Here is a 53,293-nt window from a genome sequence, read left to right on the forward strand (position 1 = left end):
TTGTTGATCTTGTGTGAGCCGGTGTGGTTGAGATCCTCGCGCTTGAGGAAGACACGGGCACCCCCCGCGTGCTCGGCGAACCGCCGCACCTCGGTAAGGGCGCTGGGACGGCCGGTGTAGTTGACGAGCAGCTCGTCGAGCTCGGCGGCGAAGGCCGGGTCCGCCTTGGCCTTCTCGTACTCGGTGGCCACCTCGTCCACGGCGGCGACCAGTGCCTCTGGGATGAACTTGCCGCCGAACGCGCCGAAGTAACCGGCGATGCTGGGGCTTTGACCCTCCGGGTCAGGAATGAAGTAGTCGGATGACATACCGACGGTGCTCCTCGCGAGTGGGCTGACGTGATGGCTGCGCCCCCACCCCTCCGCAGGGGGAAGGAAGGGGGAGGGTCAGCGCCATCGACGGCCGCGGATCACGCCCGGCTCGCACCCGATGTGGTAGCGGACGGACCGCCCCCGCACGCGCCGCGCGGGCGCCCGGCACCCGCGCGGGCGGCACCCGCGCGCCAGCGCGAGGGAGCACAGGGAGACGACGGCGGCCATGGGAGCTCAGCCCCTCCCGTGGCGGAGCGCCGGGTGGGCGCCCGCGGCGACGAGATCGGAGACGGCGGTCCGCGGGTCCTTCCCGGTCACCAGGGACTCCCCCACCAGCACCGCGTCGGCCCCCTCGTTCGCGTACGCGATCAGGTCGTGCGGGCCGCGGACACCGGACTCGGCGATCTTGACGAGGTGGTCAGGGATCTCGGGGGCGATCCGGGTGAAGTTGCCCCGGTCCACCTCCAGCGTCTTGAGGTTCCGCGCGTTGACGCCGACGATCTTCGCTCCGGCCTCCAGCGCCCGCTCGGCCTCCTCCTCGTCGTGCACCTCGACCAGCGGGGTGAGCCCGATGGACTCGGCCCGCTCGATCAGGGAGACGAGCGCCTCCTGCTCCAGCGCGGCGACGATCAGCAGCACGAGGTCGGCGCCGTGCGCACGGGCCTCCCACAGCTGATAGGAGGAGAAGATGAAGTCCTTGCGCAGCACGGGGATGTCGACGCGGGCGCGCACGGCCTCCAGGTCGGCCAGCGAACCGCCGAAGCGGCGGCGTTCGGTGAGGACGGAGATGACGGCGGCGCCGCCCGCCTCGTAGTCGGCGGCGAGCCCGGCCGGGTCGGCGATGGCCGCCAGCGCGCCCTTGGACGGGCTGGAGCGCTTGACCTCGCAGATCACCCGCACGCCGGCCGTGCTGTCGCCCTTGAGCGCCGCGAGTCCGTCCTTGGCGCGGGGTGCCCGGGCCGCACGCTCCTTGAGCTCCTCGAGGCTGACGCGCGCCTGCCGCTCGGCGAGGTCCTCACGCACGCCTTCGATGATCTCGTCGAGCACACTCACCGAGCGGCCTCCTTGTGGCTGGGTTCGGGCTGGGATCCGGGCTGATTGTCGGCTGGCGGGGTATTGGCCGGGTGCGGCCCCTCGTCGGCGGAGCGGGGGATGGTCGGGTGGGCCACTGTGATGGTATCCGCCACGGCACGGAGGTCCCGCATCCGGTTACGCACGGTCCCATATAGCGGACAAATCGCCGCCTCGTCGGTCGTCCGGGCGGGACCGCTCAGGGAATCAGCGCGGTGCCGAGGGGCGTATTCCGGACAACCGTGAAGGCCACCAGCGCCCCGCCCGCAGCCCACCAGTGCCAGGCCCGCAGATGTACCGGGAAGGAGTACGCACGGGCCCGGACCGCGCGGCTGGTCCAGTGCAGCCAGCCCACCGCGAGACCGACCAGGAGCAGGACCGCGAGCGCGTTCGCGCTCAGCGCGGCGCCGAGGTCGCCATGGGCGACGGCGTGCGCGCTGCGCAGCCCGCCGCACCCCGGGCAGTACAGACCGGTGACGGTCAAAAAGGGGCAGGCCGGATAGTGGCCGGGCTCGTTGGGATCGACGGCGGCCACATAGACGAAGGCCGCGCCCACCGCGGCGAGGCTGCCGAGGGGCGCGGCCAGACGCGACACCGCGCCGATGAGGCGGTGCCGCGCCGTCGCGGCGTACTGCCGGTCGCTCAGGAGTGCGCCTTGCTGTGCGTCTGCGGGTGCGCCTGCTGATGCGCCAGCTTGTGGGCCCGTGCCTGCTCGGCCGTCAGACCCGCGGACTTCGACTGTCCGAGCCCCGCCGCCCGCATGATGCCGCCGATCACAGCGCCCGCTCCGATGACGACCAGCCCTGCGATCACGCCGATGGGCTGCGCCATGACCGTGAAGGCCGAGGCGACGCAGAAACCGACGAAGGCGATGATCGAGCCGGTCCAGGCGGCCGGGGTGTGTCCGTGGCTGTGCGCCATGAATGCTCCTTGAGTCACAACATGAGGTGGGGCCACCCGGCCCGTACGCGGCCCATTGTCTCCCGTCCGCGCCCGCGCGCTACCACGGGGTCGCCCTACCGGGCCGTGTCCACCGCGCTTCCCTCTGCCGCCGCACCCATTTCTTTCCGCCGCGTCCCTTCCCGCCGCAACGGCGCGCACCACGTAAGACGTGACCGGCGGTGCCGAGCGCACCGGCACCCGCCGGTTCGGCACCGCCGGTCCCCGCCGTCTGACTCCTCGCCGCTGCGGCGGGAAGGGGGTGCCGCGAGAGGGGAGACGCGGCGGAAGGACAAGCCCCGCACAAAGGGTCAGGCGGTGCCGTGGGTGGGGTCCTCGCCCCGGTCCAGGGCCTTCCACAGGTCCTCGGGGCGGTCGGGGTCGACGCGCTGCGGACGGGCGGCACGCTGCCGCAGCGGGGTGCGCTCGTAGCGGGCGCTGCCGGACATCGACGGCCAGCCGCTGCCGTAGCGCAGCGCCAGCAGCCCCGCGACGAGGAGCAGCGCACCGCCCGCGGCCGACACGTACGGCCAGGCGGTGACGTCGACGGCGCCGATGCCGCTGTGCGCCAGGCCGCTGGTCTTGGCGGCCTCGGCACTCAGCGCCCCGGTGTCGTCCGCGCCCAGCAGCCCCGAGGCCCGGACGGCGGCGCCGCACAGGCTCAGCAGACCGGCGACCATCCGGCGGCCCGCGCGGCGCACGGCGAAAACGGCGACGAGCGCGGCGAGGCCGACCAGCGCCAGTGCGCTGGGCAGGCCGGTCACATCGCTGCCCTCGGCGCTGACGGGCACCTCGCCCTGCGCGAACTCGGCCGTGGACTCGCTCCACGTCTGCCCTGCGGAGACCAGCGCGAGGGCCGCGCCCACCGCGCCGCACAGCAGGGCGACCGCCAGTGCGGTGCGCGCGGCGCGTGAGCGTGCGGGGCCCTCACGTGCGGCGTCGGGGGCCGCATCCGCTTCGCCGGTGTGCGAGGTTTCGTCGGTGTGCGAGGTGGGGTGCGGTATCCCCTCGGCACCGTTCGCGTCCGGAGCGGGGGCTGAAGAAGTCACCCCTCCACGCTACCTGCGAGCCGCGCGGCGGTCCGGACCGCCCTCAGCACCGCTGCGGCCTTGTTGGCGCACTCGGTGTCCTCGGCCGCGGGGTCGGAGTCGGCGACGACACCGGCGCCCGCCTGGACGTACGCCGTCCCGTCGCGCAGCAGCGCGGTGCGGATCGCGATGGCGGTGTCGGAGTCGCCCGCGAAGTCGAGATATCCGACACATCCACCATAGACCCCGCGCTTGGTGGGCTCCAACTCCTCGATGATCTGCAGCGCGCGCGGCTTGGGCGCTCCGGAGAGGGTGCCGGCCGGGAAGCAGGCGGTGAGCGCGTCGAACGCCGTACGCCCCTGGGCCAGTTGGCCGGTGACGGTCGAGACGATGTGCATCACATGGCTGTAGCGCTCGACGGACATGAAGTCGACCACCTCGACGCTGCCCGGCTCGCAGACCCGCCCCAGGTCGTTGCGGCCCAGGTCGACCAGCATCAGATGCTCGGCCCGCTCCTTCGGGTCGGCCAGCAGCTCCTCGGCCAGCGCGGTGTCCTCGCCCGGGGTGGCGCCGCGCGGCCGGGTACCGGCGATGGGGTGCATCATCGCGCGGCCGTCCTCGACCTTGACCAGCGCCTCCGGGCTGGAGCCGACGATGTCGAAACCGTCGAAGCGCAGCAGATACATGTACGGGCTCGGGTTGGTGGCCCGCAGCACCCGGTAGACGTCCAGCGCGCTCGCCTCGCAGCGGGCCTCGAACCGCTGCGAGGGCACCACCTGGAACGCCTCCCCGCCGCGGATGCGCTCCTTGATGTCCTCCACCCAGCCCTGGTACGTCCCCCCGCCCGACCTGGCCTCGAAGGCGGGCAGTTCGGAGGGCGGCAGCGCCACCGGGTCGACGGGCGCGGGGCGTGCCAGGTCGGCGGCCATCGCGTCCAGCCGCCGTACGGCGTCCGCGTGCGCCTCGTCCACTCCGGTGTCCAGGTCGTTGTGGTTGATCGCGTTGGCGATGAGCAGCACCGTGCCGTCGCGGTGGTCGAGGACGGCCAGGTCGGAGGTGAGCAGCATCGTCAGCTCGGGCAGCGCGAGGTCGTCCACGGTGTCCGGATGGTGGCCGACCTTCTCCAGCCGCTGGACGATGTCGTAGCCCAGGTAGCCGACCATGCCGCCGGTGAACGGCGGGAGATCGCCGCCCTGGTGCAGGTCCCGCGGGGTGTGCAGGACCTCGACGGTGGCACGGAGCGCGGCGAGCGGGTCGCCGTCGGTGGGCACGCCCACCGGTGGGGTGCCCCGCCAGTGCGCCTGGCCGTCGCTGCCCACGGTGAGCGCGGCGTCGCTGCGCACCCCGATGAAGGAGTACCGCGACCAGGTCCGCCCGTTCTCCGCCGACTCCAGCAGGAAGGTGCCGGGGCGTTCCGCGGCGAGCTTGCGGTACAGGGCGATGGGGGTGTCGCCGTCCGCCAGCAGGCGGCGGGTCACCGGGATGACCCGCCGGTCCTTGGCGAGCGTCCGGAAGGTTGCGAGGTCAGGCGCCGTCATGGCCCCTCACCCTACTGGTCGGCGGGCAGCAGTACGTCCGCGTCGAAGCAGGTCCGCCTGCCGGTGTGACAGGCGGCGCCGACCTGGTCGACCTTGACCAGCACGGTGTCCGCGTCGCAGTCGAGCGCCACGGACCTGACCCACTGCACATGCCCCGAGGTGTCCCCCTTCACCCAGTACTCGCCCCGGCTCCGGCTCCAGTAGGTGGCCCGCCCCGAGGTGAGGGTGCGGCGCAGCGCCTCGTCGTCCATCCACCCCAGCATCAGCACCTCGCCGGTGTCGTACTGCTGGGCGATGGCGGGCACCAGGCCGTCGGCGTTGCGCTTGAGCCGGGCGGCGACGGCAGGGTCGAGAGGGATCTGTTGGGACATGGCTTCATTGTCCCGCACGCCGATGCCCGCACGCCGCCGCGGTAGCGGCCGACACACCGCGCGGGGTAGCGGCCGACACGCCCCGCACCCGCCCGGGCGCCCACAGCCGCCCCACACGGCCGACCGCGCCGTACGCTTGCACGCATGTCGACCCATGCCAAGCGTGAACGCCTGTTGCTCGCCGACCTCTTGGAGACGCACGGCCCCGAGGCCCCCACCTTGTGCGAGGGGTGGACGGCCCGGGACCTGGCCGCGCACGTCGTCGTGCGGGAGCGCCGCAGCGACGCGGCGGGCGGCCTGCTGATCAAGCAGCTCGCACCCCGGCTGGAGCGGGTGCAGGGCGAATTCGCCGCCAAGCCTTTCGACGAACTCGTCCAGCTCGTCCGTACCGGGCCGCCCCGCCTGTCGCCCTTCGCACTCAAACAGGTGGACGAGGCGGCCAACACGGTCGAGTTCTTCATCCACGCCGAGGACGTGCGCCGCGCCCAGCCGGACTGGTCGCCCCGGGAGCTCGACCCCGTCTTCGAGGACGCGCTGTGGCGCCGGCTGGAGACGGCGGCCCGGATGTACGGCCGCAAGTCGCCGGTCGGGCTGGTGCTGCGGCGGCCCGACGGTCAGACGGCCGTCGCCAAGCGCGGTACGCCCGTGGTCACCGCCGTGGGCGCCCCCTCGGAACTGCTGTTGTTCGTCTCCGGTCGGCAGGAGCACGCCGACGTCGAGCTGGACGGCGACAAGGACGCCGTCACCCGCCTCCACCAGACCGGTCTCGGCCTGTAGGACCGGGCGGGTGGCCGCCGGCGGGAGTGCGCCCCCGAAACGGCGCCCCTGAGCCCACCCCCAGGGGTCACGGCCACGGGTACGGGGGCGGGTCAGGGTGTTCCCGGATGGAGCGCGGGCACCGGGCCGCGAAGGTGGAGCCATGACTTCCTCGTCGCTCTCCCGCAGCCGCCTGTCCACCACCCGGCGCCCCTCCCGCAGGACACTGCTCGCCGGGGTGGCCTCCGGCGCGGCGCTCGCCGCTGTCGGCACACCGGTACCGGTCGCCGCGGCCGACAGCCGGGACGACGGCTCCGGCCACCGGCTGCCGCCGCCCGACGCGGGGGCGCTGCGCGCGGCCATCGACGATCTGGCGCACCCCCGTGCCTCCGGCGCCCAGCTGCGGGTCACCGGGTCGGCCGGCCGGTGGTACGGCACCTCGGGGGTCTCGGACCCGGCGACGGGGCGTCCGGTCGGGCTCAACGACAAGGTGCGCGCCGGCAGTGTCACCAAGGCGTTCGTGGCCACCGCGGCGCTCCAGCTCGCCGACGAGGGTCGGCTGCGCCTGGAGTCGCCCGTACGGCACTACCTCCCCGGCCTCCTGCCGGAGCGCTTCGGCGCGATCACCGTGGCGCAGCTCCTCGACCACACCAGCGGGCTGCCCGACCACGTCGGCCTGCCGGACAGGAGCACCCCCGAGGCGGTGGTCCGGCACCGGTTCGACCGGTGGACGCCGCAGCAGATCGTGGCGACGGTCACCGGCGGCGAGCTGAAGTTCCGCCCCGGCAGCAAGCAGGAGTACCGCGGCATCAACTATGTGCTGGCCGCACTGGTGATCGAGCAGGTGACGGGGCGGCCGTACGGGGTCGAGATCCGCAACCGCATTCTGCGGCCGCTGCGGCTGGGCCACACCTCCTTCCCGTCGGCCAACGGCAACGAGGTGAGCATCCACGGGCCCCACATGCACGGCTGTCTGGAGATGAGCGACGGCACGCTCACGGACATCACCGAGTTCGACATGTCCAGCACCTACGCGGACGGCGAGATCGTCACCAGCACCGGTGATCTGCACCGCTTCCTGGCTGCGCTCTTCTCCGGCGCCCTGCTGCCCCAGCGGCAGCTGCGGAGGATGTTCACGCTGCCGCCCGCGCACGTACGGATGAGCGACGGCACCCCCGCGCGCTACAGCACCGGCCTCCAGAGCGCCACGGTGAACGGTGTCACCCTGTGGGGCAAGACCGGCCAGTACTACGGCTACGCCACCGGCATGTTCGCCACCCGGGACCAGCAGCGCCGACTGGTCTGGTCGTCCACCCCCGTGCAACTGGACGCGGACCAGTCGCCCATGGCCCAACGGATCGCCGAAGCCGCCACGCTCCGTCAGGCCGACTCCGTCGGTACCGTGGAAGCCGAGCCTTCGGCCGGGACACTTTCGCGTCGAGTGCCGACAGGGCCGGGTCGGCTCCTTTGTCCATGATGACCCGGGCAGAGCTGTGGTGCTCCGGACCGTGCGTGGACGGAACCGTGGTCCTGGCCAAGACCTCGAGTAGCGACGGATAGGCGGTGCGGCCCAGTTCCGGCCGCTTCCTGCCGAGCACCAGCGTTCAGGGCCCGACGCACCGTCAACGCCTGGTGACGGTGCAGGAGCACCGGCGGGGGCGTCCGGCTACTCCTCCGACAGCCGCTCCGCGAGGATGTGCTGGAGTTCGCGGGCCGCGCGGGTCGGGGAGACGTCGCCGCGGTGGGCGACCGAGATGGTGCGGTGCAGTCCCGGCGGCGCGAAGCGGGTGATCCGCAGCCCGGAGCGGGCGGCGACCATACGGGGGACGACGGCCACCCCGAGACCCGCGCGGACGAATCCGAGCACGGCGTCCATCTCGCCGCCCTCCACCCCGAAGACGGGTTCGAAGCCCGCGTCGCGGCACGCGGCCACGGTCAGCTCGCGCAGGTCGTAGCCGCGCCGGAACATCGCCAGCGGGCGGTCGCGCAGGTCCTCGACCGTGAGGCGGGAGCGGCGCACCGGCGCCGGCGCGTCCGGGGACGAGACAACGACCAGTTCCTCGCTGAGCAGTTCGGCCGTGGTGAGCACCGGTCCCTGCGCGGCGAGCGGGGTGATGATCAGTGCCAGGTCCAGTTCGCCCGCCGCCAGCACCCGCACCAGGTCCTGGGAGCCGTCCTCGTGCACGACCAGCTCCACACCGGGGTACCGGTCGTGGAAGGCACGCAGCACATCGGGGACCAGGCTGGCGCACAGGCTCGGCGGCGCCCCCAGTCGCACCCGGCCGCGCCGTAGCTGGGCGACCTCCTGCACTTCGCGGCGCGCCGTCTCGGTGTCGGCCAGCACCCGACGGGCCAGCGGCAGCAGGGCCTCGCCCGCGTCGGTGAGCGAGATGTGACCGCGCGCCCGGTGGAAGAGTTCCGCGCCCAGCTCCCGCTCCAGGGAGCGGATCTGCTGGGAGAGGGAGGGCTGGGCGACGTGCTCCCGCTGGGCGGCCCGGGTGAAGTGGCGGGTGTCGGCGACGGCGACGAAGTAGCGGAGCTGCTGGAGCTGCATACGGCAAGCATACGGCTTCACGATAGGGCTCACCTATCGTACGCAGCCGCACCATGTCTTGGACTGATGCTGGGTTCCGTCCCTACTTTCGTGGTCATGGCGACGGCTACGCGCACTCCCACCTCCCCCGGAACCCGCCCGCCGGTCGGCTCAGGACCGGGGTCCCGGGGCGGCTTCCTGCGCACCCTGTGGGGTTCGACGATCGGCAAGAAGGCGGTCATGGCGGTCAGCGGACTGCTCATGCTGGCCTATCTGCTCGTCCATATGTTCGCGAACCTGAAGGTCTTCTTCGGCCCCGAGGAGATGAACGGCTACGCGCACTGGCTGCGCACCCTCGGTGAGCCGCTGCTGCGCGACGGCTGGTTCCTGTGGATCGCCCGTGCGGTGCTGCTCGCGGCCGTCGTGTTGCACGGGGCCAGCGCCTACCAGCTCAGCAGGCGCGGCATCGCCGCCCGCCCCGTCCGGTACCGGCACCAGCAGCGCCGGTCCAGTTATGCGACGCGCACCATGCGCTGGGGCGGGATCATCCTGGCGCTGTTCATCGTCTGGCACGTGCTCGACCTGACGACCGGCACCGTCAACCCGCGCGGCCAGGCGGGCCACCCCTACGAGAACATCGTCGCCGGTTTCCAGAACTGGTACGCGAACGTCATCTACATCGTCGCCATGCTCGCCGTCGGACTGCACATCCGGCACGGCTTCTGGAGCGCGGCGCAGACCCTCGGCGTGACGCGCCCCGGCGCCGCACGTCTGCTCAAGGGCGGTGGCAATCTCCTCGCGCTGGTGATCACCGCCGGTTTCCTGTCCGTACCGATCGGTGTCATGACGGGAGTCGTGAGCTGAGATGACCACCCCCTACCAGGACCACCGGACCGGCGAGCCGCTCGCCGACACCAAGGCACCCGACGGGCCGATGGCCGAGCGCTGGAACAAGCGCCGCTTCGAGGCCAAGCTGGTCAACCCCGCCAACCGCCGCAAGTACACCGTCATCGTCGTCGGCACCGGGCTGGCCGGCGGCTCGGCGGGCGCCACCCTCGCCGAGGCGGGCTATCACGTCGTCCAGTTCTGCTACCAGGACTCCCCGCGCCGCGCCCACTCCGTCGCCGCACAGGGCGGCATCAACGCCGCGAAGAACTACCGCAACGACGGCGACTCGGTCCACCGCCTCTTCTACGACACCGTCAAGGGCGGCGACTTCCGCTCCCGCGAGTCCAATGTGCACCGGCTGGCGGAGATCTCCACCGAGATCATCGACCAGTGCGTCGCGCAGGGCGTGCCGTTCGCCCGCGAGTACGGCGGGCTGCTGGACACCCGCTCCTTCGGCGGCGTCCAGGTCTCCCGCACCTTCTACGCCCGCGGCCAGACCGGACAGCAGCTGCTGCTCGGCGCCTATCAGGCGCTCTCCCGGCAGATCGCGGCCGGCAACGTGGAGATGCACGCCCGCACCGAGATGCTGGATCTGATCGTGGTCGACGGGCGGGCACGCGGCATCGTCGCCCGCGATCTGCTGACCGGCCGGATCGACACCTACTTCGCCGACGCGGTGGTACTGGCGACCGGCGGCTACGGCAGCGTCTTCTACCTGTCCACCAACGCCAAGAACTCCAACGCGACGGCCGTCTGGCGCGCACACCGCAGGGGCGCGTACTTCGCCAACCCCTGCTTCACCCAGATCCACCCCACCTGCATCCCGCGCTCCGGCGACCACCAGTCCAAGCTGACGCTGATGAGCGAGTCGCTGCGCAACGACGGCCGGATCTGGGTGCCCAAGGCGGCCGGTGACGACCGCCCGCCGCAGGACATCCCCGAGGACGAGCGCGACTACTACCTGGAGCGCCTCTACCCCTCGTTCGGCAACCTCGTCCCCCGCGACATCGCCTCCCGCGCCGCGAAGAACGTCTGCGACGAGGGTCGCGGCGTCGGCCCCAGGGGGCACGGACAGAGGGGCGGAGCCGAAGGCTCCTCGGCTGGGGGCGGTGGCGTGCGACGGGAGGGCGTCTATCTCGACTTCGCCGACGCCATCGCCCGGCTGGGCCGAGCGGCCGTGGAGGAGAGGTACGGCAACCTCTTCGAGATGTACGCGCGGATCACCGCCGAGGACCCGTACACCCGGCCCATGCGGATCTATCCGGCCATCCATTACACGATGGGCGGGCTGTGGGTCGACTACGACCTGATGACCACCGTTCCCGGTCTCTTCGCCATCGGCGAGGCCAACTTCTCCGACCACGGCGCCAACCGGCTCGGCGCCTCCGCGCTGATGCAGGGGCTGGCCGACGGCTACTTCGTCCTCCCGGCCACCCTGGGCGACTATCTGGCCCGGCACCCGCACGAAGACGTCGACCCGGACCATCCGGCCGTCCACGAGGCGGTGTTCGCGGTCACCGACCGGCTCTACGCACTGCTGTCCAACAACGGCGACCGCACCCCCGACTCCTTCCACCGCGAACTCGGCGAGCTGATGTGGGACGAGTGCGGCATGTCCCGCACCGAGGAGGGGCTGCGCAAGGCGCTGGAGCGCATCCCCGAACTGCGTGCCGAGTTCTGGCGGCGGATCAGGGTGCCCGGCTCCGGTGAGGCGCTCAACCAGTCGCTGGAGAAGGCCAACCGGGTCGCCGACCACCTGGAGCTGGCCGAGCTGATGTGCCTGGACGCGCTGCACCGCACCGAGTCGTGCGGCGGCCACTTCCGCGAGGAGTCCCGCACCGCGGACGGTGAGGCGGTACGCCAGGACGAGGAGTTCTGCTACGCCGCCGCCTGGGAGTTCACCGGCGTCGGCCGGGCCCCCGTGCTGCACAAGGAGGCCCTCCACTTCGAGTACGTCCACCCCACCCAGCGGAGCTACACATGAACCTGACCCTCCGGATCTGGCGCCAGCCGGACGCCTCGGCGGACGGCGAGATGCGCACCTACGAGGTGACGGACATCTCCCCCGACATGTCGTTCCTGGAGATGCTCGACACTCTCAACGAGACGCTGATCGAACAGAATGAGGAACCCATCGCCTTCGACCACGACTGCCGTGAAGGCATCTGCGGTGCCTGCGGCATGGTCATCAACGGCCAGGCACACGGGCCCGAGCGCACCACCACCTGCCAGCTGCACATGCGGCACTTTGCCGACGGCGACACCATCGACATCGAGCCCTGGCGGGCCGCCGCCTTCCCTGTCGTACGGGACCTGGTCGTCGACCGGTCCGCGTTCGACCGGGTGATCGGCGCCGGGGGCTACATCACGGCGCCCACCGGCTCGGCGCCCGAGGCCCATGCCACGGTGGTGCCCAAGCCCGCCGCCGACGCGGCCTTCGCCCACGCCGAGTGCATCGGCTGCGGCGCCTGTGTGGCCGCCTGCCCGAACGGGGCGGCCATGCTGTTCACCTCCGCCAAGGTCAACCACCTCAATGTGCTGCCGCAGGGCGCGCCCGAGCGGGAGGCCCGGGTGCTCGGCATGGTCGAGCAGATGGACGCCGAGGGTTTCGGCGGCTGCACCTTGACGGGCGAGTGCGCCACGGCCTGCCCCAAGGGCATCCCGATGCCGTCGATCGCCGCGATGAACCGCGAGTACCTGCGGGCCGCAGCCAAGCGGTGAGCCGGCGCCCCACCCGGCATCCTTGATCGATTTCCGCTGGACGTCCTAGGCTCCCGGTCCATGGAGACGGGGGGACCGGGCCACGGCCCACGGCGGTGGCGTGAGCGGCTGGTCGGAGCCCGGGCAGGTGTGGCGCTGCTCGCCGGCGCAGCGGGGCTGACCGTGCTGGGAGCGGTCTTCGTCGTCGTTCCCGGTGCGGTGGTCGACCATGATCTGTCCGGAGCACACGTCGCCGCGCACGACCGGCTCAAGGCGGTCAACGATGTCCGCACCACGCTTCTGCAGGTGATCGGCGGCCTGGTGGTGCTCATCGGCGCGTACGCGACCTGGCGGCAGCTGCGGGTCAGTCAGGAGGGCCTGCGCCTCACTCAGGAGGGGTACATCACCGACCGGTTCAGCCGGGCGGTCGACCAGCTCGGCAGCGACACACTGGATGTGCGCATCGGCGGCTTCCACGCGCTGTGGCGCATAGCGGAGCACTCGCCCCGCGACCGCGAGGCCGTCATCTCCATCCAGGCCGCCTATCTGCGTTCGCATCTGCCGTGGCCGCCCGGCGGGCCGGAAGCGCCGGCGGCGGACACGCCCATCAACGACATCGCCCCGCTGGAGACCCGGGTCCCCGACGCCCAGGTGGCGCTGACCGGTCTCGGCTCGCTGTGCCAGTACCGCGAGCAGAGCTGGGTCAACCTCAGCCGCACCGATCTGCGCCGGGCCGACGGCGACGGGCTGGTGCTGCCCGAGGTCAACCTCGACGGCGCCTGTATGGAGGCCGCCGGCCTCTACCACGCCGATCTGACCCAGGCGTCGCTCACCTCCGTCAATCTGCGCCACGGCGACCTGCAGACCGCGATCCTGCGCAGGGCACGCTGCGTCTCGGCCGATCTGCGGGGCGCGCGGCTGGTCGAGACCGACCTGCGCGACGCCGATTTGTCCGAGGCCGACGTGCGCGAGGCGAACCTGCGCAAGGCCGACGCCAAGGGTGCCGCCTTCCGCGGCGCCGACCTGCGCCTGGCCGATCTGCGTGGCACCGACCTGAGCACGGCCGACCTGGACCGGGCACGGTTGACGGGTGCCCTGGTCAGCGACCGTACGCGCTGGCCCGCCGGCTTCGACCACACGGCCACCGGCGTCGTGGCCACCGAGGACCCCGGTCCCGAACCGCCGCCCCTGCTGCAGCCGCCGGGGATCACGACCCAGCATCCGCCGCTGCGCTCCCTGCCGTGACCAGGAGCCCGGCACCGGACTCCACCGGCAACCGGCCATACAGTGGTGGCGTGACGACCAGCCAGCGGCCCACTCTGCCCGAACTCGCCCGCCAGGCGCTCTCCTCCGTCCAGCGCGGTTACGACCTGCTGGCACCGAAGTTCGATCACACCCACTACCGCACCCCCGACCCGGTGCTGGAGGCGACGGCGGCAGCGCTCAGGACCGGCGGCGGCGGTCCCTTCGGCGACGGACTCGACCTGTGCTGCGGCACCGGAGCGGGCCTGCGGGTGCTCCGCGCGGTGTGCACGGACCGCGCCGTGGGTGTCGACTTCAGCGCGGGCATGCTGGCCGAGGCCGAACCGGCCTTCGCGGCCCCCCGGCCCCCGGCCCCGTACCGGGTGCGGGCCAACGCGCACGCGCTGCCCTTCCGCCGGGCCGCCTTCGACCTGGTGGTCAGCTTCGGCGCGTTCGGCCACTTCCTGCCGTCCGAACGCCCCTACCTGTTCGAGGAGGTACGCGAAGTCCTCCGGGACGGCGGCACGTTCGCGTTCCCGATGGCGGCGCCACCGCGCCCGTGGACGGCGGCCTACTGGTCGCTGCTGGCGTTCGACGCGGCGATGCGGGTACGCAACGCCGCGTGGCGGCCGCCGTTCGTCATGTACTACCGCACCTGGCCGCTGGCCGACGTCCGCGACGACCTGGGGCGGACCGGCTTCGACGTAGCCCTGCGGCCCCTCCCGGAACTGGGCCACCGGAACGACGGCTCACCGCGCTGCCGCCTGGTCGTGGCGACGAAGCGCTGACCCCGGTAGAGAGAGACTGATTCCGTGAGGGCCTTACGTGGCCCGTGAACGGTCCGACCGGCCGTCCCGGCGACGCGGCGACGCGGCGGCGAGCACGGCGGGGCCCGGCTTATCGCCGTGTTCCGGGTGCCGCCGCAGCAGTACGGCACGGTCGGTGCCCCGACTCCGGTCCCCCGCCGTACGCGCCGCTTGCCGGAGAGCCGGGCGAGGCCGTCAGCTGTCCTGCCCGCGGCCGGGGGTGTCGCACAGCGCGTGGTCGACGAGGTCGCTGGCGGCTTTCTCCTGTCGAAGGGCGTTGTCGGGCGAGTCGCCCAGGGCGGTGGACATGGAGACGGTGACAGCGCGGCTCCCGTCGTCGGTGGCGCCGTTGAGAGTGATGTAGCCGCCATCGCCTCCTTCGTGGCTCCAGTAGCTCCCGCCGCAGGACAGTGGTCGGTTGACCAGGCCGAGGCCGTAGCGTCCGCCCGGCCACAGGACCTGGGTCTCCTCGTCGACCCGGACGGTGTCCTGCATCTCGGCCAGCCGCGCCCGGGGCAGCAGTTCACCGCCGAGCAGGGCCCGGAAGAAGCGGTTGACATCCGCCGTGGTGGAGACGTAGCCGCCGGGGTCGGGGAGGACCAGAGCGGTGACGTCGACCCGTTGGCCGGAGGGGAAGACCTGGTAGCCGTTGGCGTGTGGACGGCGGAGTGTGGGGGTGCTGCCGGGCAGATAGGTGCGGTCCATGCCGAGTGGTTTCAGGACCCGGTCCTCGACCTCCTGGTGCCAAGGGCGATCTGTGGCCTTCTCGATGACCATGTCGAGCAGGGCGTAGCCGGTGTTGGAGTAGCTCCACCCGGTGCCGGGTGGGAAGTCGGGACGGTGCTTCATCGCCCGCGCGACGATCTGCCGGGATGTGTAGGTGTCGTATCGGCGCTCGTGGTACTCCTGCGCGGTGGTGTAGCCGGGGAGATCGTCGTCGTGGATGCCGCTGGTGTGCTGGAGGAGTTGGCGGATGGTGATGCGGCGTCCGTCGTTGCCGTTGCCGTCCACCAAGCCGGGCAGCCAGCGGTCCACTGTGTCGTCGAGTGCCAGCTTGCCCTCGTCGACCAGTTGCAGGACCACCGCGGCCACGAACGCCTTGCCGGTGCTGGCTGTCCGGAAGTAGCCGTTGCGGGGCACCGGACGGTCAGTGCCCGCCTCGGCGACGCCGCTGGTGGCGACAAGATCACGGCCGGGACCGGTGGTCACCCGTGCCTGGACGCCGGTGACCCCCAGTGCCCGGATGGCGTCGGTGTCCCGGCGCAGATCGTCCTGTCCGTATCCGGGTGCGGTGGATTCACGCGCGTCGGCAGGCAGCTGGATGACAGCGGCCGCGCCGGCAGTGACGAGGGCAGCCACAACGGCGGTCAGCCACCGTTTGCCGATGCGGCGGCCTTGCCGACTCGTCCGGTCGGGCGGGGAAGTGTGCGGGTGGTGCGGCGCGGGCGTCGGGGTTGTGAGTCTCATGCCCCGCAACGCTAGGCACGCATCGGGTGCGGATCGCTACCACGGACTCCCGTAGAAAAGGTACAGCTACCTGTAGTGCAGCAGGGTCGCCCGGTTCCTAGGGTGCATCACGTGGGGCCGTCCCACACACCTGTAGGACAGAGGGAAAGTGAAACAAGTGCCAGGCGTACTCGGCGCAACCCGCGCACGGTGGCCCAAGGCGTGGCGCAGTGGGCGTTACCTGCTGGGCACCTTGGTGGCCGCGGCGGTGACGCTCGCCGCGATGCCTCTGCTGTGTGTTCCGTCGCTGTTGCAGCCCTGGGCGGAGCGGCAACGCCGGCGCGCCGGGGCGCTGCTGGGGCAGCCGATCGAGCCGCGCCCACGAGCCGCCCGCCGAAACCTGGTGTGGCTCGTGACGCAGGTGGCCACCGGTCTGCCGACCGGTGCCCTTGCCCTGCTGTGCCTGGGCAGCCTGTTTCTCACTCCCGTCATCACTGTGCTGTGGTGGGCCTTCCCGACAGCGCCATGGCTGCCCGTGATCAGCGTTCCCCTCACCGGCTGGGGCACCGCGTTGTCGCTCGGCCTGGTGAATCTCGTGTCCCTGGCGGCACTGGCCGCCCTCCTCCTCCCGCCGCTCGCCCGAGCGCACGCCCGGTGCTGCCTCGCAGTCCTGGCACCCTCGCCCGCGGAGCAACTGGTCGAAAGAGTCACCGAACTCACCCGGACACGTGCCGACGTCCTGCAGGCGCACAGTGCGGAGCTCCGCCGGATCGAACGAGACCTGCACGACGGCACCCAGGCCCGGCTCGTGGCCATCGCGATGCGGCTCGCCGTGGCCGGCGAAAACCTCTCCGACGGCCCCGACCCGGCCGCCACTCTGGTACGGCAGGCCCATGGCGAGACCGAGGACGCGATGGCCGAACTACGTTCCGTCATCCGCACCATCTATCCCCCGGTACTGGCCGACCAGGGCCTCTCCGGCGCGCTCAGCACCCTGGCCACCAGGGCCGGTGCGCCGACCCGCATCGATGTCGGCCCGCTCGGAGAGATTCCCGCAGCGGTCGAGGCCGTCGCCTACTTCGCCGTCACCGAGGCGCTGGCGAACATCGCCCGACACAGCCGGGCCACCAGTGCCTCGGTCCGCGTCACACGCGACGGTGTGCTGCTCCGCACGCAGATCACCGACAACGGGAACGGCGGAGCGGACGCGACCCGGGGGTCGGGGCTGGACGGAATGCGCCGCCGCGCCGCCGCCCTGGACGGCACCATGAGGATCAGCAGCCCGCCGGGCGGGCCGACCGCCATCACCGTGGAGCTCCCGTGCGCGTAGTGATCGCCGAGGACAACGTCCTGCTGTCGTCCGGGCTCGAGCTCCTGCTCAACTCCCAGGGCTTCGAGGTCGTCGCGATCGCAGCCAACGCGCCTGGTTTCCGTACCGCCGTCGATACCCACCGGCCGGACGTCACCATCGTGGACGTGCGGCTGCCCCCGACCTTCCGTGACGAGGGCATCCGGGCCGCGGTCGAAGCCCGCCGGGAACGTCCCGGGCTTCCCGGCCTGGTCCTGTCGCAATACGTGGAGCAGGAGTACGCGGGTCGTCTCCTCGCCGACGCCCGGGGCGGCATCGGGTATCTGCTCAAGGACCGGGTGAGCCGTGTCGCGGAATTCACCGACGCATTGCGCCGGGTGGCAGTCGGTGGCACCGCCATGGACCCCGAGGTCATCGCTCAGCTCCTCGCCAGCGGCGATCCCGTCGATGCCCTGACCGCACGTGAGCGCGAAGTCCTCGCGCTGATGGCCGAGGGCCACGACAACGCGGCCATCGCGCAGCGGCTCGTCATCACCGACAATGCCGTCCACAAACACATCGGCAATGTCTTCCTCAAACTCGGCCTGTCGGCCGGCGAGAGCGGCCACCGCCGAGTCCGCGCCGTCCTGGCCTACCTCCGCCGCCATGGCGGTACCACGCTCGACCCGACGACATCGCACCCAGGGACATGAACAGCGGTACCGGGTGCGGAAGCTACGGCGCCCGGTCCCCGGTGGCCGGCCGTCGCCGGCATTCCCGTGCGACGGCCCGACCGGCCGGGCCTCAGCGCACCGGGTGGCCCGCGTCGCGGAGGGTGTTCTTCACCTCGCCGATCCGCAGATCGCCGAAGTGGAAGACGGAGGCGGCCAGTACGGCGTCGGCACCCGCTCCGATGGCCGGCGGGAAGTGGTCGAGGCGTCCGGCGCCGCCGGAGGCGATCACCGGGACGGTGACGTGCTTCCGGACGGCGGCGATCATCTCCGTGTCGTAGCCGTCCTTGGTGCCGTCCGCGTCCATGGAGTTGAGCAGGATCTCCCCGGCGCCCAGTTCGGCGGCGCGGTGGGCCCACTCGACGGCGTCGAGGCCGGTGCCGCGGCGCCCGCCGTGCGTGGTGACCTCGAATCCCTCGCCTCCGGCGCGGCGGCGGGCGTCGACGGACAGCACCAGCACCTGGCGCCCGAAGCGTTCGGCGATCTCCCGGATCAGCTCGGGACGGGCGATGGCCGCGGTGTTGACGCCCACCTTGTCGGCCCCGGCGCGCAGCAGCTTGTCCACGTCCCCAGGAGTGCGCACCCCGCCGCCGACGGTCAGCGGGATGAACACCTGCTCGGCGGTGCGCCGCACCACGTCGTAGGTGGTCTCGCGGTCGCCGGAGGAGGCCGTGATGTCCAGGAACGTCAGCTCGTCGGCGCCCTCGGCGTCGTAGACCTTGGCCATCTCGACCGGGTCGCCGGCGTCGCGCAGGTTCTGGAAGTTGACGCCCTTGACGACCCGGCCGCCGTCCACGTCCAGGCAGGGGATGACTCGGACCGCGAGGGTCATGCGGGGTGTGCTCCTTGGGTGCCCTGTGTACCTTGCTGGTCCCGGTACGCCTCCATCTCGACCTCGACCACCAGGCTGGGGTCGGCGAACCCGGAAACGATGATCATGGAGGAGACCGGCCGGACCTCGCCGAACAGCTCCTTGTGGGCGCGGCCCACCTCTTCCACGTCCCGCGCATGGGCGAGGAACATGCGGGTGCGCACCACGCTGTCGGCGCCCAGCCCGAGGCTCTTCAGCGCGTCCAGCCCGACGCCGAACGCGGTGATGGCCTGCTCGTACGGGCCCCCCTCGGTGATCACGCCGTCCACGACCGAGGTGCAGCCGGCCACCAGCACCAGGCCGTTGGGCAGCTCCACCGCGCGGGAGTAGCCGAAGGGTTCCTCCCACGGAGCATCGGACGCGATCCGGTGTATCGAACCCATCAGGCAACCGCCTCCAACGCCTCTTCAAGGGTGAACGCCTTGGCGTAGAGGGCCTTTCCCACGATCGCCCCTTCGACACCTTCGCCGACCAGTCCCGCGATGGCCCGCAGGTCGTCGAGGGAGGAGACACCGCCGCTGGCGATCACCGGCCGGTCGGTGACGGCGCACACGTTGCGCAGCAGCTCCAGGTTGGGGCCCTTGAGGGTGCCGTCCTTGGCGATGTCGGTGACGACGTAGCGGGCGCAGCCCTCGGAGTCGAGGCGGGCCAGCGTCTCGTACAGGTCGCCGCCGTCCCGGGTCCAGCCGCGGCCGCGCAGCGTGGTGCCGCGTACATCGAGGCCGACCGCGATCTTGTCGCCGTGCTCGGCGATGACCTTGGCGACCCACTCGGGGGCCTCCAGCGCGGCCGTACCGAGGTTGACGCGGCGGCAGCCGGTCGCCAGCGCCGCCTTGAGCGAGGCGTCGTCGCGGATGCCGCCGGACAGCTCGACCTTGATGTCCATCGCGCGCGCCACCTCGGCGATCCGCTCCCGGTTGTCACCGGTGCCGAACGCGGCGTCCAGGTCGACCAGGTGCAGCCACTCGGCTCCGGCCCGCTGCCAGGCCAGCGCGGCCTCCAGCGGGTCGCCGTAGGAGGTCTCGGAGCCGGACTCCCCGTGTACCAGGCGGACGGCCTGTCCGTCGCGGACGTCTACGGCGGGCAGCAGCTCAAGCCGGTTGCTCACGGCGCTCTCGCTCTCTGGGCTCTGAGGACTTACGGGGCTCACAGCATCTTTCCGTTCGCTTCTCCGCCCACGCGGCTACGTACGGCTGTCGTCTCCGACTGCGGCCCGGCAGCCGCGCGTGCGTCGCTCACAGTGTTTCGATCCAGTTTCTCAGCAGCTGTGCTCCGGCGTCGCCGGACTTCTCGGGGTGGAACTGGGTGGCCCACAGCGGCCCGTTCTCCACGGCGGCGACGAAGCGCCCGGCGTGCGTCGTCCAGCTCACCACCGGCGGCGCGAGGGCCGGGTTGGTGGCCTGGAGCTCCCAGTCGTGCACGGCGTAGGAGTGTACGAAGTAGTAGCGCTCGTCGGCGGGCACGCCGGCGAACAGCCGCGAGTCGTCCGGCGCCGCCACGGTGTTCCAGCCCATGTGCGGGACCGGGTGCGCCGCGTCGGTGGCGAGCGGGCCGACGGTGCCGGGCCACTCGTCCATGCCCTCGGCCTCCTCGCCGTGCTCGATGCCCCGGGAGAAGAGGATCTGCATACCGACGCAGATGCCCATGACGGGCCGGCCACCGGCCAGCCGCCGCCCGATCACCCAGTGGCCGCGCGCTTCGACCAGTCCTGCCATGCAGGCGGCGAACGCCCCCACTCCGGGGACGAGGAGGCCGTCGGCGGCCATCGCCCTGTCGTAGTCGCGGGTGATCTCGACATCGGCTCCGGCTCGCTCCAGTGCGCGCTCGGCCGAGCGCACGTTGCCGAAGCCGTAGTCGAAGACCACCACGCTCTTGGAGTTGCTCATCACGACCACCAGTCCAACCGCAGGATTCCCGCCACCAGGCACATGGCCGAGGCGAGCGAGAGCAGCACGATCACACCCTTGGGCAGCTGCTGCTTCCAGAAGGAGATCGCCCCGCCGGCCAGGAACAGCCCCACGAAGATCAGCAGCGCCGCCAGCCCCGTCACAGGGCGCCCTTGGTGGAGGGGATACCGGTCTGCCGCGGGTCCCTCTCGCTGGCGTAGCGCAGGGCGCGGGCCAGCGCCTTGAACTGGCACTCCACGATGTGGTGCGCGTTGCGCCCGTACGGTACGTGGACGTGCAGGGCGATCTGGGCCTGGGCGACGAAGGACTCCAGGATGTGCCGGGTCATCGTCGTGTCGTAGCTGCCGATCATCGGCGCCATGGACTCGGGCTCGGTGTGCACCAGGTAGGGGCGCCCCGACAGGTCCACGGTCACCTGGGCGAGCGACTCGTCCAGCGGCACCGAGGCGTTGGCGAACCGGACGATGCCCCGCTTGTCGCCGAGGGCCTGCTTGAAGGCGGCGCCCAGCGCCAGCGAGGTGTCCTCGATGGTGTGGTGGCTGTCGATGTGCAGATCGCCCTCGGTCTTGACCGTGAGGTCGAACAGGCCGTGCCGGCCGAGCTGGTCGAGCATGTGGTCGTAGAAGCCCACGCCCGTGGAGACGTCCACGTCGCCCTTGCCGTCGAGGTCGATCTCGACCACGACAGAGGTCTCCTTGGTGGTGCGCTCCACCCGGCCCTTGCGCGTCATCAGTCGCTCTTCTCCTTCAGTTCCTTCGTCACGGCTCGCACCGCGTCGAGGAACGCGTCGTTCTCCTCCGGCGTGCCCGCCGTCACCCGCAGCCAGCCGGGGACCCCGTTGTCCCGGACCAGTACGCCGTGGGCCAGCAGCGCCTCCCACACGGCGTGCGATCCGGCCGCGCCGTCGAAGCGGCCGAACTGTACGAAGTTGGCGTCCGAGGCGGTGACCTGGCAGCCGATGGCCCGCAGCTCGGTCACCAGCCGGTCGCGTTCGGTCTTCAGCTGCTCCACGTAGCCGAGCAGGGTGTCGGTGTGCTCCAGCGCGGCCAGCGCCGTGGCCTGGGTGACCGCCGACAGGTGGTAGGGCAGCCGCACCAGCTGGACGGCGTCCACCACGGCGGGCGCCGCGGCCAGATAGCCGAGCCGCAGCCCGGCGGCGCCGAACGCCTTGGACATGGTGCGCGAGAGCACCAGCGCGTCACGGCCCTCGATCAGCGGCAGCAGCGAGGGGTGGTGCGAGAACTCGCCGTACGCCTCGTCCACCACCACCAGCGCGCCGTGTTCATGACGGTCCGACCGGGCCGCCTGCGCGGCCTCGTACAGCGCCAGCACCGTCTCCTCGGTGACGGCGGTGCCGGTCGGATTGTTGGGCGAGCAGATGAACACGACGTCCGGCCGGTGCTCGGCGATGGCGGCGACGGCGGCCTCGGTGTCGATGGTGAAGTCGTCGTTGCGCGGACCCGACAGCCAGCCGGTGCCGGTGCCGCGGGCGATCAGCGCGTGCATCGAGTACGAGGGCTCGAAGCCCAGCGCCGTACGCCCTGGCCCGCCGAACGCCTGGAGGAGCTGCTGGAGCACCTCGTTGGAGCCGTTGGCCGCCCACACCTGCCGGTGGTCGACGGTGTGACCCGCCGTGCGGGACAGATAGCGGGCGAGCTCGGTGCGCAGCTCGACCGCGTCCCGGTCCGGGTAGCGGTTCAGCCCGCGCGCGGCCTCGGTGACCCGCTCGGCGATCCGCGCCACCAGCTCCTCGGGGAGCGGGTAGGGGTTCTCGTTGGTGTTCAGCAGTACGGGGACGTCCAGCTGCGGCGCGCCGTAGGGGGACTTGCCGCGCAGCTCGTCCCTGATCGGGAGATCGTCAATGCCGGTCACGAGCCGCTCTCCGGAACCTTCCAGTCGAACCTTGCCTTGAGTGCCGTGCCGTGTGCGGGCAGGTCCTCCGCCTCCGCCAGGGCGACGACGTGGTGGGTGACCTCGGCCAGCGCGTCCCGGGTGTAGTCCACGACGTGGATACCGCGCAGGAAGGACTGGACCGAAAGGCCCGAGGAGTGGCAGGCGCAGCCGCCGGTCGGCAGCACATGGTTGGAGCCCGCGGCGTAGTCGCCGAGCGAGACGGGAGCGTACGGGCCGACGAAGATCGCGCCCGCGTTGCGTACCCGCGCCGCCCAGGCCGCCGCGTCGGCCGTCTGGATCTCCAGGTGTTCGGCGGCGTAGGCGTTGACGACGGCCAGGCCGGCTTCGAGGGAGTCGACCAGGACGATGCCCGACTGCCGCCCGGCCAGCGCCTCGGCGATGCGTTCGCTGTGCTTGGTGGCGGGCACCTGGGTCTTCAGCTCGGCCTCGACCGCCTCGGCCAGCGCCTCGGAGGGGGTGACCAGCACCGCGGCGGCCACCACGTCGTGCTCGGCCTGGGAGATCAGGTCGGAAGCGACGTGGGCCGCGTCCGCGGTGTCGTCGGCGAGGATCGCGATCTCGGTCGGGCCCGCCTCGGAGTCGATACCGATGACGCCCTTGAGCAGCCGCTTGGCCGCGGCCACATAGATGTTGCCGGGGCCGGTCACCAGCTGGGCAGGGGCGCACTCCTCGGTGCCGTGGGCGAACATCGCCACGGCCTGGGCGCCGCCCACCGCGTAGACCTCCTCGACGCCCAGCAAGGCGCAGGCGGCGAGGATGGTGGGGTGCGGCAGGCCCGCGAACTCGCGCTGCGCGGGTGAGGCCACGGCCAGCGAGCCGACGCCCGCCTCCTGCGCGGGCACCACATTCATCACCACGGACGACGGGTAGACGGCGCGCCCGCCCGGTACGTACAGCCCCACGCGCTCCACCGGAACCCAGCGCTCGGTGACGGTGCCGCCGGGCACCACCTGCACGGTGGAGTCGGTGCGCCGCTGGTCGCGGTGGACGATCCGGGCGCGCCGGACGGACTCCTCCAGGGCCGCGCGGACGGTCGGGTCCAGCTCGGCCAGGGCCTCGCGGAGCGCCTCGGCCGGCACCCGGGTGCGCTCCAGGCGCACCCCGTCGAACTTCTCCGTGTACTCGATCACCGCGGCCGCGCCACGATGCCGTACGTCGTCGCAGATGGGCCGCACCTTCTCCAGGGCGGCCTCGACGTCGAGCTCGGCACGGGGCAGCAGGTCACGGTCGAGCGCGCCGCTCACCGGGCCGGAGGCCGGAGGGGTGCCCTCCGCCGGGAGGCCGGAGGAGAGTGCGGCGCCACGCAGATCGATTCGGGAGATCACACACTCAAGTCTCTCAGACCCTCGGAGTGCCCCGGCCGCCCGTATCAGAGGCTGATACAGGCCACAGACGACGATCGTCGCCTCCCGCGTTCATCCGGTCACGGAGCGGGAAAGGGAGCGGTACGACCACCACGTTCGAACACCGCGCGGCCTGCGCCGCGGGAGACGGGCGAACGCGAGAGACCGAGTGATCAAGAGGGGGAGACCGCGTGAGCGAGCCAGCGGACTCGGGCGAACCGCCGCCGGGGCTGCAGCTGACGACTGCGGAGTGGGGGCTCTGGCAGGCGTTCCGCAACGGAACCGAGCACGATCTGCGCCACGGCGAGGCCGAGCTCGACGACCCCAACGGGGACCACCCCTGGGGCCCGGAGCGCACGGTGCGGGCCCGGGTGATCGCGCTGCTGCTGCTGCACGGGCCGCCGCCGCTGCTGGGCAGGGTCGCCTCGCTGCACCTGACCGGCGCGTTCGTGACGGGCTGCCTGGATCTGTCGGGCGGCGCCGTGGAGCCGTTCTTCGAGCTGCGGCAGTGCCGCTTCGAGGACGAGGTGCGGATGCCGGAGGCCCGCGTGAACACCGCGCGGTTCGTCGACTGCTACCTCCCCCGCCTGGAGGCGGCCCGGCTCACCACCGAGGGCGATCTGCACCTGCCCAGATGCAGCATCCCCGAAGGCGTCAAACTGACGGACGCCACGATCGGCACCGATCTGCTGCTCAACGAGGCCACCGTGGGCAGCGGCCGGCGGACCCGCGCCATCGCGGCGGACGGCGTCAACGTCTCCCAGGAGCTCCAGGCCAGCCTGCTGGTCACCGACGGTCAGGTCAGCCTGCGCGGTGCCTCCGTCGGCAGTTCGCTGCACATGTTCGGCTCGGTGCTGCGCAACCCGCGCGGGCGCTTCGCGCTGTACGCGCCGCAGATGACGGTCGAGCAGGTGGCCAGCTTCGCCGACGCCGGGCGCGGCAGCGCCCCGCAGATGTACGGCATCACACCGCCGACCGGTATCCGCTACGGCTCCCGGCAGGGCACCTTCCCCCAGGCTCCCGGCTTCGCCCGGTCGGGGTGGGACCCCCATCGCACCAAGCACTTCCAGTGCACCGGCGGCGTGGTGCTGGACGACGGGCGGTTCGGCTCCTCGCTGGTGATCGAGAACGCCCGGCTGGAGATGCAGCGCGACCAGGAGCTGTCGCTGCGCCGCATCACCACGCCGGAGCTGACCTTCACCCCGCAGCTGCCCGAGCGGGGCCTGGTCGTGCTGTCCGGGGCGAGTGTGGAGAAGCTGATGGACCGCGCCTCCAGCTGGCCGGGCGACCACCGGCTGTGGATGGCGGGCTTCACCTACCAGCACGCCATCCCCAAGGAGGGGCACTTCAACGTCCGCGAACGGCTCCAGTGGATCAACGCGGCGACCGCGGAGTACGCGCCGGAGCCGTACGAGCAGCTGGCGGCGATGTACCGGAACAGCGGCGAGGACACCAACGCGCGCCTCGTGCTGCTGGCCAAGCAGCGCCGCCGCCGCGAGACGCTCCCGCTGCCCGGCAAGCTGTGGGGTGTCCTGCAGGACTGGACGGTGGCGTACGGCTACCGGCCGGGGCAGGCCGCGCTGTGGATGGCGCTGCTGTGGCTGACCGGGGCGATGCTGTTCCAGGCGCACCGGCCGCCGGCCCTCAAGGGCGACGAGGCGCCGCACTGGAACGCCGCCCTGTACGCGCTGGACCTGCTGCTGCCCGTGATCACCTTCGGACAGGACACGGCGTGGGACCCGGGCGGCGGCTATCAGTGGATCGCCGCGGGCATGATCATGGCCGGCTGGGTGCTGGCGACGACGGTGGCCGCGGGCGCCACCCGGCTGCTGCGCCGGCAGTAGTTGCCGGGGCCGGTGCCCCGGGAGCGGCGCGGCACCGGCCCCGGCCCGGCCCCGGGTGGATCCGTAAGGCGCACCGGGCCGCGCGGTGGGCGCCGGAGGCTTTAGGCTTACCGGTTGTGACAACCGCGCTTCCGCTCTTCCCGCTCAACTCGGTGCTGTTCCCGGGGCTGGTGCTGCCGCTGAACATCTTCGAGCCGCGGTACCGCGCGCTGATGCGGGACCTGCTCGCGCTGCCCGAGGACGCACCGCGCCGCTTCGGCGTCGTCGCCATCCGGGACGGCCGCGAGGTCGCGCCCGCGGCCACCGGCATGCCCGACTCGGCGCCGCCGCAGGGCACCGACCCGACGGCCGGCTTCGGCCCCGACCCGATCAAGTCGTTCTACACGGTCGGCTGCATCGCCGACGCCTCCACCATCCGCGAGCGCGTCGCGGGCCTGGGCGCCCCGGACGCGGCGGACGAGCCCGAGGAGGCGGCCCCCGGCGCCGACCCGCGCACCAGCACCACCGGTTACGAGGTGCTGGCGACCGGCACCACCCGGTTCCGGCTGCTCTCGGTGGACGCCTCCGGGCCGTATCTGACCGGCGAGATCGAGGAACTGCCCGAGGAGGAGGGCGACGAGGCCGGCGCGCTCGCCTCCGGAGTGCTGCGTGCCTTCCGCGCGTACCAGAAGCGGCTGGCCAGCGCCCGTGAGCGGACCCTGGCGGCCGGGCAGGAGCAGGACCTGCCGGACGACCCCTCGGTCGTCTCGTACCTGGTCGCGGCGGCCACGGTGCTGGACACCCCGGCCAAGCAGCGGCTGCTCCAGGCGCCGGACACCGCGACCCGGCTCGCCGACGAGCTGAAGCTGCTGCGCCGGGAGACCGCCGTTATCGGCAAGCTGCCGTCGCTGCCCGCGGCGGAACTGACGCGGAACCCGACCAGCCAGAACTGAGACCCGTCCGGGGGCGGAAGACATGGGGAAGAAGAGCAAGCGGCAGGGGTCGGCGACGCCCGCGATCGTCGCGGCCACCGAGGCGGGCATCGTGTTCGAGACGCACGCCTACGAGCACGATCCGGCGGCCCCCTCCTACGGCGAGGAGGCCGCCGAGGCCATGGGGGTGCCGCCCGAGCAGGTCTTCAAGACGCTGGTGGCCGACGTCGACGGGACGCTGACGGTCGCCGTCGTCCCGGTCTCCGCCTCGCTGGACCTCAAGGCCCTGGCGGCGGCGGTGGGCGGCAAACGCGCCGCCATGGCCGACCCGGCAGCGGCCGAGCGTACGACGGGCTATGTGCGCGGCGGCATCTCCCCGCTGGGGCAGCGCAAACAGCTGCCCACGGTGCTGGACGCCTCCGCTGAGGAGTGTGCCGCGGTTTTCGTCTCCGCCGGGCGCCGCGGCCTGGAGATCGAGCTCGCCCCCTCGGACCTCGCCGAACTGACCGGCGCGGTGGTGGCTCCAGTGGCCCGGCCCTGACCGCCTGCGTACCCGTTCAGGGGCGCGGGGAACTGCGCGACAAGCCATGGGGGGTGCCTCCCTGCTCGAAGAGCTTGGGGGAGCGCCCGCAGCCTGCGGTATCGGGCACGGGGCACCCCCTGCCCAGAAGCGGTCAGCTCTCCCAGCGCTGCGGCGCCGCGGGCACCTCGCCCGGCATGTCGTCGCGGGGGCCGAAGAAGGCCGTGGCCAGCAGGTGGACGAGGACGGCCGCGAAGGGCCACGCGAGCAGCACTCCGTAGGCGTGCAGCTCCAGCGGAGCGTCGAAGGTGGCGCCCTGACCCGCGGCCCGCGCCGCCGCGGACAGGTCCGTCTCGGGGCCGAGCCACACGCCGGTGCGCCAGGCCAGCAAGGAGCCCAGCAGCCCGCCCAGGCCGAGGCCGACGACGAGGCCGACGCCCCCGCTCCTGCGGGCCAGGAAGACGGCGACGCCCGTCACCAGGCCGAACCCCAGGCCGAGCAGGGCGAAGACGCCCTCCGCCGCGATGGCCTCCTCACCCTCGGGGTGCTTGAACAGCACCAGCTTCCCGCTCGAGTACAACGGCACCCGGGGCGCCAGCCACAGCCACAGCAGGCCCAGCAGCACCCCGGCGACGGCGACGGCCGCCGCACACACGGCGGCGTCCCGCAGCTCCCGGCGGACGAGCGGTCCGCCCTCGCCGCCGTAGCCCGCGCTCACCGCGTGCGGCGGCGCCGGGGGCGGGGCCGCCGCGGCGGCGCCGGGCTGGTCACCCGGTCCGGCCTGGGGCGCGGAGGGGTGGGAGGGATCCGGGTTGTGGGAGGAGGGCGTCGGTACGGTCACCCCGCCATCGTGCCAGGCCCGCACCGTGCGCCCGGCCCCGGCCCGCTCGGCGCGCGCCCGCCCGAAGCACCGGCGTGCGCCCGCGCGGAGCACCGGCGCCCGCCGCGCGGAGTCAGCGGGTGGCGGCCCACCGGTAGGCGCGGGTGGCGACGGCGAGCGAGAGCACCCCGACCGCGGCGCACACGCCCAGATCCGTCACGACGCGTGCCCAGTCCGGGTGCGGCTCGAAGGTGCGGGCGAAGGCCTCCACACCGTAGGTGGACGGCAGCAGATCCCGCGCCCATCGGACCACCAGCGGCAGCCCGCCCGCGGGCAGCACCCCCAGCAGCAGTGCCGCCGACATTCCCAGCTGGCCGCCCAGGGTGGCCAGTTCGGGCCGCGGGGCGAGCAGTCCCAGTGCGGCTCCCAGCCCGGCGAGCGCGGCTCCGGCGAGCGGGACGACGGCCACCAGCACCCACAGCCCGCCCAGCGGCAGCTGGAAGAGCACGCTGCCCGTCACGGCCGTCACCACGACACCGGGCACGGTGAAGGACGCGTAGGCGGCGGCGGCGCCCAGCACCACGGAGGCGGCCGGTACCGGGAGGGTGGCGTAGTGGTCGAGGCCACCGCCGGCGCGGAGCTGGCCGAAGTACTGCGCCAGCAGGTTGAGGGCGACGAAGGCGACGACCAGCACGCTGGACCCGGCGACCACCGCCCGCGCCTCCGCGCCGCCGTCCACCACGCCGCGCATCAGGACCATGATGCCCAGCGACTGGAACGTCGCGACGAACAGCAGCGGAATCCGCGCCACCCGCGCCCGGGACAGCTGCGCCCGGTAGACGGCAGCCAGCGCCGGCCACATCCGCGCCCGCGGCGCCAGCGGCGCCCCCGCGTCCTGACCGGCCTCCTGGCCACCGGAGTCGGCCCCCTCCCTCACGGGTTCCGCTCCGCCGTCCGTACCGGCGCCCTCGTCCGTACCGGCGCCCTCGTCGGCACCCGTGCGGGCGCCCACGACGCCCGCGACACCGTGGGCCATCACGTCGCCGTCGGTCCGCGTACGGCTCTTCACCGTCGTCCTCACCCGAGCCTGCCCCTCACATACCGCACGCCGGGCGTGCGGATCCTGTGCCGCATCATGGCGCCTCGTCCTTCCGGGCCACCGGCCGGGAGGCACCGTCGGCCACGCCGTCGTCCCACGTCCGCGCTCACGCTTTGACCAAGCCCTCGGCACCGTCCTCCCCCGCGGCGCGGCCACCGAGCGCCACATAGACGTCCTCCAGGCTCGGGGTGGCGAGCCGGAAGTCGTCGAGCGCCTCGAACGCCTCGCCCGTGGTGACCAGCGCCACCGCCTCGCGTGCCGCCTCGGGCGGCAGCCGCAGCGTCCAGCGACGGCCGGTGACGACGGCGGCGGCGGCGAGCTCGGCGACGTGCGGCAGCTCCACCGGCGGGCGCTCGCGCCACACCAGCTCCAGCCGCACCTCCTCGCCGACGGCGGCCTTCAGCCCGCCCGGCGTGTCGCAGGCGATCACCCGGCCCCGGTCCAGCACGGCGACCCGGTCCAGCACGGTCTCGGCCTCGATCACATTGTGGGTGACGAGCAGTACGGTCACCCCGCGCTCGGCGCGGCGCCGGTCGACGGCCGCCCACACCGCGCGCCGCGCGTGCGGGTCCATACCGGTGGTCGGCTCGTCCAGCACCAGCAGCGGCCGGTCCCCCACCAGCGCCGCCGCCACACACGCCAGCCGCCGCTGGCCGCCGGAGAGCTTCTTCAACGGCCGCGCCGCCAGCTGGGTCAGCCCCAGCTCGGCCAGTACCTCGTCCCGCGCGACACGGGCCGCCGCGGTCTCCATCCCGCGCAGCCGCGCGGTCGTCTCCGCGGCCAGCGACACGGTCAGCTCGTCCAGCGCGCTCGACTCCTGACCGAGATACGCCAGCAGCCGGGCGGCCCGCTCGGGGTGGCGCACCAGGTCGTGGCCGAGCACCTCGACCACTCCGGCGTCGGGCCGCAGCAGGCCGGTGAGCTGCCGTACCAGGGTGGACTTGCCGGCACCGTTGGGGCCCAGCAGTCCGAAGATCTCGCCCTGCCGCACCTGCAGGCAGATGCCGTCGGTGGCACGGACGGCGGGGGTCGCCGGCGTGCCGCGCCGGGCACGCACCGGGGGGTAGGTCTTGACCAGGTCCTCGACGCGCACGGCGGCCCGGCTCGGCGTCGTTCCGTTTGCCACCGAGGTGTCCACCGCCTGCCGAGTGCCCGTTCTCACGACCTATGAGGGTACGCGTCCGGGTTCCGCCACCCCGCTTCGGGCCCTATCGGCTCCGGGGCGGCCGGGGCCGGTCGGGTGTTGACGCTGCTCGGTCGCCGGCCGGTCGTGGGGTCAGTCCCCGGCGGGGGCGTGTTCGGCCGAGGCGCCGGAGCGGGCGTCGACCTCCCGCCAGAAGCCCGCGCGGATCGCGTAGCGGTCGTGTTCGTCGATCTGGTCGTCCTTGTGCGCGAGCAGCCCGAACCGGGCCGCGTAGCGCAGCAGTTCGCCGTCGATCCGGTGCGGGATGCGCGGATACTCGCCCGAGAGCTGCTGCAGATGGCTCTCGTTGGTCAGCCGTTCGATCCAGCGGCGGGCGAAGACCTGGCCGACCTCGTACGGGTCGCCGCTGACCGCGGTGATGTCCTCCTCGCGGTCCGCCCAGCGCTGCTCGGCGGTGGTGAGCTGGGCGAGCATCGGCAGCGACGCCGTCTCGGGCGCCTCGCCGGACGCCGCCCGCTCGACCCAGCCGCGGTCGGAGGACCAGCGCAGCGTCGCCCCCGGTGGGCCCGCCGGGGGCCCCTGCTGCCCCTGGCGGCCGAGATCCGCCAGATCCTTGGGCGTGGGCACGCCTTCGGTGCGGTTGGGCGTCGTACCGCCGGTCGCGGGCTCCTCGGGGCCCTCGGCACCGTCCACGGCGTCCGCTTCCGGCTCGGTCCGCGTCCGCGCCGTCTCCTCGGCCGCCGCCTCCTCGGCCCGCGGCTCGGCCGGTGCGGGTGCGGGGGTCTGCCCCGGCGGTCCGGGAGGTACGGCAGGCACGGACGGTACGGCCCGGCGGTGGTCGACGCTGTCGCCGTTCTTGCCGGTCTCCGGCAGCGGCGCGGAGAGGATCGCGGCGATCTCCGGGCGGGGCGCCGGCTGAGGTGCGCAGGGTGCGGTGAGGTCCTTGGCGCGGACGACGGGCGTGATCCAGGTACGGTCCAGCACGCGCCGCTCGTCCGCCTCGGCGACCAGGTCCTCGGACTGGTTGTAGTCACCGTCGGCGGCCTGCACGGCCCACAGATGGACGGCGACGCCGTGCTCCTTCGCGGACATCAGCCCCGGCAGCAGATCGCCGTCGCCGGTCACCAGCACGATGTCGGAGCAGGCGCGATTGCGGGCGAGTTCGGTCAGTTCCGCGTGCATGGCGGCATCGACGCCCTTCTGCGCCCAGCGCCCGTCGCTGCGGGTGAGGGCTCCCAGGCGTACGGTCACCCTCGGCATGACGCGCAGCCTGCGGTGCTCGGGCTGGGGTACGCGATCGGGGGCGCCGTCGAACCAGTAGATGCGCAGCAGCGCGCACTGGGTGTCGGCTTCGGCCTGCTGACGGAGCGACTGGATGAGACCGGCGTGGTCGACGGTGATCCGCGAGCGGGTGGGCTCCCGTGCCAAGAGGCTCGCGGCGGCACCCAACAGATAACCGGCGTCCACCAGGACGACGCAGCGGTCCACGTTCCACCCACTCTCGGTCATGACGTACAGCCGAGGCTGTGCCCTCGCGTGCCGGCCGTCCCCCGTGTCTTTCGAGTCTGCCCGACCCTACGGGGGTTATCAGCCGGAACTCGATCATCGGCGTGGCGCAATTGTCCGACATGCGAGGCATTTCGACGTATGCAAGGGTGAACGAGAGCCCTCTCCTCCGGGGAGCTCCTCCACGGGAGACGGAGCTCCCTCTCCGGAGGCGGCGCTCCATCGCAGGAGGCGATCATGGCAAAGAACAAGAACCGTCAGCAGCCACGGCAGGCCCGCACCGCCGAGGAGCAGCGGCGCGAGCGGGAGCGCGCCAAGTCCGCCGCCGCGGAGCGCACCCCCGCAGACGTCAGCCGCAAGGTGAGAGAGCGCCGCTTCGGCCACAACTGAGGGCCGCGCCCGCTTCGTCCCCGGGGCGGGGCCCGGCGGACCCCGCCCCGGGGACGGGGCCCGGACGGTCAACCCGCGAGGCAGGAGGGGCCCAGCAGCTCCTTCAGATCGCCGAACAGGGCGGGGTCCGGGGTCACCCGGTGACGGTCCAGGCGCAGGACCGTCGTCTTGCGCGCTCCCTCCAGCCGGACGCGTACCTCACTGGATCCGCGGTGCTGGGTGAGCACATCGCCGAGCTTCTCGACCAGAGGCGGGGTGACCTTCACGCTCGGGATCGTGATGGTCACCGGTGCGGAGGCCGACGCCTCGCTCAGATCGGGCACCTGCAGCTCCATGGCGACCAGCCGCGGCACATCCTCCCGCTTGTCGAGGCGGCCCTTGACGAAGACGATCGCGTCCTCCACCAGCTGGGTGGAGACCAGCTGGTAGGTGGCGGGGAAGAACATGCAGTCGATGGAGCCCGCCAGGTCCTCCACGGTGGCGATGGCCCAGGCGTTGCCCTGCTTGGTCATCTTGCGCTGGAGGCCGGAGATGATCCCGCCGATCGTCACGATGGAGCCGTCGGAGTAGTCGCCGCCGGTCAGCTGCGCGATGGCGGCGTCGGCCTTCTCGTTGAGCACGTGCTCCAGACCGAAGAGCGGATGGTCGGAGACGTAGAGACCGAGCATCTCCCGCTCCTGGGCGAGCAGATAGGTCTTGTCCCACTCCTCGTCGGAGAACTGCACGTCCAGCCCGAAGCCGGGCCCCGAGTCGGCGGCGTCGTCCTGGCCGAGGTCGCCGAAGAGGTCGAACTGGCCTTCGGCCTCCTTGCGCTTGACCTGCACCACGTTGTCGATCATCGGCTCGAACTGGGCGGTGAGGCCCTTGCGGGTGTGTCCCATCTCGTCGAACGCGCCGGCCTTGATCAGCGACTCGACGGTGCGCTTGTTGCAGACGACGGCCTCGACCTTGTCCAGGAAGTCGGGGAAGGAGGAGTACTTCCCCTTGGCCTTGCGGCACTTGACGATCGAGTCGACCACGTTCTGGCCCACGTTCCGCACGGCCGTGAGACCGAAGACGATCGTGGAGTCATCCTTCGAGGTGAAGTTCGCCTCCGACTCATTGACGTTCGGCGGCAGCACCTTGATGCCCATCTTGCGGCACTCGTTGAGATAGACCGCCGACTTGTCCTTGTCGTCGCGCACCGAGGTGAGCAGCGCGGACATGTATTCGGCCGGGTAGTTGGCCTTGAGGTAGGCCGTCCAGTAGGTGACCAGGCCGTAGGCGGAGGAGTGCGCCTTGTTGAAGGCGTAGCCGGCGAAGGGCACCAGGACGTCCCAGACGGCCTGGACGGCGGCGTCGGAGTAGCCGTTGTCCCGCATGCCCTTCTGGAAGTTCACGAACTCCTTGTCGAGAACCTCCTTCTTCTTCTTGCCCATGGCCCGGCGCAGCAGGTCGGCCTGGCCCAGCGAGTAGCCGGCGAGCACCTGGGCGGCCTTCTGCACCTGCTCCTGGTAGACGATCAGGCCGTAGGTGATGTCGAGGACCTCTTTGAGAGGCTCCTCCAGCTCCGGGTGGATCGGAGTGATCTCCTGCTGGCCGTTCTTCCGCAGCGCGTAGTTGATGTGGGAGTTCATCCCCATCGGGCCCGGGCGGTACAGCGCCGAGACGGCGGAGATGTCCTCGAAGTGGTCGGGCTTCATCATGCGCAGCAGGGAGCGCATCGGGCCGCCGTCGAACTGGAAGACGCCGAGTGTGTCACCGCGGCACAGCAGCTCGAAGGTCTTGGGGTCGTCCAGCGGCAGATCGAGGAGCTTGAGGTCGACGCCCTTGTTCTTGCGGATCATCTTGACCGCGTCGTCCATGATGGTGAGGTTGCGCAGCCCCAGGAAGTCCATCTTCAGCAGGCCCAGCGCCTCACAGCTGGGGTAGTCCCACTGGGTGACGACCGTGCCGTCGTTCTTCGGCGAGAAGATCGGGGCGTGGTCGATGACCGGCTCGCTGGACATGATCACGCCGGCGGCGTGCATACCCATCTGGCGCACCAGGCCCTCGATGCCCATGGCCGCGTCGATGACCTTCTTGACGTCCGGCTCGTTCTCGTACATCGACCTGACCTCGCCCGCCTCGCTGTAGCGGGGGTGGTTGGGGTCGGTGATACCGGAGAGCGGGATGCCCTTGCCGAGCACGTCGGCGGGCATCGCCTTGGTGATCCGGTCCCCCATCGCGTAGGGGTAGCCCAGTACCCGGGAGGCGTCCTTGATGGCGGCCTTGGCTTTGATGGTGCCGTAGGTGCCGATCATGGCGACCTTGTCGGCGCCGTACTTCTCCGTGACATAGCGGATCACATCGCCGCGCCGGCGCTCGTCGAAGTCGATGTCGACGTCGGGCATGGTGACGCGCTCGGGGTTGAGGAACCGCTCGAAGATCAGACCGTGGGTCACCGGGTCGAGGTCGGTGATGCCCATGGCGTACGAGACGATCGAGCCCGCCGCCGAGCCACGGCCCGGGCCGACCGCGATGCCGTTGTCCTTGGCCCAGTTGATAAAGTCGGCGACCACGAGGAAGTACCCCGGGAAGCCCATGTCGATGATGACCTTCATCTCGTACTCCGCCAGCTCCTGGCGGTCCTGGGGGACGCCGTCCGGGTAGCGGCGGGCCATGCCGAGCCGGACCTCCTCGCGGAACCAGGAGATCTCGTCGTACCCCTCGGGCACCTCGAACTTGGGCATCAGGTTCTTGGGCTCGAACATGCCCTCGGTCTCGATGCGCTCGGCGACCAGCAGCTGGGTGTTGCGGCAGCCGGACTGCCAGGCGTCCGAGGAGTCGATGCCGTACATCTCCGCGGCCGACTTGAGGTAGTAGCCGGCGCCGTCGAAGCTGAAGCGGTCCGGGTCGGAGAGGTTGCTGCCCGTCTGGATGCACAGCAGGGTGTCGTGCGCCGCCGCTTCGCGCTCGTAGGTGTAGTGCGAGTCGTTGGTGACGATGAAGGGGGCGTTGATCTTCTTCGCGATGCGCTCCAGGCCGTCCCTGGCTCGCTTGTCGATGTCGATGCCGTGGTCCATCAGCTCGACGAAAAAGTTCTCCTTGCCGAAGATGTCCTGGTACTCCCCGGCGGCCTTGAGGGCCTCGTCCTCCATATCGAGACGGATCTTGGTGCTCACCTCCCCGGAGGGGCAGCCGGTGGTCGCCATCAGGCCCTCGGCGTACTCGGCGAGCAGCTCGCGGTCCATCCTGGGCTTGCGGAAGAAGCCCTCCAGGCTGGCGCGCGACTGGGCGCGGAAGAGGTTGTGCAGCCCCGTGGCGTTCCGGGCCCACATCGTCATATGGGTGTAGGCGCCGTTGCCCGACACGTCGTCCCGCTTCTGGTGCGGGGTGCCCCACTTGACCGGGCGGGTGTTCCTGCGGTGGTCGGGGGCCAGATACGCCTCGATGCCGATGATCGGGGTGACCCCGGCGTCCTTTGCGGAGTGGAAGAAGTCGTAGGCCCCGTGCAGATTCCCGTGGTCGGTCATCGCGATATGCGACATGCCCATTTCATTGCAGGCGTTGAACATGTCCTTCAGCCGGGCTGCGCCGTCGAGGAGCGAGTACTGCGTGTGCACATGCAGATGTGTGAAGGGCTTGTCTGTCACGACGAAGGCCACCTCCGGGCGCGGGTTGTGTGGGGCGGCTCAGGAGTCTACGACCCGGTACCGACAACCGCCGAAGAGCCGTCCGGCCGACGGCCCGCCGGGAACCGACCGGGCACCTCGCTCCGTCGGCGTACGTTGGACACTCGATTCGTCCTACACCGGTTCAGTCCCCTACCGCCCCACGGAGCGCACCCATGACCACGGCAGGCCAGGCAGCAGAGCGCGGCGAGACCATCCTGCGAGTCTTCGACACCGCGTTCGGCGACCTCCTCGCCGCCGATCCGGCGGCCTTCCGTACGAAGTTCCGCAAGATGGCCGCCTCCGCGTTCGCCTTCTACCGCGGCACCGCCTGCCTGTTCTACTCCGACCTGCACGAGGAGCGGAACGGCGGCCCCTTCCTGGACGAGCGCACCAGCCGGGTGTGGATACACGGCGATCTGCACGCCGAGAACTTCGGCACCTACATGAACGCCAACGGAAGGCTGCTGTTCAACGTCAACGACTTCGACGAGGCCTACGTCGGCCCCTTCACCTGGGACCTCAAGCGCTTCGCTGCCTCCGTCGCGCTGCTGGGCTACAGCAAGGCGCTCAGTGACGAGCAGATCACCGCGCTGGTGACCACCTACGCCGACGCCTACCGCGACCGCATCCGCGCCATGGCCTCCGGCGCCGCCGAGACCGAGTCCCCCACCCTGACCCTGGAGACCGCACGCGGACCGGTGCTGGACGCACTGCGCGCCGCCCGCGCCAACACCCGCTTCGGGCTGCTGGGCACCATGACCGAGATCCGCGACTGGGAGAGGCGCTTCACCCCGGGCGGCGGCTCCATCGAACTGGACAAGGAGACCAGGACGGCGGTCCTGGACGCCTTCGACGCCTATCTGGAGACCCTCCCGCGCAACGACGACCGCGAGCGGCACGGCGCCCACCGCGTCAAGGACGTGGTGGGCCGCCGCGGTATCGGCATCGGCAGCGCGGGGCTGCCCTCGTACAACATCCTGCTGGAGGGCCACAGCGACGCCCTGGAGAACGATCTGGTCATCTATATGAAGCAGGCGCAGACCCCCGCCGTCTCGCGGCACATCACCGACCAGGCGGTGCGCGACTACTTCCGGCACGAGGGCCACCGCACCGTCATCTCGCAGCGCGCCCTCCAGTCCCACGCCGACCCCTGGCTCGGCTGGACGGAGCTGAACGGCACCGGCCAGCTGGTGGCGGAGGTCTCGCCCTACGCGGTGGACCTGGACTGGTCGGACCTGTCGGACCCGGACGAGATCGCTCAGGTCACGGCGGACCTCGCCCGTGCCACGGCCACCATGCACGCGGCTGCGGACGAGGCCGAGAGCGGCCACAGCCTGGTCCCGTTCTCCACCGAGCGCGCCATCGATGCGGCGATCTCGGCGGACGAGGCCGGCTTCCGCGAGATGCTGGTGGACTTCGCCCACACCTACGGCGCCAGGGCCCGCCGGGACCACCAGATCTTCGTGGACCTGTTCCGCAACGGCCGGATCCCCGGCGTCTGACCACGCGGTCCGAGGCGACTCGACTCCGGGTCGACGCCCGGGGCCGCCTCTCGGAATCCGGCATCAGGGTCGGGCCCGGCGATGAACCCCCGCCCTTCACAGCCGGGTCCCGGCCCCTGATTCCGGCCTCTTAGGGATCGCTTACGCCATCCCATGGCACACTCGGACCCCATGGGAGCGACAGGGACGAGGGCAACACGGGCGGTGCTGTTCACCGCGCTGTGCGTCACCCTGTCCTCCGGCGCCCACGTGATGCTGTCGGGCTCCCCCGTCCCGCTGCGCCCGTTCCTGGTCGTCTCGGCAGTGATCTTCTGCCTGGCCTTCGCGCTGGCCGGGCGGGAGCGGAGCTTCGCCCGGATCGCGGCGCTGCTGATCCCGCTGGAGCTGGCGGCCGACACCGTCTTCACCACCGGCCAGCACGCCTGCTACGGGCAGACGGGCGGTCCGGTGACCGGGCCGCTGCGCTCGGTCGGCGTCGATCTGCTGTGCGGCGGCGGCAGCGTCGGTACCCCCCTGGCGCGGATGGCCGCGCGGGGCGGCGAGGCCGGCGCGTACCCGCCGGGCGTCCACGGGGTGCCGGGCGCGGCACTGCCCTGGCTGCTGCTGGCCGCGCACGTCGGGGTGGGCCTGCTGGCCGCCCTGTGGCTGCGGCGCGGTGAGGCGGCACTCGCCCGGCTGCTGCGCACCACGGCGGCCACCGCCTTCCGGCCGCTGCGCGCCGCGGTGGCCGTCTGCCGCACCTTCCGCGCCAGTCGGAAGACCACCGGTCCGGCTCTGCCCCGGCGCGCGCCGAGCGCGAGCGGGCCCCGGGCGCTGCCGTTGCTGACCCACTCCGTACACCGTCGCGGGCCGCCCGCGCTCACCGCCGTGGCACCGGCGGTCTGAGCAGGTTTCCCTTCGCGTACGGAACAACGGAGAAGAACAGTCATGAGCAAGCGCAACAGCCAGGAAGCCAAGCGCGCCGCCCGCGAGCGGCTGCGCCTCGAGCGGGAGAAGCAGGCCAAGAAGGAGCGGACGCGGCGGCAGTTGCTGGTCGGGCTTTCGGTGGTCGCGGTGCTGGCCGTGGTGGCCGGTATCGGCATCTTCGTCGCCAAGTTGAACGACCAGGACTCCAGCGGTGACGACATGGCCGTCACCACCGGGGGAGCCAAGGCGGAGAAGACCATCGACGTCTACGAGGACCTGCGCTGCCCGGCCTGCGCCAGCTTCGAGCAGGCGATGGGCGAGCCGCTCCAGAAGGGCGCCGAGGAGGGCAAGTACAAGCTGCGCGTCCACCTCGGCGCGATCATCGACGGCAACATGGGCGGCTCCGGCTCCCGGAACGCGGCGCGGGCACTGGGCGCCGCCAAGGCCGTGAGCGTCAAGGCGTTCGCGGACTACAAGGCGCAGCTGTACTCGGCCAAGTGGCACCCCAACGAGCAGGAGGACAAGTTCGCCGACAACGACTACCTGCTCAAGGTCTCGGACACGGTCCCGGAGCTGAAGGACAACAAGGCGTTCGAGAAGGCCGTCAAGGGCAAGAAGTACACCAAGTGGGCCAAGGACATGATCGCCAGCTTCAACGGCTCCGAGATCCAGTCCACCCCCACCATCAAGATCGACGGTGAGCAGGTGCAGCCGCAGGACGTGCCCGGCAAGCTCAAGGACCTGGGCGTGGATCTGAAGTCGGGCAAGGACGAGAAGAAGTAGCCGACGCACAGCCGTGGGCGACGAGGGGCGGACCGCATTTCGCACGCGGTCCGCCCCTCCTTACCGCTGCGGTCTGCCCCTCGTTCCTACTGATGCGTAGCATGCCGGTCCGTGACTTCTACTCACTCCGCGAGAACCGACTCCCCGACAACCGAACAGGCCCTGCCCCACGGCCCGGTGACCGCTCCGCGGCGCCGGGCCGTGGTCGCCGGCGCGGCCGGCGCCGCGCTGCTGCCGCTGGCCGGCGCCGCGCCCAGTGCCGGGGCGGCCGAGGCGGGCCCCTCGTTCGCGCACGGTGTCGCCTCGGGCGACCCCCTCCCGGACGGGGTGCTGCTGTGGACCCGGGTCACCCCCGGGCCCGGCGCCGTGCCCGGCTCGGGCAAGGGCGCCCCCGTCGAGGTGGGCTGGGAGGTGGCCCGGGACCGGGAGTTCGGCACCGTCGTGGCGCGCGGCACGGTGCTGGCCGAGGCCGCAACCGACCACACCGTCAAGGCCGATGTGCGCGGGCTGCGCCCGGCCACCCCCTACTTCTTCCGGTTCACGGCCGAAGGCGCCCACTCCCCCACCGGCCGCACCCGCACCGCGCCCGCCGAGAGCGCCCAGGTCGCCCGGCTCCGCCTCGGGGTGGTCTCCTGCGCCAACTACGAGGGCGGCTACTTCGCCTCCTACCGGCACCTGGCGGCCCGTACCGATCTGGACGCGGTGCTGCACCTGGGCGACTACCTCTACGAGTACGGGCACGGCGAGTACCCCGCGGGGGACGCCGTCGTCCGGACCACCATGCCCCCGCACGAGATCGTCTCGCTCGCCGACTACCGGGTGCGGCACGGCCACTACAAGTCGGACCCCGATCTGCAGGCCATGCACGCGGCGCACCCGCTGATCGCCATCTGGGACGACCACGAGCTGGCCGACAACGCCTGGTCGGGCGGCGCCGTCAACCACGACCCGGCGGCCGAGGGCGACTGGGCGCAGCGGACGGCGGCGGCGAAGCAGGCGTACTTCGAATGGATGCCGGTACGGCCCTCCACCGCGGGCACCACCTTCCGGAAACTGCGCTTCGGCAGCTTGGCCGAGCTGCACCTGCTGGATCTGCGCTCGTTCCGCGACGCCCAGCCGACCGTGGGCGACGGCAAGGACATCGACGACCCGGACCGGACACTGACCGGGCGCGGACAGCTCGACTGGCTGAAGAAGGGCCTGGCCGGCTCCCCGGCCCGGTGGAAGCTGGTCGGCAACCCGGTGATGATCTCCCCGGTGGCGTTCGGCTCGGTCCCCGCCAAGTTCCTCGGTCCGCTCGCCGCGTGTCTGGGCGTTCCCCGGGAAGGGCTGGCCGTCAACACCGACCAGTGGGACGGCTACACCGACGACCGGCGGGAACTCCTCACCCACCTGCGCGACAACCGCGTCACCGACACCGTCTTCCTGACCGGCGACATCCATATGAACTGGGCCAACGAGGTGCCGCTGCGCGCCGCCGACCACCCCCACGAGCCGCCGGTCGCCACCGAGTTCGTCATCACCTCCGTCACCTCCGACAACCTCGACGACACCCTGCGGGTGGCTCCCGACACCCTCTCGGGCATCGCCGAGGCCGCCGTACGCGCCGCCAACCGCCATGTGCGCTGGGTCGACATGGACTCGCACGGCTTCGGGGTGCTGGACGTGGACGCGACGCGGACGCAGATGGACTACTACGTCCTCTCCGACAAGACCGACGCGCACGCCACCGCCACCCTGCGCCGCTCCTATCGCACCACCGCCGGCTCGCAGCGCGTCGAGCGGACATATCAGCCGGTGCGCTGAGCCATCGGCGCCGTACGCTGAGCCCATGACAGGGGGAGGGCGCGGCAGGCGCGGACAGGTCGTCGACGGGCGTTTCGAGCTGCTGGAGCGGCTCGGGGCCGGGGGCATGGGCACCGTGTGGCGGGCCCGGGATGTGGCGCTGCACCGCGAAGTGGCGCTCAAGGAGGTCCGGCCCCCGGCCGCCGACCCCGGCGACCCCGACGCGGCGCTGGACGGGTCGGCCGGGTCCCGGGCGCTGCGCGAGCGGGTACTGCGCGAGGCCCGCGCCCTCGCCCGGCTCAGCCATCCGCACGTGGTGACGATCCACCACATCGTGGACGAGGGACCCTTCCCGTGGCTGGTGATGGAGCTGGTGGACGGCCCCTCGCTGGAACAGCGGCTGCGGCAAGGCCCGTTGACCCCGCAGGAGGCGGCGCGGCTCGGTCGCGAGATGCTCTCCGCGCTGCGTACGGCGCACGCGGCGGGCATCCAGCACCGCGATGTGAAGCCCGGCAATGTGCTGCTGCGCGCGGACGGTTCGGCGGTGCTCACCGACTTCGGTATCGCCGCGCTCCAGGGCTCCGCCACGGTGACGGCGACGGGGGAGTTCCTGGGCTCACCGGAGTTCATCGCCCCGGAGCGCATCCGGGGGATCGACGAACCGGCCGGTGATCTGTGGTCGCTGGGGCTGACGCTGTACATGTGCACGGAGGGCCGCAGCCCGCTGCGCCGCGCCACCACGCTGGCCACCATCGCCGCGGTCCTCGACGATCCGGTGCCGCCGCCGGAGCGCAGCGGAGCCCTCGGCCCGGTGCTGCGGGCCGTACTCGTCCGGGACGCGGCGGCCCGGCCCGACGCGGCGGAACTGGAACGGATGCTGGACCAGGTCGCCTCGGGGCGCCAGGCGGCGCCGTATCTGCCGACCGAGACGTCGCTGCCCGTCCGCGCGCCCTCCGCGCCTCCGCCACCCCCCGCGCACATCGACGGAGACGCCCGGGGCCGGCGGCGGGGCCGCGCCGCGTCGGCCGTCTGCGCGGCCGTGGTGGCTGCCGTCCTCGTCGCCGGCGGGGTGTTCCTGCTGACGCGGCCAGACGACACATCGGCCGCCGACGACGGCAAGCCCACTGCTCGCCCCACCCTGACGAAGGAGATGGAGGAGACGGAGGAGAAGGGGAAGAGGCACAAGCAACAGCAAGAGGAGAAGGACCCGGAGGCGGAGAAGAGCGAGCAGCCGGCGAAGGAGCCCACCGCCTCCCCCACGGACACGGAATCCCCCACCGGGCCGGGCACGCCCGACGACACCTGGGTCGCACAGCTGGGCTCGGTCGCCAAGGCGGACGGCACCGGCGCACGCGACAAGATGCACGCCGCGCTGAGCCGCAAGGCCGACGGCGTGCGCTACATCGACAGCGACCGCCACGCCTCACTGCGTCCGGGGTACTGGATGTTCTACCACCCGGGCCCCTCCGGCGGCTTCTCCGACGGCCGGGCCGCGGCCGACTGGTGCGGCGAGCGGGGCCTGGCGTCCTCGGACCAGTGCGTGGGCCGCTACGTCAGCGGCAGCGCCGCCGACCGCGGCTACATCTGCGCTCCGGACAAGGGCCGGGGCACGGGGCGCTGCGAGCGCTGAGGCCGTCGCCTACAGCGTGTCCAGGAAGCCCAGCACCGTGCGCCAGGTGCGCTCGGCCGCCTCCTCGTCGTAGTCCTGCAGCTCGGCATGGGTGTACAGGTGCGCGGCTCCCGGATAGCGGTGCACCTCCACATCGGCGCCGGCGCGCTGCATCCGCAGATACCAGGCGGTCAGCCAGTCGTGCGGCTCGAAGGCGTCCGGGTCCCCGACGTGCAGCTGTACGGGGAGGCCGTCCACCGCGGCGCTCTCCGGAATGTCCGACGTCCCGGAGAACAGCACCAGGGCGCGCGCCTTCTCGTCCGCCAGCGCGAGGGTCTGGGCGATGGAGCCGCCCAGCGAGAAGCCCGCATAGACGAGGCCCTTGTCGGAGTGGGGCGCCGTGGCGGCGACGGCCCGCCGCAGCAGCTCGTCGCGGTCGGGGCTGCCCTCCTCCTCACGCATGCGCATCCCCTCCTCCACCGAGGAAGCGGTCCGGCCGTCGAAGAGGTCGGGGGTCACCACCTCGTGCCCCGCGGCGCGGAGCCGCTCCGCCGCGGCGCGTACGTCCGCGGTGAGCCCGCACACGGAGTGGAGGAGAACGATCGCTACGGGTGCCACTGAAATGTCACTTCCTTCACAAAGGGCCCCCGGTGTGAGCCCTGGAGCCGGGTACTCCACATGGTGCCAGGTACGGTCGTCCGTGGTCCTTGGGCAGCCCCCGCGCGGCCCGGTCCGCCCCGGTACCGCGACCGGGGGCCGCTGCCAGGAAAGCGAGGAGTAGGACGACCATGGAGAACGTGCTCCGGCCCGTCATCGTCTTCGGTGGCGCGATCGTGCTCTCGTACATCCTCGCCTGGGCCGTCGACCGGCTGATGGTGCGCCTGGACGCCCGCCACCCGGAGACCCCGATGTGGGGGCTGCTGCGCAGCGGCCGCTTCCCGTTCCAGGCGGTCATGTTCGTCGCGCTGGTCAGCGCCTTCTTCGACAGCACCGAACTGGCCAAGAACCACAGAGCCGGTGTCGACCGCTGGCTGACCATCGTCCTGGTCGCGGCCTCGGCCTGGCTGATCCTGCGGCTCGTCGCCGCGATAACCGAGACGATCGCCACCCGGTACGCGGGCGCCACCCACGACCCGGCGCGGGGCCGACGGGTGCGCACCCAGCTCACGCTGATCCGGCGGCTGATCACCGCCGTGGTGACGGTGATCGCGGTGGCGGCGGTGCTGCTCCAGTTCCCCGGTATGAAGACGTTCGGCACCTCGATGCTGGCCTCGGCCGGTGTGCTGGGGATCGTCGCCGGTATCGCCGCCCAGTCGACGCTGGGCAATCTGTTCGCCGGGCTGTCGATCGCCTTCGGCGACATGGTGCGGATCGGCGACGAGGTCGTGGTGGACGGCGAGCTGGGCACGGTCGAGGAGATCACCGTCTCCTACCTGGTGATCCTCACCTGGGACGAGCGCCGGATCACGATGCCGGTCTCCTACTTCACCAACAAGCCGTTCGAGAACTGGTCGCGCGGCGGCGCGCAGATGACCGGCACCGTCTATCTCCAACTCGACCACACGGCCCCCGTCGCGGAGCTGCGCGCCAAGACGGAGGAGCTGGTGCGGGCGAGCGACGAGTGGGACGGACGCAGCTGGAGCGTGGTGGTCACCGACAGCACACCCACCACGATCGAGGTACGGGTCGCGGTGACCGCACGCTCCTCGGACGACCTGTGGACGCTGCGCTGCGCGCTCCGCGAGCAGCTGATCACCTGGCTGAAGACCTACCACCCTCAGGCGCTGCCGGGCATCCGGTACATCCAGCAGGAGAAGCTGGTCTAGCCCGCGCGCGGCCGGGCCCCGGCCGCAGTCCGGCCGCAATCCGGCTCAGGTCCCCCGGAAGCTGCGGACATCGAGCTGGTGCAACACCCGGTCCACCACCTCCGGGTCGACACCTGCCTCGCCGCGCGCGGCGATCACCTCGTGCCGGGCGGCCGAGAGCAGCTCGCCCTGGAGCCGCCGGATCTTCTGCGCCCGGGCCACCCGCTTGCTGTGCGCGGCCCGGCGCTCCTCACCGACGATCTCGGGGGAGATCCGCGCGCCCACGTCCCAGGCCCGGCGCACCAGCGCCTCGGAGACCTCTTCGGGCAACTCCTCGACCTCTTCGATCTCCTTGAGCCGCTTGCGGGCCGCCTTGGCGACCCGCAGCGCCAGCTGCCGCTCCAGCTCACGCTCGGCGGCGCTGTCGGACTGCACCTTCAGCCGCCGCACCAGCCTGGGCAGCGTCAGCCCCTGGAAGATCAAGGTCACGATCACCACCGCGAAGGCGATGAAGATGATCGCCTCCCGGCCGGGAAACGCGCCGCCCCCGGCCTCCGGCTCGACGGACAGCGGGACGGCCAGCGCCAGCGCGACCGAGGCCACCCCGCGCATCCCGGCCCACCACACCACGACGGTCTCCCGCCAGTTGCGCGGGATGTCCTCGTCCAGGTCCTTGCGCTGGTGCAGCCGTTGCGCCAGCCAGGCGGAGGGCAGCAGCCACAGCAGCCGCAGGACGACCACGACACCGACGACGGCGAGAGCCGCCGGCAGCAGCTGCCGCCAGTCCTCCTGGACGGTGCCGAAGATGGTGTGCAGTTCGAGCCCGATCAGCCCGAACGCGATACCGGTGACCAGGGTGTCCACGATCTGCCAGAACGTCTGTCCGGCCAGCCTGCCCTGTACGTCGTCCGCGTCCACCGCGTGTCCGGACGCCAGGTAGAGCGCCGTCGTCAGCACGGCGAGCACTCCCGAACCCATCAGCTCCTCGGCGAGCACGTAGGAGGCGAACGGCACCAACAGGCTCAGCCCGCTCTGCAAGGTGGCGTCGCCGAGGTAGACCATCAGCTTGCCGGTGAGCCAGCCGAGCCCCAGCCCGACGGCGACGGCCACCACCGCGGAGAGCACCAGTTCGCCCACGGCGACGGGCAGCGAGAACGAGCCCGTCACGGCGGCGGCGATGGCGACGTGATAGAGGGTGATCGCCGTCACGTCGTTGAACAGGCCCTCGCCCTCCAGTGCGGAGACCAGCCGCCGAGGCAGCCCGAGGTTCCCGGCGACGGCGGTGGCGGCCACCGGGTCGGGCGGCGCCACCAGTGCGCCCAGCGCCACGGCCCCGGCGACACCGAGCGCGGGTACCAGCGCATTGGCGACGGCCGCCACCGCGGCGGTGGTGACGAAGACCAGCGCGACGGCCATCAGGAAGATCGGCCGCTTGTTCGCCGCGAACTGCCGCCAGGAGGTGCGCTGGGCCGCCGCGTAGATCAGCGGCGGCAGCACCAGCGGCAGGATGTACTCGGGCGGCAGCGAGACGTTCGGGATGGAGGGGATCAGCGCCAGTATCCCGCCGAAGATCGTCATCAGCACCGGCGAGGGCAGCTTGAGCTTGTCCCCCAGCGGGACCATCAGCACGGCGGCGAGCAGCAGGGCGAAGAAGAGGGCGAGCTGATCCATGGATCAGGAGCTCTCGGCGCGCACCTTGTCCAGTGCGGCCTGCAGATCCGCCGGGTAGGCACTCTCGTACTCGACCCGGCTCCCGTCGCCCGGGTGCTCGAAGCCGAGCCGCACCGCGTGCAGCCACTGGCGCTCCAGCCGCAGCCGTTTGGCCAGCGTCGGGTCGGCGCCGTAGGTGAGGTCGCCCACGCAGGGGTGCCGGTGGGCGGCCATGTGCACCCGGATCTGGTGGGTGCGGCCGGTCTCCAGCTTGATGTCGAGCAGGCTGGCGGCGCGGAACGCCTCGATCAGGTCGTAGTGGGTCACCGAGGGCTTGCCGTCGGAGGTGACCGCCCACTTGTAGTCGTGCTGCGGGTGACGGCCGATGGGGGCGTCGATGGTGCCGCTGAGCGGGTCGGGGTGGCCCTGGACGAGCGCGTGGTAGCGCTTGTCGACGGTGCGCTCCTTGAACTGCCGCTTGAGCAGCGTGTAGGCCCGCTCGGACTTGGCGACGACCATCAGCCCCGAGGTGCCCACGTCCAGCCGGTGCACGATGCCCTGCCGCTCGGCGGCGCCCGAGGTGGCGATGGTGTACCCGGCGGCGGCCAGCCCGCCGATGACGGTGGGGCCGCTCCAGCCCGGGCTGGGATGGGCCGCGACACCCACCGGCTTGACGATCACCACGATGTCGTCGTCGTCATGGACGATCTCCATGCCCTCGACCGGCTCGGCGACGATCTGTACCGGCTGCGCCTGCCTGGGCATCTCGACCTCGATCCAGGCCCCGCCCTGCACCCGGTCGGACTTGCCCGCCGGTGCCCCGTCCAGCAGCACCTTCCCGCCCGCGGCCAGTTCCGCCGCCTTGGTCCGCGAGAAGCCGAACATCCGGGCGAGCGCGGCATCGACGCGCTCGCCTTCGAGGCCGTCGGGTACGGGCAGGGTGCGGGTTTCAGGAAGCGTGCTCACCTGATCGAGTATGCCGGACGGCCAGGTACCCACCGCACGTCGCCTGGTCGGCGGTAGGCGGAACACCGTCCGGGCGCCCTCCGCGCCCTCCGCGGTCCCGCGCGGACGGCTCCGCCGCGAACCGCCTCACTCGCGCAGCCCTCCCCGGAGTGCGACGGGCCCTCCCTGGGCCGACGGTGTGACAACAGCCTCGGGACCGGCGAGCGAAACCGGAGGGAATGGCCGATGACGCCGCGCAGGACACCGAAGCACTCCGCGCCGGAGGCCGGCGCGAAGTCCGGCATACGCCGCAGCCCCACCCGTCGGCGCGCGCTGGCGGTGGCCACCGCGCTGGCCACCGCCTGCCTCACCGTGACCCCGATCGAGACGGCGGCAGCCGCCGGTATCTCGGGCCCCTGCGCCATAGCACCCGGCACCGGCACCGACGAGGGCCCGCTCGACTCCGCCTATGTACACCCCCAGGGCCACAAGCGGGCGCTGATGCTGATGGTCGACTTCAGCGACCACCCCGCGGTGACTCCGGCCCGGGAGCGCGCCCGCTTCTTCTCCCGGTACGGCAACCGCTTCTGGGACCGGGCCTCGTTCGGGAAGTACCGGCTGGAGACCCGGTCCAGCTCCGACTGGATACGCATGCCGCGGCCGTGGTCCTCCTACGGGATCACCCGCGGCATCCCGACCGGTCTGATGCGCGGCTACGTCCAGGACGCGCTCGAGGCCGCACAGCGCCAGGGCACCGACGTGCACGGCGCCGATCTCGTCTTCATCGTCGCCGACAGCAATCTGCCCGCCGCACCGACCGTCTCCCAGGCCCACACCTTCGACGGGCTCAGGGCAGCGGGCACCCGGGTGCACGGAGCGGCACTGATCTTCGGCCGCGCCTCCGACTCGGCGCTGTGGCAGCGGGGCAACTTCGTGCACGAGGCCCACCACCTCTACGGCCTGCCCGACCTCTACAACGTCTCCGAGAACGCCTCCGTCGAGTACGCGGGCGGCTGGGACACCATGAGCATGGCCGGGATCTCCGACCTGCTGGGCTGGCACAAGTGGAAGTTCGGCTGGCTGCCCCGCTCCCGGGTCGGCTGCGTCACCTCGGCCGGCACCACCGAGCACTCCCTCTCCCCGGTCAGCTCCACCGACGCGGGCCTGACCGTCATACGGACGGGCAGGCACCGCGCGATCGTCGCCGAGGCGCGCACCCGCTCCGGCCTGGACCAGGACATCTGCGCGGAGGGCGTACTCCTCTACACCGTCGACTCCGCCAAGCCCACCGGTGAGGGGCCCGTCCGCGTCGTCGACTCCCGGCCCCGCAGCAGCGGCGGGGCCGCCTGCGCGGGCCGGCTGCCCACCGAACTGGCCGAGATGTCGGACGCGCCCTTCGCCCCCGGCGAGAGCCACACCTTTCCGGGCGGCATACGGATCACCGTCACCGGCGGCGGGGACGAGGGCGCCTACGGCGTGCGGGTCGAGGTTCCCCGCGACGGCGGTCACGGCGGCTGAACGCCGCGGCGACGGCGCCGGGCCCGGTGGGGCTCAGTCCCGGTGGACGGTCCCGTCCGGGTCCAGGCCGCGGAAGGAGAGCAGCACGATCAGGATGCCGCCGCACACGATGGCCGAGTCGGCGAGGTTGAAGACGGCGAAGTGCTTGGGCGCGATGAAGTCCACGACGGCGCCCTGGAAGACGCCCGGCGCGCGGAAGATGCGGTCGGTCAGATTGCCGCACGCACCGCCCAGCAGCAGTCCGAGCGCGATCGCCCAGGGGGTGCTGTAGAGCTTGCGGGCGATCCGCGCGATCACCACCACGACGGTCACCGCGATGGCGGTCAGCAGCAGCGTCAGCGCCTCGCCCAGGCCGAAGGCGGCGCCGGGGTTGCGGATGACGTTCAGCTGGAGCCAGGAGCCGAGCAGTTCGATCGGCGCGTGGTTCTCCAGCTTGGCGACCACCAGCAGCTTGCTGACCAGATCCAGCGCCAGAGCGAGCCCGGCCACCGAGACCAGCACACCGATCCGGCGCCTGCGCCGCTCCGGAGCGGAAGACTCCTCTTCCGTGCGCTCGTCCTCGCCGCCGCCGGCCGCGCTGTCGTCGGGGCCATCGACAGGCCGCTCCACCTCAGTCACGCTTTGAGGGTACGACACACGCGGACGGCGACGGTCACGGCGTTGACCCGCGATCAGCGGCGCTCCTGCTTCTGCTTGCACTCCACGCACAGCGTGGCCCGCGGAAACGCCTGCATCCTGGCCTTCCCGATGGGCTTGCCGCAGTTCTCGCACAGCCCGTACGTCCCCGCGTCCAGCCGCTCCAGCGCCCGCTCGCTCTGATAGAGCATCTCGCGCGCGTTGGCGGCCAGCGCCATCTCGTGTTCGCGGGTGATGTTCTTGGTCCCGGTGTCGGCGTCGTCGTCACCGGCGCCGTCGCCCGAGTCCCGCATCAGACCGCTGAGCGCCTCCTCGGCGGAGACGATCTCCTGTCGCAGCCGCCCGGCCTCGTCCCGCAGCCCCGAGCGCGCCTCCTCGACCTCTTCCGGCGTCCAGGGGTCCTCGTCCGGGCGTACCGGCAGTTCGCCGGGGGCCGCCGAGCCCACCCCGCTCCGCGCCGAGGGCACCGCCTCGGCCTCCGTCACCGCCGGAGTCTTCTTCGCAGCCACCGTCCCTGCTCCCGTCGTCGTCTGCGCGGCCTGCTCGTCGGGCGCCTGTGCGACGCCTTCCGGCCGGTCCGCTGCCGCCTCGGCCGCCGTCACTTCCGCCGCCGCCCGTTCCCCCGCGGTCCTTTTCGCCGCGGCCTTCTTCGCCGGAGCCTTCTTCGCCGGTGCCTTCTTCGCCCCCGCCTTCTTCGCCGATGCCTTCTTGGCCGGTACCTTCTTGGCGACCGACTTCTTCGCCGGAGCCGCCTTGCCGGGAACCTTCTTCGCTGCCGCGGTCCTGTCCCCGGCGTCTGTGGCCTTCTTCGATGCTGCCGTCTTCTTCGCGGCGCTCTCCTCCGCCACCATGACCGCGGCCCCTTCACATTTTGTGATCTTGCTCGCGAAACGTGACCGGAACGATAAATCGACTTCAAGCACACGGCAACGGGGCACGCCGGTCTGCAACCTTTGTGCCCCGCCCGGGCGCTCGAAAACCGGTCCGTTGCCGCGGGCGAATCCCCGTACACTGGGGACGGCGAAAGGCGTCGATGGGGACGAGTAGCGTCCGTGAGCAGCCCAGAGCGATCCGGGGACGGTGGGAGCCCGGAGGCGAGCGCGGCGTGAAGATCACCCCGGAGCCGCCGGAAGAAAACCCGAAGGAGCGCAACCCCTCCGGGCGAGTAGAACCGGCAGCGCTGTCCCAATGAGGGGGCGGTGGGCACGGCCCGCCGTCAAGGAGGGTGGTACCGCGGGTCCGCAGCCGGCCAGGCAGGCGAGCTCGTCCCTCCGACGGAAGCGAAGACGCGCAGCATCTTCCCGATGTCCGCCGGAGGAAGAAGACCCGCCGATGCAATACAACCAGGTGCCCGCCCAGGTCGACCTGCCCGCGCTGGAGCGCGCGGTGCTCGACTTCTGGCGCGAGAGCAAGGTGTTCGCCCGCAGCCTCGAGATGTCCGAAGGGCGCCCCGAGTGGGTCTTCTACGAGGGCCCGCCCACCGCGAACGGCATGCCGGGAGCGCACCACATCGAGGCCCGCGTCTTCAAGGACGTCTTCCCCCGCTTCCGCACCATGCGCGGCTACCACGTGGCCCGCAAGGCCGGCTGGGACTGCCACGGCCTGCCGGTCGAGCTGGCCGTGGAGAAGGAGCTGGGCTTCAACGGCAAGCAGGACATCGAGAACTACGGCATCGCCGAGTTCAACGCCAAGTGCCGCGAGTCGGTGACCCGCCACACCGACGCCTTCGCCGAGCTGACCACCCGGATGGGCTACTGGGTCGACCTGGACGACGCCTACCGCACGATGAACCCCGAGTACATCGAGTCGGTCTGGTGGTCGCTCAAGCAGATCTTCACCAAGGGCCTGCTGGTCCAGGACCATCGCGTCGCTCCCTGGTGCCCCCGCTGCGGCACCGGCCTGTCCGACCACGAGCTGGCGCAGGGCTACGAGACGGTGGTGGACCCCTCCGTCTACGTCCGGATGCCGCTCACCTCCGGCCCGCTGGCCGGCGAGGCGTCCTTGATGGTGTGGACGACCACGCCCTGGACGCTGGTCTCCAACCTGGCCGTGGCCACGCACCCGGACGTCACCTATGTCGTCGCCTCCGACGGCACCGACAAGATCCTCGTCGCCGAGCCGCTGGTGGACAAGGCGCTCGGGGAAGGCTGGCACATCACGGGCGAGCGCTACACGGGCCGGGAGATGAACGGCTGGCACTACCAGCGCCCCTTCGAGCTGGTCGACATCCCCGATGCGCACTTCGTCGTCAACGACACCTATGTCACCACCGAGGACGGCACCGGCATGGTGCACCTGGCGCCCTTCGGTGAGGACGACTTCCGGGTGGCCCGCGCCAACGGGATCTCCCCGGTGGTGCCCGTCCGCTCGGACGGCACCTTCGAGCCCGACCTGGACCTGGTCGGCGGCCAGTTCTTCAAGAAGGCCGACGAGGCCCTGGTGGCGGACATGGAGGCCCGCGGCATCCTGTTCCGGCACGTGGCCTACGAACACAGCTACCCCCACTGCTGGCGCTGCCACACGGCCCTCATCTACTACCCGCAGCCGTCCTGGTACATCCGCACGACGCAGGTCAAGGAAGCGCTGCTGCGGGAGAACGAGGCGACCAACTGGTTCCCCGACTCGGTCAAGCACGGCCGCTACGGCGACTGGCTCGACAACAACATCGACTGGGCGCTGTCCCGCAACCGCTACTGGGGCACACCGCTGCCCATCTGGCGCTGCGAGGAGGGCCACCTCACCTGTGTCGGCTCGCTGGCCGAGCTGAGCGAGCTGTCCGGCAGCGACCAGTCGGGCCTCGACCCGCACCGCCCCTACATCGACGCGGTCACCTTCGGCTGCCCCACCGAGGGCTGCACGCTGGAGGCGGAGCGCGTCCCGGAGGTCATCGACGCCTGGTACGACTCCGGCTCCATGCCCTTCGCCCAGTGGGGCTACCCGTACAAGAACAAGGAGCTGTTCGAGAAGCGCTATCCGGCGCAGTTCATCTCGGAGGCCATCGACCAGACCCGCGGCTGGTTCTACACCCTGATGGCTGTCGGCACCCTCGTGTTCGACAAGTCGTCGTACGAGAACGTCGTCTGCCTCGGCCACATCCTCGCCGAGGACGGCCGCAAGATGTCCAAGCACCTGGGTAACATCCTGGAGCCCATCCCGCTGATGGAACAGCACGGCGCGGACGCGGTGCGCTGGTTCATGGCCGCGGGCGGCTCCCCCTGGGCCGCGCGCCGGGTCGGCCACGGCACCATCCAGGAAGTCGTCCGCAAGACCCTGCTGACGTACTGGAACACGGTCGCCTTCCAGGCCCTCTACGCCCGCACGGCCGGCTGGGCGCCCTCCGAGTCCGACCCGGCGCCGCACAAGCGCCCGCTGCTGGACCGCTGGCTGCTGAGCGAACTGCACGCCCTGATCGACCAGGTCACCCTCGCCATGGACGGCTACGACACCCAGCGCGCCGGCAAGCTGCTGTCCACCTTCGTCGACGACCTGTCCAACTGGTACGTCCGCCGCTCCCGCCGCCGCTTCTGGCAGGGCGACGCCGCGGCGCTGCGTACGCTGCACGACGTGATCGAGACGGTCACCAGGCTGATGGCGCCGATCACCCCGTTCCTGACCGAGCGCGTCTGGCAGGACCTCGTCGTCCCGGTCACCCCAGGGGCCCCCGACTCGGTCCATCTGACCTCCTGGCCGCAGGCCGACCTCAGCCGTATCGACCCCGAGCTGTCCCAGGACATGCTGCTGGTGCGCCGGCTGGTGGAGCTGGGCCGCGCCTCGCGCGCCGAGTCCGGCGTCAAGACCCGCCAGCCGCTGTCCCGCGCGCTCATCGCCGCGCACGGCTTCGAGACCCTCTCCCCCGAGATGCGCACCCAGATCACGGAGGAGCTGAACGTCGAGCAGCTCGCCTCCCTCTCGGAGGTCGGCGGCTCGCTCGTCGACACCACGGCCAAGGCCAACTTCCGGGCGCTGGGCCGCCGGTTCGGCAAGGAGACCCAGACCGTCGCCAAGGCCATCGCCGAGGCCGACGCCGCCGCCCTGTCGGTGGCCCTGCGGGAGGGCACCGCCACCGTGCAGGTGAACGGCGAGACCGTCGCCCTCGGCCCGGAGGAGGTCATCATCACCGAGACGCCCCGGGAGGGCTGGTCGGTGGCCTCCGACTCGGGCGCCACCGTCGCGCTCGATCTGGAGATCTCCCCCGAGCTGCGGCGCACGGGCCTGGCCCGCGATGCCATCCGGCTCATCCAGGAGGCCCGTAAGAACTCCGGGCTCGATGTCGCCGACCGGATCGAGCTGCGCTGGCAGTCCGACGACGAGGAGGTGGCCCGCGCCCTGGCCGAGCACACCTTCCTCATCGCCGAGGAGGTCCTCGCCGAGGAGTTCGCCCAGGGCGATCCGAACGAGGTGGAGGGCCCCACCTTCGAGGACGAGGCCCTGTCCCTGACGTTCCGCCTCCGCAAGCGCTGAGCGCCGCCCTCACGGCGCCGACGGCAAAAGGGCACCCTCACCCTCACGGGTGGGGGTGCCCTTTTGCTCCACGAGAACGGGCCGGGCCCCCCGGCGCGGAAGGTGCACCCCGGGGCCCGGCCCCGCAATCGACCCACACCG

General features: G+C 71.8%; 49 protein-coding genes (1 of these 49 cut by a window edge). 21 read left to right on the forward strand and 28 right to left on the reverse strand.

The genetic code is table 11. The features are described 5' to 3' along the window. From trpB to hisI, 8 genes are all read right to left on the reverse strand, one after another. On the reverse strand, positions 1-308 hold the beginning of the coding sequence (gene trpB, locus KBY19_RS10400; protein WP_099879787.1) for a tryptophan synthase subunit beta. The gene continues 958 nt to the left of window position 1, outside the view; the window shows 308 of its 1,266 coding nt (coding positions 1-308); the start codon lies at positions 306-308; its stop codon lies off the left edge, out of view. A 78-nt stretch (positions 309-386) separates the two neighbouring features. Then, positions 387-539, reverse strand: coding sequence for a tryptophan biosynthesis modulator TrpM (gene trpM / locus KBY19_RS37765; protein ID WP_368860579.1), 153 nt, complete (start codon positions 537-539; stop codon positions 387-389). Positions 540-545: 6 nt separating this feature from the next. Beyond that, positions 546-1,364: an indole-3-glycerol phosphate synthase TrpC gene (gene trpC / locus KBY19_RS10405; RefSeq protein ID WP_099879789.1), complete on the reverse strand. Its 819-nt coding sequence runs from the start codon at positions 1,362-1,364 to the stop codon at positions 546-548. Positions 1,365-1,581: 217 nt separating this feature from the next. Beyond that, positions 1,582-1,977 carry a DUF2752 domain-containing protein gene (locus KBY19_RS10410; protein WP_099879791.1) on the reverse strand — a complete coding sequence of 132 codons (396 nt, stop codon included), beginning with the start codon at positions 1,975-1,977 and terminating at the stop codon, positions 1,582-1,584. Positions 1,978-2,024: 47 nt separating this feature from the next. Beyond that, positions 2,025-2,303, reverse strand: coding sequence for an HGxxPAAW family protein (locus tag KBY19_RS10415; RefSeq protein ID WP_099879793.1), 279 nt, complete (start codon positions 2,301-2,303; stop codon positions 2,025-2,027). Between the two features lie 329 nt (positions 2,304-2,632). Beyond that, positions 2,633-3,370 carry a TIGR02234 family membrane protein gene (locus KBY19_RS10420; RefSeq protein ID WP_210965636.1) on the reverse strand — a complete coding sequence of 246 codons (738 nt, stop codon included), beginning with the start codon at positions 3,368-3,370 and terminating at the stop codon, positions 2,633-2,635. After that, on the reverse strand, positions 3,367-4,887 hold the full coding sequence (locus tag KBY19_RS10425) for an anthranilate synthase component I (protein WP_210956044.1): 1,521 nt from the start codon (positions 4,885-4,887) through the stop codon (positions 3,367-3,369). The genes KBY19_RS10420 and KBY19_RS10425 overlap by 4 nt, the downstream gene beginning before the upstream one ends. An 11-nt stretch (positions 4,888-4,898) precedes the next feature. After that, on the reverse strand, positions 4,899-5,258 hold the full coding sequence (gene hisI, locus KBY19_RS10430) for a phosphoribosyl-AMP cyclohydrolase (protein WP_099879797.1): 360 nt from the start codon (positions 5,256-5,258) through the stop codon (positions 4,899-4,901). Between the two features lie 144 nt (positions 5,259-5,402). Between hisI and KBY19_RS10435 the strand changes: the two genes are divergently transcribed. Together KBY19_RS10435 and KBY19_RS10440 are read left to right on the forward strand one after the other, a co-directional pair. Beyond that, positions 5,403-6,035, forward strand: a complete 633-nt coding sequence (locus KBY19_RS10435; RefSeq protein ID WP_210965637.1) for a TIGR03085 family metal-binding protein — start codon at positions 5,403-5,405, stop codon at positions 6,033-6,035. Positions 6,036-6,177: 142 nt separating this feature from the next. Beyond that, positions 6,178-7,491: a serine hydrolase gene (locus KBY19_RS10440; RefSeq protein WP_210965638.1), complete on the forward strand. Its 1,314-nt coding sequence runs from the start codon at positions 6,178-6,180 to the stop codon at positions 7,489-7,491. Between the two features lie 189 nt (positions 7,492-7,680). Here KBY19_RS10440 and KBY19_RS10445 read toward each other — a convergent pair whose 3' ends face one another. Beyond that, positions 7,681-8,568, reverse strand: a complete 888-nt coding sequence (locus tag KBY19_RS10445; protein WP_099879803.1) for a LysR family transcriptional regulator — start codon at positions 8,566-8,568, stop codon at positions 7,681-7,683. Between the two features lie 96 nt (positions 8,569-8,664). On the opposite strand from KBY19_RS10445, the gene KBY19_RS10450 reads away from it, so the two are divergent. Genes KBY19_RS10450 through KBY19_RS10470 form a run of 5 tightly spaced genes read left to right on the forward strand, consistent with a single transcriptional unit; the run spans position 8,665 to position 14,165 of the window. Beyond that, the gene (locus tag KBY19_RS10450) at positions 8,665-9,411 is read left to right on the forward strand and encodes a succinate dehydrogenase cytochrome b subunit (RefSeq protein ID WP_180289606.1); all 747 of its coding nucleotides are present in this window, start codon (positions 8,665-8,667) and stop codon (positions 9,409-9,411) included. 1 nt (position 9,412) lies between these two features. After that, entirely contained in the window at positions 9,413-11,419 is a 2,007-nt protein-coding gene (locus tag KBY19_RS10455; RefSeq protein ID WP_210965639.1) for a fumarate reductase/succinate dehydrogenase flavoprotein subunit, read from the forward strand. Beyond that, the gene (locus KBY19_RS10460) at positions 11,416-12,156 is read left to right on the forward strand and encodes a succinate dehydrogenase/fumarate reductase iron-sulfur subunit (RefSeq protein ID WP_210965640.1); all 741 of its coding nucleotides are present in this window, start codon (positions 11,416-11,418) and stop codon (positions 12,154-12,156) included. The genes KBY19_RS10455 and KBY19_RS10460 overlap by 4 nt, the downstream gene beginning before the upstream one ends. A 60-nt stretch (positions 12,157-12,216) precedes the next feature. Next, positions 12,217-13,380, forward strand: coding sequence for a pentapeptide repeat-containing protein (locus tag KBY19_RS10465; protein WP_210956037.1), 1,164 nt, complete (start codon positions 12,217-12,219; stop codon positions 13,378-13,380). A gap of 50 nt (positions 13,381-13,430) precedes the next feature. Then, entirely contained in the window at positions 13,431-14,165 is a 735-nt protein-coding gene (locus KBY19_RS10470) for a class I SAM-dependent methyltransferase (RefSeq protein ID WP_210965641.1), read from the forward strand. Between the two features lie 213 nt (positions 14,166-14,378). Here KBY19_RS10470 and KBY19_RS10475 read toward each other — a convergent pair whose 3' ends face one another. Beyond that, positions 14,379-15,650 (reverse strand): serine hydrolase, encoded by a 1,272-nt coding sequence (locus tag KBY19_RS10475; RefSeq protein ID WP_210956034.1) that lies wholly within the window; start codon positions 15,648-15,650, stop codon positions 14,379-14,381. Between the two features lie 157 nt (positions 15,651-15,807). Here KBY19_RS10475 and KBY19_RS10480 point away from each other — a divergent pair, with 157 nt between their 5' ends. Both KBY19_RS10480 and KBY19_RS10485 read left to right on the forward strand, forming a co-directional pair. Further along, positions 15,808-16,959 carry a histidine kinase gene (locus tag KBY19_RS10480; protein ID WP_307842468.1) on the forward strand — a complete coding sequence of 384 codons (1,152 nt, stop codon included), beginning with the start codon at positions 15,808-15,810 and terminating at the stop codon, positions 16,957-16,959. Next, entirely contained in the window at positions 16,950-17,630 is a 681-nt protein-coding gene (locus KBY19_RS10485; RefSeq protein WP_210965642.1) for a response regulator transcription factor, read from the forward strand. The genes KBY19_RS10480 and KBY19_RS10485 overlap by 10 nt, the downstream gene beginning before the upstream one ends. Positions 17,631-17,721: 91 nt before the next feature. Here the strand turns inward: KBY19_RS10485 and hisF are convergent, their stop codons facing one another. From hisF to hisD, 8 genes are all read right to left on the reverse strand, one after another. Then, a complete protein-coding gene (gene hisF, locus KBY19_RS10490; RefSeq protein ID WP_099879822.1) occupies positions 17,722-18,480 on the reverse strand; it encodes an imidazole glycerol phosphate synthase subunit HisF in 759 nt (252 codons plus the stop codon). Beyond that, entirely contained in the window at positions 18,477-18,902 is a 426-nt protein-coding gene (locus KBY19_RS10495; RefSeq protein WP_185016612.1) for a Rid family hydrolase, read from the reverse strand. The genes hisF and KBY19_RS10495 overlap by 4 nt, the downstream gene beginning before the upstream one ends. Beyond that, positions 18,902-19,627 (reverse strand): bifunctional 1-(5-phosphoribosyl)-5-((5-phosphoribosylamino)methylideneamino)imidazole-4-carboxamide isomerase/phosphoribosylanthranilate isomerase PriA, encoded by a 726-nt coding sequence (gene priA / locus KBY19_RS10500; RefSeq protein WP_099879827.1) that lies wholly within the window; start codon positions 19,625-19,627, stop codon positions 18,902-18,904. Before priA ends, KBY19_RS10495 begins: the two co-directional genes overlap by 1 nt. Before the next feature lie 127 nt (positions 19,628-19,754). Further along, a complete protein-coding gene (gene hisH / locus KBY19_RS10505; protein ID WP_099886417.1) occupies positions 19,755-20,405 on the reverse strand; it encodes an imidazole glycerol phosphate synthase subunit HisH in 651 nt (216 codons plus the stop codon). Next, positions 20,405-20,569: a hypothetical protein gene (locus KBY19_RS10510; protein WP_173869221.1), complete on the reverse strand. Its 165-nt coding sequence runs from the start codon at positions 20,567-20,569 to the stop codon at positions 20,405-20,407. Before KBY19_RS10510 ends, hisH begins: the two co-directional genes overlap by 1 nt. After that, positions 20,566-21,156 carry an imidazoleglycerol-phosphate dehydratase HisB gene (gene hisB / locus KBY19_RS10515; protein ID WP_099879829.1) on the reverse strand — a complete coding sequence of 197 codons (591 nt, stop codon included), beginning with the start codon at positions 21,154-21,156 and terminating at the stop codon, positions 20,566-20,568. Before hisB ends, KBY19_RS10510 begins: the two co-directional genes overlap by 4 nt. Beyond that, entirely contained in the window at positions 21,156-22,298 is a 1,143-nt protein-coding gene (locus KBY19_RS10520; protein WP_210965643.1) for a histidinol-phosphate transaminase, read from the reverse strand. The genes hisB and KBY19_RS10520 overlap by 1 nt, the downstream gene beginning before the upstream one ends. Beyond that, positions 22,295-23,584, reverse strand: a complete 1,290-nt coding sequence (gene hisD / locus KBY19_RS10525) for a histidinol dehydrogenase (protein WP_099879833.1) — start codon at positions 23,582-23,584, stop codon at positions 22,295-22,297. Before hisD ends, KBY19_RS10520 begins: the two co-directional genes overlap by 4 nt. 290 nt (positions 23,585-23,874) lie before the next feature. Here hisD and KBY19_RS10530 point away from each other — a divergent pair, with 290 nt between their 5' ends. The 3 genes from KBY19_RS10530 to ybaK all read left to right on the forward strand — a co-directional run bounded on the left by KBY19_RS10530 (position 23,875) and on the right by ybaK (position 26,979). Further along, a complete protein-coding gene (locus KBY19_RS10530; RefSeq protein ID WP_210956030.1) occupies positions 23,875-25,527 on the forward strand; it encodes an oxidoreductase in 1,653 nt (550 codons plus the stop codon). A 116-nt stretch (positions 25,528-25,643) separates the two neighbouring features. After that, positions 25,644-26,459, forward strand: coding sequence for an LON peptidase substrate-binding domain-containing protein (locus KBY19_RS10535; protein ID WP_099879837.1), 816 nt, complete (start codon positions 25,644-25,646; stop codon positions 26,457-26,459). Between the two features lie 22 nt (positions 26,460-26,481). Further along, positions 26,482-26,979 (forward strand): Cys-tRNA(Pro) deacylase, encoded by a 498-nt coding sequence (gene ybaK, locus KBY19_RS10540; protein WP_210965644.1) that lies wholly within the window; start codon positions 26,482-26,484, stop codon positions 26,977-26,979. Between the two features lie 133 nt (positions 26,980-27,112). Here the strand turns inward: ybaK and KBY19_RS10545 are convergent, their stop codons facing one another. The 4 genes from KBY19_RS10545 to KBY19_RS10560 all read right to left on the reverse strand — a co-directional run bounded on the left by KBY19_RS10545 (position 27,113) and on the right by KBY19_RS10560 (position 31,509). Beyond that, a complete protein-coding gene (locus KBY19_RS10545; RefSeq protein ID WP_099879841.1) occupies positions 27,113-27,799 on the reverse strand; it encodes a hypothetical protein in 687 nt (228 codons plus the stop codon). A gap of 112 nt (positions 27,800-27,911) precedes the next feature. Further along, the gene (locus KBY19_RS10550; protein WP_210965650.1) at positions 27,912-28,814 is read right to left on the reverse strand and encodes an ABC transporter permease; all 903 of its coding nucleotides are present in this window, start codon (positions 28,812-28,814) and stop codon (positions 27,912-27,914) included. A 169-nt stretch (positions 28,815-28,983) separates the two neighbouring features. Next, the gene (locus KBY19_RS10555) at positions 28,984-30,015 is read right to left on the reverse strand and encodes an ABC transporter ATP-binding protein (protein WP_180289896.1); all 1,032 of its coding nucleotides are present in this window, start codon (positions 30,013-30,015) and stop codon (positions 28,984-28,986) included. 138 nt (positions 30,016-30,153) lie between these two features. Next, on the reverse strand, positions 30,154-31,509 hold the full coding sequence (locus tag KBY19_RS10560; RefSeq protein ID WP_099879843.1) for an NYN domain-containing protein: 1,356 nt from the start codon (positions 31,507-31,509) through the stop codon (positions 30,154-30,156). Between the two features lie 255 nt (positions 31,510-31,764). Between KBY19_RS10560 and KBY19_RS10565 the strand changes: the two genes are divergently transcribed. Continuing rightward, a complete protein-coding gene (locus tag KBY19_RS10565) occupies positions 31,765-31,917 on the forward strand; it encodes a hypothetical protein (protein WP_180289607.1) in 153 nt (50 codons plus the stop codon). A 68-nt stretch (positions 31,918-31,985) separates the two neighbouring features. Here KBY19_RS10565 and dnaE read toward each other — a convergent pair whose 3' ends face one another. Next, positions 31,986-35,531 carry a DNA polymerase III subunit alpha gene (gene dnaE, locus KBY19_RS10570; RefSeq protein ID WP_099886420.1) on the reverse strand — a complete coding sequence of 1,182 codons (3,546 nt, stop codon included), beginning with the start codon at positions 35,529-35,531 and terminating at the stop codon, positions 31,986-31,988. 194 nt (positions 35,532-35,725) lie between these two features. Between dnaE and KBY19_RS10575 the strand changes: the two genes are divergently transcribed. From KBY19_RS10575 to KBY19_RS10595, 5 genes are all read left to right on the forward strand, one after another. After that, on the forward strand, positions 35,726-37,054 hold the full coding sequence (locus KBY19_RS10575) for a DUF2252 domain-containing protein (protein ID WP_210965645.1): 1,329 nt from the start codon (positions 35,726-35,728) through the stop codon (positions 37,052-37,054). Positions 37,055-37,225: 171 nt separating this feature from the next. Continuing rightward, positions 37,226-37,939, forward strand: a complete 714-nt coding sequence (locus KBY19_RS10580; protein WP_099886421.1) for a hypothetical protein — start codon at positions 37,226-37,228, stop codon at positions 37,937-37,939. Between the two features lie 42 nt (positions 37,940-37,981). Continuing rightward, a complete protein-coding gene (locus KBY19_RS10585) occupies positions 37,982-38,743 on the forward strand; it encodes a thioredoxin domain-containing protein (RefSeq protein ID WP_099879848.1) in 762 nt (253 codons plus the stop codon). A gap of 162 nt (positions 38,744-38,905) precedes the next feature. Further along, positions 38,906-40,549 carry an alkaline phosphatase gene (locus KBY19_RS10590; RefSeq protein WP_247690841.1) on the forward strand — a complete coding sequence of 548 codons (1,644 nt, stop codon included), beginning with the start codon at positions 38,906-38,908 and terminating at the stop codon, positions 40,547-40,549. 25 nt (positions 40,550-40,574) lie between these two features. After that, a complete protein-coding gene (locus KBY19_RS10595) occupies positions 40,575-42,158 on the forward strand; it encodes a serine/threonine-protein kinase (protein ID WP_210965646.1) in 1,584 nt (527 codons plus the stop codon). 9 nt (positions 42,159-42,167) lie between these two features. Here KBY19_RS10595 and KBY19_RS10600 read toward each other — a convergent pair whose 3' ends face one another. After that, complete coding sequence (locus tag KBY19_RS10600; protein WP_099879852.1) at positions 42,168-42,755, reverse strand: dienelactone hydrolase family protein; 588 nt, start codon at positions 42,753-42,755, stop codon at positions 42,168-42,170. A 170-nt stretch (positions 42,756-42,925) separates the two neighbouring features. Here KBY19_RS10600 and KBY19_RS10605 point away from each other — a divergent pair, with 170 nt between their 5' ends. Further along, positions 42,926-43,963 (forward strand): mechanosensitive ion channel family protein, encoded by a 1,038-nt coding sequence (locus KBY19_RS10605; RefSeq protein WP_099879854.1) that lies wholly within the window; start codon positions 42,926-42,928, stop codon positions 43,961-43,963. Positions 43,964-44,008: 45 nt separating this feature from the next. Here KBY19_RS10605 and KBY19_RS10610 read toward each other — a convergent pair whose 3' ends face one another. Together KBY19_RS10610 and KBY19_RS10615 are read right to left on the reverse strand one after the other, a co-directional pair. Beyond that, entirely contained in the window at positions 44,009-45,613 is a 1,605-nt protein-coding gene (locus tag KBY19_RS10610) for a Na+/H+ antiporter (protein WP_099879856.1), read from the reverse strand. Between the two features lie 3 nt (positions 45,614-45,616). Then, positions 45,617-46,558, reverse strand: coding sequence for an RluA family pseudouridine synthase (locus KBY19_RS10615; protein ID WP_210956024.1), 942 nt, complete (start codon positions 46,556-46,558; stop codon positions 45,617-45,619). Positions 46,559-46,783: 225 nt separating this feature from the next. Here KBY19_RS10615 and KBY19_RS10620 point away from each other — a divergent pair, with 225 nt between their 5' ends. After that, positions 46,784-48,055 carry a peptidase M6 gene (locus KBY19_RS10620; protein ID WP_210965647.1) on the forward strand — a complete coding sequence of 424 codons (1,272 nt, stop codon included), beginning with the start codon at positions 46,784-46,786 and terminating at the stop codon, positions 48,053-48,055. Positions 48,056-48,088: 33 nt separating this feature from the next. Here KBY19_RS10620 and lspA read toward each other — a convergent pair whose 3' ends face one another. Beyond that, positions 48,089-48,664, reverse strand: a complete 576-nt coding sequence (gene lspA / locus KBY19_RS10625; protein WP_099879860.1) for a signal peptidase II — start codon at positions 48,662-48,664, stop codon at positions 48,089-48,091. A gap of 62 nt (positions 48,665-48,726) precedes the next feature. After that, entirely contained in the window at positions 48,727-49,542 is an 816-nt protein-coding gene (locus KBY19_RS10630; protein ID WP_099879862.1) for a TraR/DksA C4-type zinc finger protein, read from the reverse strand. Between the two features lie 481 nt (positions 49,543-50,023). Between KBY19_RS10630 and ileS the strand changes: the two genes are divergently transcribed. Further along, positions 50,024-53,152 (forward strand): isoleucine--tRNA ligase, encoded by a 3,129-nt coding sequence (ileS, locus tag KBY19_RS10635; protein WP_210956021.1) that lies wholly within the window; start codon positions 50,024-50,026, stop codon positions 53,150-53,152. Positions 53,153-53,293: the final 141 nt, after the last annotated feature.

This window comes from Streptomyces sp. B15, from assembly GCF_018070605.1.
Lineage (GTDB): Bacteria > Actinomycetota > Actinomycetes > Streptomycetales > Streptomycetaceae > Streptomyces > Streptomyces smyrnaeus.

Bases quoted from the DNA above. Each gene is read 5' to 3' on its own strand.
- KBY19_RS10565 (WP_180289607.1), top strand. From the start codon at position 31,765: ATGGCAAAGAACAAGAACCGTCAGCAGCCACGGCAGGCCCGCACCGCC.
- KBY19_RS10585 (WP_099879848.1), top strand. From the start codon at position 37,982: ATGAGCAAGCGCAACAGCCAGGAAGCCAAGCGCGCCGCCCGCGAGCGG.
- hisF (WP_099879822.1), bottom strand. From the start codon at position 18,480: ATGACCCTCGCGGTCCGAGTCATCCCCTGCCTGGACGTGGACGGCGGC.
- KBY19_RS10575 (WP_210965645.1), top strand. From the start codon at position 35,726: ATGACCACGGCAGGCCAGGCAGCAGAGCGCGGCGAGACCATCCTGCGA.
- KBY19_RS10455 (WP_210965639.1), top strand. From the start codon at position 9,413: ATGACCACCCCCTACCAGGACCACCGGACCGGCGAGCCGCTCGCCGAC.
- ileS (WP_210956021.1), top strand. From the start codon at position 50,024: ATGCAATACAACCAGGTGCCCGCCCAGGTCGACCTGCCCGCGCTGGAG.
- KBY19_RS10550 (WP_210965650.1), bottom strand. From the start codon at position 28,814: ATGGCCCACGGTGTCGCGGGCGTCGTGGGCGCCCGCACGGGTGCCGAC.
- KBY19_RS10630 (WP_099879862.1), bottom strand. From the start codon at position 49,542: ATGGTGGCGGAGGAGAGCGCCGCGAAGAAGACGGCAGCATCGAAGAAG.
- trpM (WP_368860579.1), bottom strand. From the start codon at position 539: ATGGCCGCCGTCGTCTCCCTGTGCTCCCTCGCGCTGGCGCGCGGGTGC.
- KBY19_RS10425 (WP_210956044.1), bottom strand. From the start codon at position 4,887: ATGACGGCGCCTGACCTCGCAACCTTCCGGACGCTCGCCAAGGACCGG.
- KBY19_RS10475 (WP_210956034.1), bottom strand. From the start codon at position 15,650: ATGAGACTCACAACCCCGACGCCCGCGCCGCACCACCCGCACACTTCC.
- hisH (WP_099886417.1), bottom strand. From the start codon at position 20,405: ATGAGCAACTCCAAGAGCGTGGTGGTCTTCGACTACGGCTTCGGCAAC.
- KBY19_RS10580 (WP_099886421.1), top strand. From the start codon at position 37,226: ATGGGAGCGACAGGGACGAGGGCAACACGGGCGGTGCTGTTCACCGCG.
- hisI (WP_099879797.1), bottom strand. From the start codon at position 5,258: ATGTCCCAACAGATCCCTCTCGACCCTGCCGTCGCCGCCCGGCTCAAG.
- KBY19_RS10495 (WP_185016612.1), bottom strand. From the start codon at position 18,902: ATGGGTTCGATACACCGGATCGCGTCCGATGCTCCGTGGGAGGAACCC.
- KBY19_RS10440 (WP_210965638.1), top strand. From the start codon at position 6,178: ATGACTTCCTCGTCGCTCTCCCGCAGCCGCCTGTCCACCACCCGGCGC.
- KBY19_RS10605 (WP_099879854.1), top strand. From the start codon at position 42,926: ATGGAGAACGTGCTCCGGCCCGTCATCGTCTTCGGTGGCGCGATCGTG.
- KBY19_RS10610 (WP_099879856.1), bottom strand. From the start codon at position 45,613: ATGGATCAGCTCGCCCTCTTCTTCGCCCTGCTGCTCGCCGCCGTGCTG.
- KBY19_RS10620 (WP_210965647.1), top strand. From the start codon at position 46,784: ATGACGCCGCGCAGGACACCGAAGCACTCCGCGCCGGAGGCCGGCGCG.
- KBY19_RS10435 (WP_210965637.1), top strand. From the start codon at position 5,403: ATGTCGACCCATGCCAAGCGTGAACGCCTGTTGCTCGCCGACCTCTTG.
- hisB (WP_099879829.1), bottom strand. From the start codon at position 21,156: ATGACGCGCAAGGGCCGGGTGGAGCGCACCACCAAGGAGACCTCTGTC.
- KBY19_RS10465 (WP_210956037.1), top strand. From the start codon at position 12,217: ATGGAGACGGGGGGACCGGGCCACGGCCCACGGCGGTGGCGTGAGCGG.
- KBY19_RS10445 (WP_099879803.1), bottom strand. From the start codon at position 8,568: ATGCAGCTCCAGCAGCTCCGCTACTTCGTCGCCGTCGCCGACACCCGC.
- KBY19_RS10450 (WP_180289606.1), top strand. From the start codon at position 8,665: ATGGCGACGGCTACGCGCACTCCCACCTCCCCCGGAACCCGCCCGCCG.
- KBY19_RS10415 (WP_099879793.1), bottom strand. From the start codon at position 2,303: ATGGCGCACAGCCACGGACACACCCCGGCCGCCTGGACCGGCTCGATC.
- KBY19_RS10595 (WP_210965646.1), top strand. From the start codon at position 40,575: ATGACAGGGGGAGGGCGCGGCAGGCGCGGACAGGTCGTCGACGGGCGT.
- KBY19_RS10460 (WP_210965640.1), top strand. From the start codon at position 11,416: ATGAACCTGACCCTCCGGATCTGGCGCCAGCCGGACGCCTCGGCGGAC.
- ybaK (WP_210965644.1), top strand. From the start codon at position 26,482: ATGGGGAAGAAGAGCAAGCGGCAGGGGTCGGCGACGCCCGCGATCGTC.